General features: G+C 47.0%; 54 protein-coding genes and 1 riboswitch (1 of these 55 only partly in view). Of the genes, 42 read left to right on the plus strand and 12 right to left on the minus strand.

What is annotated here, in order from left to right:
• Positions 1 to 167 precede the first annotated feature (167 nt).
• The 7 genes from xylB to FS818_RS22375 all read left to right on the plus strand — a co-directional run bounded on the left by xylB (position 168) and on the right by FS818_RS22375 (position 11,805).
• On the plus strand, positions 168 to 1,661 hold the full coding sequence (xylB, locus tag FS818_RS22345; RefSeq protein ID WP_145334822.1) for a xylulokinase: 1,494 nt from the start codon (positions 168 to 170) through the stop codon (positions 1,659 to 1,661).
• A gap of 224 nt (positions 1,662 to 1,885) precedes the next feature.
• The gene (locus tag FS818_RS22350; protein WP_260989946.1) at positions 1,886 to 2,671 is read left to right on the plus strand and encodes a glycosyltransferase family 2 protein; all 786 of its coding nucleotides are present in this window, start codon (positions 1,886 to 1,888) and stop codon (positions 2,669 to 2,671) included.
• A gap of 22 nt (positions 2,672 to 2,693) precedes the next feature.
• Complete coding sequence (locus tag FS818_RS22355; protein WP_145334824.1) at positions 2,694 to 4,967, plus strand: glycosyltransferase; 2,274 nt, start codon at positions 2,694 to 2,696, stop codon at positions 4,965 to 4,967.
• Positions 4,968 to 5,939: 972 nt separating this feature from the next.
• A complete protein-coding gene (locus FS818_RS22360) occupies positions 5,940 to 6,608 on the plus strand; it encodes a bifunctional 4-hydroxy-2-oxoglutarate aldolase/2-dehydro-3-deoxy-phosphogluconate aldolase (protein WP_145334826.1) in 669 nt (222 codons plus the stop codon).
• 184 nt (positions 6,609 to 6,792) lie between these two features.
• Positions 6,793 to 7,755 carry an alpha/beta hydrolase gene (locus tag FS818_RS22365; RefSeq protein WP_260984776.1) on the plus strand — a complete coding sequence of 321 codons (963 nt, stop codon included), beginning with the start codon at positions 6,793 to 6,795 and terminating at the stop codon, positions 7,753 to 7,755.
• A gap of 192 nt (positions 7,756 to 7,947) precedes the next feature.
• Entirely contained in the window at positions 7,948 to 10,350 is a 2,403-nt protein-coding gene (locus tag FS818_RS22370) for a YcdB/YcdC domain-containing protein (RefSeq protein WP_222128836.1), read from the plus strand.
• 327 nt (positions 10,351 to 10,677) lie between these two features.
• Complete coding sequence (locus tag FS818_RS22375) at positions 10,678 to 11,805, plus strand: transglutaminase domain-containing protein (protein WP_145334830.1); 1,128 nt, start codon at positions 10,678 to 10,680, stop codon at positions 11,803 to 11,805.
• A 253-nt stretch (positions 11,806 to 12,058) separates the two neighbouring features.
• Here the strand turns inward: FS818_RS22375 and FS818_RS22380 are convergent, their stop codons facing one another.
• Together FS818_RS22380 and FS818_RS22390 are read right to left on the minus strand one after the other, a co-directional pair.
• Positions 12,059 to 13,546, minus strand: a complete 1,488-nt coding sequence (locus FS818_RS22380) for an amino acid permease (RefSeq protein ID WP_145334832.1) — start codon at positions 13,544 to 13,546, stop codon at positions 12,059 to 12,061.
• 113 nt (positions 13,547 to 13,659) lie between these two features.
• Positions 13,660 to 13,878: riboswitch (Lysine riboswitch) on the minus strand.
• 171 nt (positions 13,879 to 14,049) lie between these two features.
• Entirely contained in the window at positions 14,050 to 15,192 is a 1,143-nt protein-coding gene (locus FS818_RS22390; RefSeq protein ID WP_145334836.1) for a virulence factor, read from the minus strand.
• A 253-nt stretch (positions 15,193 to 15,445) separates the two neighbouring features.
• On the opposite strand from FS818_RS22390, the gene FS818_RS22395 reads away from it, so the two are divergent.
• Positions 15,446 to 15,862: a hypothetical protein gene (locus tag FS818_RS22395; RefSeq protein ID WP_145334838.1), complete on the plus strand. Its 417-nt coding sequence runs from the start codon at positions 15,446 to 15,448 to the stop codon at positions 15,860 to 15,862.
• Between the two features lie 82 nt (positions 15,863 to 15,944).
• Here the strand turns inward: FS818_RS22395 and FS818_RS22400 are convergent, their stop codons facing one another.
• Positions 15,945 to 16,643 (minus strand): response regulator transcription factor, encoded by a 699-nt coding sequence (locus FS818_RS22400; RefSeq protein ID WP_145334840.1) that lies wholly within the window; start codon positions 16,641 to 16,643, stop codon positions 15,945 to 15,947.
• Positions 16,644 to 16,925: 282 nt separating this feature from the next.
• On the opposite strand from FS818_RS22400, the gene FS818_RS22405 reads away from it, so the two are divergent.
• The 6 genes from FS818_RS22405 (at position 16,926) to FS818_RS22430 (ending at position 25,849) form a co-directional block, all read left to right on the plus strand.
• Complete coding sequence (locus tag FS818_RS22405) at positions 16,926 to 19,778, plus strand: PAS domain-containing sensor histidine kinase (RefSeq protein ID WP_186375567.1); 2,853 nt, start codon at positions 16,926 to 16,928, stop codon at positions 19,776 to 19,778.
• A 382-nt stretch (positions 19,779 to 20,160) separates the two neighbouring features.
• Complete coding sequence (locus FS818_RS22410) at positions 20,161 to 21,507, plus strand: cytochrome ubiquinol oxidase subunit I (protein WP_145334844.1); 1,347 nt, start codon at positions 20,161 to 20,163, stop codon at positions 21,505 to 21,507.
• Positions 21,504 to 22,538, plus strand: a complete 1,035-nt coding sequence (locus tag FS818_RS22415; RefSeq protein WP_145334846.1) for a cytochrome d ubiquinol oxidase subunit II — start codon at positions 21,504 to 21,506, stop codon at positions 22,536 to 22,538. The genes FS818_RS22410 and FS818_RS22415 overlap by 4 nt, the downstream gene beginning before the upstream one ends.
• A gap of 7 nt (positions 22,539 to 22,545) precedes the next feature.
• Positions 22,546 to 22,818 (plus strand): hypothetical protein, encoded by a 273-nt coding sequence (locus tag FS818_RS22420; protein WP_145334848.1) that lies wholly within the window; start codon positions 22,546 to 22,548, stop codon positions 22,816 to 22,818.
• A gap of 92 nt (positions 22,819 to 22,910) precedes the next feature.
• Entirely contained in the window at positions 22,911 to 23,966 is a 1,056-nt protein-coding gene (locus FS818_RS22425; protein WP_145334850.1) for an MBL fold metallo-hydrolase, read from the plus strand.
• A gap of 257 nt (positions 23,967 to 24,223) precedes the next feature.
• The gene (locus tag FS818_RS22430) at positions 24,224 to 25,849 is read left to right on the plus strand and encodes an ABC-F family ATP-binding cassette domain-containing protein (RefSeq protein ID WP_145334852.1); all 1,626 of its coding nucleotides are present in this window, start codon (positions 24,224 to 24,226) and stop codon (positions 25,847 to 25,849) included.
• A gap of 113 nt (positions 25,850 to 25,962) precedes the next feature.
• Here FS818_RS22430 and FS818_RS22435 read toward each other — a convergent pair whose 3' ends face one another.
• On the minus strand, positions 25,963 to 26,151 hold the full coding sequence (locus FS818_RS22435; RefSeq protein ID WP_145334854.1) for a hypothetical protein: 189 nt from the start codon (positions 26,149 to 26,151) through the stop codon (positions 25,963 to 25,965).
• A gap of 245 nt (positions 26,152 to 26,396) precedes the next feature.
• Here FS818_RS22435 and FS818_RS22440 point away from each other — a divergent pair, with 245 nt between their 5' ends.
• Positions 26,397 to 27,326, plus strand: a complete 930-nt coding sequence (locus tag FS818_RS22440; RefSeq protein ID WP_145334856.1) for a cation diffusion facilitator family transporter — start codon at positions 26,397 to 26,399, stop codon at positions 27,324 to 27,326.
• 105 nt (positions 27,327 to 27,431) lie between these two features.
• Here FS818_RS22440 and FS818_RS22445 read toward each other — a convergent pair whose 3' ends face one another.
• A complete protein-coding gene (locus FS818_RS22445) occupies positions 27,432 to 27,950 on the minus strand; it encodes a hypothetical protein (protein WP_145334858.1) in 519 nt (172 codons plus the stop codon).
• A 375-nt stretch (positions 27,951 to 28,325) separates the two neighbouring features.
• A complete protein-coding gene (locus FS818_RS22450; protein ID WP_090924476.1) occupies positions 28,326 to 28,490 on the minus strand; it encodes a DUF1328 domain-containing protein in 165 nt (54 codons plus the stop codon).
• A gap of 220 nt (positions 28,491 to 28,710) precedes the next feature.
• Here FS818_RS22450 and FS818_RS22455 point away from each other — a divergent pair, with 220 nt between their 5' ends.
• From FS818_RS22455 to FS818_RS22505, 11 genes are all read left to right on the plus strand, one after another.
• Positions 28,711 to 29,220 carry a DUF948 domain-containing protein gene (locus FS818_RS22455; protein WP_145334860.1) on the plus strand — a complete coding sequence of 170 codons (510 nt, stop codon included), beginning with the start codon at positions 28,711 to 28,713 and terminating at the stop codon, positions 29,218 to 29,220.
• Between the two features lie 71 nt (positions 29,221 to 29,291).
• Positions 29,292 to 29,825, plus strand: coding sequence for a hypothetical protein (locus FS818_RS22460; protein ID WP_145334862.1), 534 nt, complete (start codon positions 29,292 to 29,294; stop codon positions 29,823 to 29,825).
• Positions 29,826 to 29,918: 93 nt separating this feature from the next.
• Positions 29,919 to 30,263, plus strand: a complete 345-nt coding sequence (locus tag FS818_RS22465; RefSeq protein ID WP_090924479.1) for a YflT domain-containing protein — start codon at positions 29,919 to 29,921, stop codon at positions 30,261 to 30,263.
• Between the two features lie 363 nt (positions 30,264 to 30,626).
• On the plus strand, positions 30,627 to 31,796 hold the full coding sequence (locus FS818_RS22470) for a PP2C family protein-serine/threonine phosphatase (protein ID WP_145334864.1): 1,170 nt from the start codon (positions 30,627 to 30,629) through the stop codon (positions 31,794 to 31,796).
• The gene (locus FS818_RS22475) at positions 31,793 to 35,515 is read left to right on the plus strand and encodes a response regulator (RefSeq protein WP_145334866.1); all 3,723 of its coding nucleotides are present in this window, start codon (positions 31,793 to 31,795) and stop codon (positions 35,513 to 35,515) included. Before FS818_RS22470 ends, FS818_RS22475 begins: the two co-directional genes overlap by 4 nt.
• A gap of 69 nt (positions 35,516 to 35,584) precedes the next feature.
• Entirely contained in the window at positions 35,585 to 36,457 is an 873-nt protein-coding gene (locus FS818_RS22480; RefSeq protein WP_090924482.1) for a CheR family methyltransferase, read from the plus strand.
• A 16-nt stretch (positions 36,458 to 36,473) separates the two neighbouring features.
• On the plus strand, positions 36,474 to 38,150 hold the full coding sequence (locus FS818_RS22485) for a response regulator (protein WP_145334868.1): 1,677 nt from the start codon (positions 36,474 to 36,476) through the stop codon (positions 38,148 to 38,150).
• Positions 38,151 to 38,237: 87 nt separating this feature from the next.
• On the plus strand, positions 38,238 to 38,576 hold the full coding sequence (locus tag FS818_RS22490; protein WP_090924484.1) for an STAS domain-containing protein: 339 nt from the start codon (positions 38,238 to 38,240) through the stop codon (positions 38,574 to 38,576).
• Positions 38,577 to 38,594: 18 nt separating this feature from the next.
• Positions 38,595 to 39,047: an anti-sigma B factor RsbW gene (gene rsbW / locus FS818_RS22495; protein ID WP_145334870.1), complete on the plus strand. Its 453-nt coding sequence runs from the start codon at positions 38,595 to 38,597 to the stop codon at positions 39,045 to 39,047.
• Positions 39,044 to 39,817, plus strand: coding sequence for a sigma-70 family RNA polymerase sigma factor (locus FS818_RS22500; protein WP_090924486.1), 774 nt, complete (start codon positions 39,044 to 39,046; stop codon positions 39,815 to 39,817). The genes rsbW and FS818_RS22500 overlap by 4 nt, the downstream gene beginning before the upstream one ends.
• 137 nt (positions 39,818 to 39,954) lie before the next feature.
• Positions 39,955 to 40,974, plus strand: a complete 1,020-nt coding sequence (locus FS818_RS22505) for a magnesium transporter CorA family protein (RefSeq protein WP_260984778.1) — start codon at positions 39,955 to 39,957, stop codon at positions 40,972 to 40,974.
• A gap of 23 nt (positions 40,975 to 40,997) precedes the next feature.
• Here FS818_RS22505 and FS818_RS22510 read toward each other — a convergent pair whose 3' ends face one another.
• The 4 genes from FS818_RS22510 to FS818_RS22525 form a co-directional block, all read right to left on the minus strand.
• A complete protein-coding gene (locus tag FS818_RS22510; protein ID WP_145334872.1) occupies positions 40,998 to 41,363 on the minus strand; it encodes a DUF5665 domain-containing protein in 366 nt (121 codons plus the stop codon).
• A gap of 83 nt (positions 41,364 to 41,446) precedes the next feature.
• Positions 41,447 to 41,854 carry a YtxH domain-containing protein gene (locus tag FS818_RS22515; RefSeq protein ID WP_145334874.1) on the minus strand — a complete coding sequence of 136 codons (408 nt, stop codon included), beginning with the start codon at positions 41,852 to 41,854 and terminating at the stop codon, positions 41,447 to 41,449.
• 64 nt (positions 41,855 to 41,918) lie between these two features.
• Positions 41,919 to 42,176 (minus strand): GlsB/YeaQ/YmgE family stress response membrane protein, encoded by a 258-nt coding sequence (locus FS818_RS22520; RefSeq protein WP_090924488.1) that lies wholly within the window; start codon positions 42,174 to 42,176, stop codon positions 41,919 to 41,921.
• Positions 42,177 to 42,307: 131 nt separating this feature from the next.
• A complete protein-coding gene (locus tag FS818_RS22525) occupies positions 42,308 to 43,009 on the minus strand; it encodes a phosphatase PAP2 family protein (RefSeq protein WP_145334876.1) in 702 nt (233 codons plus the stop codon).
• A 180-nt stretch (positions 43,010 to 43,189) separates the two neighbouring features.
• Here FS818_RS22525 and FS818_RS22530 point away from each other — a divergent pair, with 180 nt between their 5' ends.
• The gene (locus FS818_RS22530) at positions 43,190 to 44,194 is read left to right on the plus strand and encodes an asparaginase (protein WP_145334878.1); all 1,005 of its coding nucleotides are present in this window, start codon (positions 43,190 to 43,192) and stop codon (positions 44,192 to 44,194) included.
• Between the two features lie 150 nt (positions 44,195 to 44,344).
• Positions 44,345 to 45,082, plus strand: a complete 738-nt coding sequence (locus FS818_RS22535) for a pirin family protein (RefSeq protein WP_145334880.1) — start codon at positions 44,345 to 44,347, stop codon at positions 45,080 to 45,082.
• Between the two features lie 107 nt (positions 45,083 to 45,189).
• On the opposite strand, the gene FS818_RS22540 is transcribed toward FS818_RS22535, so the two are convergent.
• Complete coding sequence (locus FS818_RS22540) at positions 45,190 to 45,411, minus strand: DUF1128 domain-containing protein (RefSeq protein ID WP_145334956.1); 222 nt, start codon at positions 45,409 to 45,411, stop codon at positions 45,190 to 45,192.
• A gap of 213 nt (positions 45,412 to 45,624) precedes the next feature.
• On the opposite strand from FS818_RS22540, the gene yyaC reads away from it, so the two are divergent.
• The 5 genes from yyaC (at position 45,625) to FS818_RS22565 (ending at position 52,273) form a co-directional block, all read left to right on the plus strand.
• The gene (gene yyaC, locus FS818_RS22545; RefSeq protein WP_260984780.1) at positions 45,625 to 46,164 is read left to right on the plus strand and encodes a spore protease YyaC; all 540 of its coding nucleotides are present in this window, start codon (positions 45,625 to 45,627) and stop codon (positions 46,162 to 46,164) included.
• Positions 46,165 to 46,242: 78 nt separating this feature from the next.
• Entirely contained in the window at positions 46,243 to 47,034 is a 792-nt protein-coding gene (locus FS818_RS22550) for an alpha/beta fold hydrolase (RefSeq protein ID WP_145334882.1), read from the plus strand.
• 204 nt (positions 47,035 to 47,238) lie between these two features.
• Positions 47,239 to 47,958 (plus strand): DUF6483 family protein, encoded by a 720-nt coding sequence (locus FS818_RS22555; protein ID WP_145334889.1) that lies wholly within the window; start codon positions 47,239 to 47,241, stop codon positions 47,956 to 47,958.
• A gap of 180 nt (positions 47,959 to 48,138) precedes the next feature.
• On the plus strand, positions 48,139 to 49,380 hold the full coding sequence (locus FS818_RS22560; protein ID WP_145334892.1) for a class I SAM-dependent methyltransferase: 1,242 nt from the start codon (positions 48,139 to 48,141) through the stop codon (positions 49,378 to 49,380).
• Positions 49,381 to 50,116: 736 nt separating this feature from the next.
• Positions 50,117 to 52,273, plus strand: coding sequence for an O-antigen ligase family protein (locus FS818_RS22565; protein WP_186375568.1), 2,157 nt, complete (start codon positions 50,117 to 50,119; stop codon positions 52,271 to 52,273).
• A 281-nt stretch (positions 52,274 to 52,554) separates the two neighbouring features.
• On the opposite strand, the gene FS818_RS22570 is transcribed toward FS818_RS22565, so the two are convergent.
• Complete coding sequence (locus tag FS818_RS22570; RefSeq protein ID WP_145334896.1) at positions 52,555 to 52,902, minus strand: dehydrogenase; 348 nt, start codon at positions 52,900 to 52,902, stop codon at positions 52,555 to 52,557.
• A gap of 158 nt (positions 52,903 to 53,060) precedes the next feature.
• On the opposite strand from FS818_RS22570, the gene uptA reads away from it, so the two are divergent.
• From uptA to gatC, 9 genes are all read left to right on the plus strand, one after another.
• Entirely contained in the window at positions 53,061 to 53,678 is a 618-nt protein-coding gene (gene uptA, locus FS818_RS22575) for an undecaprenyl phosphate transporter UptA (protein WP_145334898.1), read from the plus strand.
• Complete coding sequence (locus FS818_RS22580) at positions 53,678 to 54,247, plus strand: thioredoxin family protein (protein WP_145334900.1); 570 nt, start codon at positions 53,678 to 53,680, stop codon at positions 54,245 to 54,247. Before uptA ends, FS818_RS22580 begins: the two co-directional genes overlap by 1 nt.
• 5 nt (positions 54,248 to 54,252) lie before the next feature.
• Positions 54,253 to 54,885 carry an MBL fold metallo-hydrolase gene (locus FS818_RS22585; protein WP_145334902.1) on the plus strand — a complete coding sequence of 211 codons (633 nt, stop codon included), beginning with the start codon at positions 54,253 to 54,255 and terminating at the stop codon, positions 54,883 to 54,885.
• A gap of 258 nt (positions 54,886 to 55,143) precedes the next feature.
• The gene (locus FS818_RS22590) at positions 55,144 to 55,509 is read left to right on the plus strand and encodes a hypothetical protein (RefSeq protein ID WP_145334904.1); all 366 of its coding nucleotides are present in this window, start codon (positions 55,144 to 55,146) and stop codon (positions 55,507 to 55,509) included.
• 142 nt (positions 55,510 to 55,651) lie between these two features.
• Positions 55,652 to 56,179, plus strand: coding sequence for an RNA polymerase sigma factor SigY (sigY, locus tag FS818_RS22595; RefSeq protein ID WP_145334906.1), 528 nt, complete (start codon positions 55,652 to 55,654; stop codon positions 56,177 to 56,179).
• Position 56,180: 1 nt separating this feature from the next.
• Entirely contained in the window at positions 56,181 to 56,519 is a 339-nt protein-coding gene (locus FS818_RS22600; RefSeq protein ID WP_145334908.1) for a YxlC family protein, read from the plus strand.
• The gene (locus tag FS818_RS22605; protein WP_145334909.1) at positions 56,512 to 56,736 is read left to right on the plus strand and encodes a hypothetical protein; all 225 of its coding nucleotides are present in this window, start codon (positions 56,512 to 56,514) and stop codon (positions 56,734 to 56,736) included. The genes FS818_RS22600 and FS818_RS22605 overlap by 8 nt, the downstream gene beginning before the upstream one ends.
• Before the next feature lie 162 nt (positions 56,737 to 56,898).
• Complete coding sequence (locus FS818_RS22610) at positions 56,899 to 57,282, plus strand: ATPase (protein WP_145334911.1); 384 nt, start codon at positions 56,899 to 56,901, stop codon at positions 57,280 to 57,282.
• 173 nt (positions 57,283 to 57,455) lie between these two features.
• Positions 57,456 to 57,671 carry the 5' portion of an Asp-tRNA(Asn)/Glu-tRNA(Gln) amidotransferase subunit GatC gene (gatC, locus tag FS818_RS22615; RefSeq protein WP_090924504.1) on the plus strand. 72 nt of this gene lie beyond the right edge of the window, so only the first 216 of its 288 coding nucleotides appear in the window; the start codon lies at positions 57,456 to 57,458; its stop codon lies beyond the right edge, outside the window.

Below are 57,671 nucleotides of genomic sequence, written 5' to 3' on the forward strand. Positions count from 1 at the left end.
TGGCATCGTAAGCATATGCTACGCATTTACAACCGGATTTCCCCTTGGAAGGGGGAGTGAAGAAATCCGGGGGTAAGGGCGATCGCAGGGTTTTCTGCACACGGAGTGACCTTCCATGCCCCCTCTCACGTTATTTCAATCCTGCTACAAACGAAAGGAGTATACTTATGAGTTACGTAATTGGCGTTGATCTCGGAACGAGTGCAGTCAAGACCGTATTGGTCAATCGTGAAGGTAAAGTGGCTTTCGAAGCATCGGAGGCTTATCCGCTGTGCCAGCCTAAAGCTGGATATAGTGAACAAAATCCAGAGGATTGGGTGGAGCAGACGGTTGTATCGCTTCGCAAGCTTCTGGAAGTATCTGGAGTACAACCTTCCGAGATTGAAGGATTAAGCTTCTCTGGCCAGATGCATGGGCTGGTGCTGGTGGATGCAGCAGGCAAACCGTTGCGCAATGCCATCCTGTGGAACGATACCCGAACGACAGCACAGTGCCGCCGGATTGAGAAGGTGCTTGACAGCAAGTTGCTCAGCATTGCCCGGAACCGTGCATTGGAAGGGTTTACGTTACCTAAAATTTTGTGGGTGCAGGAAAATGAACCTGAATTGCTGGAACAAGCATCTTTGTTCCTGTTGCCAAAAGACTACGTACGTTACTGCCTGACTGGCGATTACGCGATGGATTATTCCGATGCAGCGGGTACGTTGCTGCTGGACGTGGCAGGCAAACAATGGAGCACGGAGATCGCATCTGCATTCAACTTGCCGATGACGCTTTGCCCGCGCCTCGTTGAATCATTCGACGAAGTCGGCACCTTGTTGCCTGAGATTGCAGAGCAAACAGGCTTGGCGCCAGCAACCAAAGTATTTGCTGGCGGTGCCGATAATGCCTGCGGGGCAATTGGTGCAGGCATTCTGAGTGAAGGACAGACAATGTGTAGCATCGGTACGTCCGGAGTTGTTCTCTCGTACGAAGAACGAAAGGATCTTGATTTCGAAGGGAAAGTGCACTTTTTTAACCATGGTGAGAAAGATGCCTTCTATATTATGGGTGTGACGCTGGCGGCGGGATACAGTCTCTCCTGGTTTAAAGATACCTTTGCAGCAGACAAATCATTCGATGTTCTCTTGCAGGGCATTGACCAGATTCCGGCAGGAAGTAACGGTCTGTTGTTCACGCCATATATCGTAGGGGAGCGTACACCTCACCCGGATGCGAACATTCGAGGCAGTTTTATCGGCATGGATGCCGGGCATAAGCTGGAGCATTTTGGACGTGCTGTAATGGAAGGCATCACCTTCTCGTTACGTGAGTCGATTGATATTTTGCGTGGCGCAGGCAAGACGGTCAGTGAGGTGATCTCCATTGGAGGCGGGGCGAAGAACGAAGCTTGGCTGCAGATGCAAGCGGACATTTTCAATGCAACAATTGTGAAGCTGGAGAGCGAGCAAGGTCCGGCGATGGGGGCAGCCATGCTGGCGGCTTATGGCAGTGGCTGGTTCCCGACGATGCAAGAGTGTGCGGCGGCATTTATTCGTCCAGCGAAGTCCTATGAACCAAATCCGGAGACGGTAGCAGTATATGACGGTTTGTTTGCTCTTTATCAGGAGGTATATGGACAGACACGTGGTTTGAATGATCGTTTGGCGGCATATCGTTAAATCGAAGGTTTCATAAGTAGTCCGTATTCAAAATAAACTGAATAGAAGTATCCTAATCCAAAAGCATTCGCGTAAGCGAGTGCTTTTTTTTGTGTTAGGTGTAGAAGTGAATTCTGAGGTGGCTATGTCGGAACACTTTGCCCTGCATAACCGGATTCCGGCTTAGCATAGATTGGATATAGAGGGTTGGCATCTAAAAGAATCGGAAGCATGGGGGTGTGGAGGTGGAAGAACGGGGGCAAGAAAAAGAACAAGAACAAGAACAAGAGCAACAGCAACAGAAGCATGGGCAGGCAAAGGAAAAATCGGTAAAGGGAAGGCCACATATCACCTTATCCATGATTGTATGCAACGAGGAGAAACGATATCTTAGGCAGGCACTTATGACACATCGTGCATGGATTGATCAGGCTGTCATTATTGATGATGGAAGCACGGATGGGACGGTTGCCATGTGTAGAGAGCTTTTACAAGGTATCCCTCTAGTGCTAGTGCAGAATCCGGTCTCGCGTTTTTCCGATGAGGTGAGTCTGCGAAAGCAACAATGGGAGGAGACCCTTTCAACTAACCCGGAGTGGATTCTTAATCTGGATGCGGATGAGGTTTTAACGCCGGATTTCGGGATTTTGCGTGATGACATCTTAAGTGGAATGGAAGAAGCGATTTACCTCCGTTTATATGATATGTGGAGTGAGACCGCGTACCGGGAGGATGCATACTGGCAGGCTCATATGTATTATCGGCCTTTTCTAGTCAAGTATCGTCCCGGGATGGTCTATGAATGGAAGGAAACACCGCAACATTGCGGACGATTCCCGTTGAGCATTCAGCATCTGCCTTATGCCTGTCATCCCCCGCGAGTAAAGCATTATGGCTGGGCAAGAGAAGAAGATCGTGTTCGTAAATATGAGAGATACCAGAGACTGGACCCCGAAGCACAGTATGGCTGGAAAGAGCAATATGAATCGATATTGGATGCAGAGCCTCGGCTTATTCCATGGTCTGATTAAGGGAAGGGAGTGAGCTTCATTGATGAAAAATCCGCTAGACCGTAAAAACAGTAACAAAAGTGTCCAAGGTAAAGCACAAGCGGATACCATACCCTCCAAGTCTGAGAAGGAAACAGTGCAAACGTTAAGGATAAAACAAGAAAAAGAAATAGTAAAAGAAAAAGAAGAAGAAAAATTAAAAGAGCCTGTACACAAACAAGAGCAATCCCAAGAGCAATCCCAAGAGGAAGAACGAGTACAGAAGCAAGTGGAACAGTCCAAACAAATGACAGGGCAGAAGGGGGACCGGCAATCACAGCCACAACAAAAGAAAGAACAAGAGGAAATGAAAGTGGAAGAGGACATCCTGCAAAGTACCCGTGAGCGTATCCTCATTGCTAGCCCTGTACGGCAGACAGCTGCCATCCTGAATGAATTTCTGGATTCCTTGCAGAGACTTGAGCGAAAGACGGTGCGTACAGACTATTTGTTTGTAGATGATAATGAGGAGGAAGCCTCCTCCCAAATGCTGAACGATTTTGTACTTCGACATAACGGTAAGGTGATTCGTGCCCGTGATTTGAATGATACGGAGAGTGGGGACGCGGATGACCCAGGAAACTACAACAAAGATGAAGGTGGTCACTACTGGAGAGATGAACAGGTATGGCGAGTAGCCAGGCTGAAAAATAACATTTTACAGTACGCACGTGAGCAACAATATGACGGCGTGTTTCTGATCGATTCTGATCTGGTGTTGCACCCTCGAACGCTGGAACAATTGGTATCGAGCTCAAACGAGATTGTATCCAATATTTTTTGGACCAGCTGGCAACCGGGAACAAAGGAAATGCCGCAGGTATGGCTTCAGGATGAATACGCACTCTATCGGCGGGGTGGTTCAGCTCTTGAGGCAACAGAGGCGCAGGACGAGGACGCACAGGCGAGTGCCTTTCTAAACCAGCTACGTATTCCGGGTTGTTATGAGGTGGGCGGGTTAGGTGCTTGTACTCTAATTCGGCGATCCGTACTTGAAGCGGGAGTGAATTTTGACCGTATCCCGAATGTGTCTTTTTGGGGAGAGGATCGTCATTTCTGCATTCGTGCTCAGGCGTACGGGTTTCAACTGTTTGTGGACACTCACTATCCAGCCTACCATATCTATCGTTTGTCCGACTTACCGGGGGCAGCGGCCTATAACCGCAGAATTAGACGAGGCGAAGAGGGCATTCGAATTAGCTTATGTATGATTGTGAAAAATGAAGAAACCTCCCTCGCCAGATGCCTCGATTCTGTAAAAGGAATTGCCGATGAGATCGTCATCGTGGACACGGGTTCCACGGATCGTACAAGGCAAATCGCGGCTCAGTACACCGAATGTATTTTCGATTTTGAGTGGGTGGATGACTTTGCAGCGGCACGGAACTTTGCCTTTGACCAGGCCACCTGCGAATATATATTGTGGCTGGATGCGGATGATGTGTTTGAACCGGAGGATCGCGCCAAGCTGATTGCATTGAAACAGTCCCTTGATCCGGCGGTGGATAGTGTGACGATGGATTACAACCTCTCCTTCACGCCAGAGGGCAAGGTCGCGTATAGTCTGCGGCGAAATCGTCTGGTGCGTCGGGATCGTCGGTTTCGCTGGATTGGGGCAGTACATGAATACCTCGCTGTAGCAGGCAATTTGCTACATAGTGATGTGGCTGTAACCCATAAGAAAGATAAGGTGTATACAGATCGAAATCTGCGAATATACCGCAAACGGGAACAGGCAGGTGAAGACTTCTCACCACGTGACCTCTATTATTTTGGCAATGAACTGAAAGACCATGCTTATCATGAAGAAGCCGTAACCTACTATGAGAAATTTCTGGATACCGGATTGGGATGGGTGGAGGATCGAATTGCGGCCTGTCAGAAAATTGCCGATTGCGAGGCAGTACTGAAACGTCCGGAACGGGAATCGGCCGCGTTGTTCCGTTCCTTTGCCTATGATTTACCGAGAGCAGAGGTGTGTTGCCGACTGGGGGGATATTTTGCAGATAGAGAAGACTACCGCCAAGCTATATTCTGGTATGAACAGGCTGTGCAGGCAATCCGTCCAGGTGATCCGATGGTTGTACTGAATGAAGCAGCGTGGACTTGGATGCCGCATCTGCAATTATGCGTATGTTATGATCGAATGGGCAACCGGGCGAAAGCGAAGGAGCACAACGACATTGCCCTAACTTATCACCCTACTCACCCAAGCATGTTGTACAATGATCGATATTTTAAGGATTTGGCGAAGGAAAGTGTAATAGAAAACGCTTAAAGTCAGTTGAATGGGCTTCAATAGCGATATATGATCAGCACGTTCGTTGCCGTAATGCATGTAGTGCACGGAAATGTTGCGTGGGTAGGTCCTCTTTTTCAAAAAAATAGAATGAATCCTAAGGCTAGCAGAGTCCACCTCTTCGCGATGAAGAGGTTTTTTGTTTCTATTTTAAAAAACTATAATTAAGGAGGTGGTCCCACAGGGGGGATTAGCGACGTTATGACGTTATAATGAAGAATTCAAGAATCAAACGGTAAAATATATCCGAGAATCATACGAAGATGATTGGGAATCTCGCGGAAGAGCTCAATCCCGAAGCTTGTGGAAAACCAACGCTCTGAGTTTTCTTTAGAGACAATGTGCGCCATATTAGTGTCACTCGGAGTGGATATTATAATGTCGGAGCGGTGATTACATTACGTTAATGGGATTCATGGTGCGAGGGTAATTGGCTCTTACTTTATTCTAACGATCACAGGAGAGCTTATTTTAAGGTCTTTGAGGGTTTGAGAATTCTAACGATCACCACAGACGCTATTTCACCAAAAATGCACATAATCGGGTGAAATCATAACTAATTTGAGTAAATAAGCTCTCAGGTGATCGTTAGAAAATAAAAAGTGGCGAATCAGGCCAAATAAGCTTTCTGGTGATCGTTAGAAGATTTTAATGCTATAGTGCTATGCCTAAACGGAATCGGCTCTAATAAATTGCAATGACAAAATGGAAATGTCTTGATGTCTTGATACCTCGACACCTCTATCTCTTGGTCGTTCTGACACCACGGGGAGACTTATTGTTTTTATGTCTACATCTCCTATTTTCATAATACCTAATATGGATTAATGTATTTCTTCCAATGAAGCATATGCATTACAATAGTTTTTAACGGAAAAGCAGTGAACACCAGAATTTGTCCTCACGGGTTCTTGGCTGCCGAATCTGAACGAACTAAGGGAGTGAATGGATATGAATCTGACAGAAATACTACTCGAATCGAGACTGGTCGCAATCGTACGGGGCATAAGCCGGGAAGCGGCGGTGACAGCCGGTCAGGGAATGACCGACGGTGGCATTCGTCTAATGGAAGTGACGCTGAATACACCGAATGCGCATCAGATCATTGCTGATTGGCGCGAACGTCACGAAGGACAAGCCTATGTCGGCGCAGGTACGGTACTTAATGTTAGCATGGCAAAGGAAGCCGTGGCTGCAGGAGCACAATTTTTGGTCTCCCCCAATGTCGATCTGTCTGTTATTGAATATGCTGTAGAACACGGTGTTGAGATTTGGCCAGGGGCGATGACACCAACGGAGATTGTAGCTGCGTATGAAGCAGGGGCACGGGCTGTTAAGCTGTTTCCTATGGCCAGTCTGGGTATTCCATACCTGCGTGAAATCAAGGCACCTCTCGATCACATTCCACTGCTCGCAACGGGTGGCGCGACACTGGAGAATATCGATGCCTATTATGAGGCAGGTGCAGCCGCAGTAGGCTTGGGAAGTGCACTTTTGCCAAAAGAGGCTCTGGCTTCAGGAGATAGCACACAGGTTTCAGCTCGAGCAAGGGCATTTGTGGAGGCGGCGACAGTAAGAACAGGCAGGCAGACAACGCGGTTAGGTAACGGTATGGAATAGAGTAAAGTAGAGTAGAAGTCTTAATTTAAGAAGAAATAAGTAAATTTGGCGTAATGGGGTATATATAAAAGAGTTTACATGGTTAATCGTTATAACAAACAAAAAGTGGAGATCATTTAACGTGTAGTTGATCCTGTTATCGTATGATAAGCGTATGTCAGTAGCCAGAGAGGAGAGAGGCCTTGTGAAAGCGAGAACGATGATTGGCGGTATGTTGGCGGTGGCCGCTGTAACTGCGGGTGGTTTATGGAAGGCAGCTGTAAAAAGCCAGACACCCAAGAAAATTCCGATTACGTTGACACCGCCGATGCCTTTTGAGGATATTACCTTTGAAAGTGGAGGGGGACAGGTGCAAGGTTGGTTCATTCCAGCGAGACCCGATGTTCCTAAGCCCTGGCCGCTCGTAATCATCGCACATGGCTGGGGTTCCAATCGCTCTCGTGTGTTACGCTATGCGCGCCCCATCTGGGAGGCCGGGTATGCACTGTTTATGTATGATGTACGTAGTCATGGAGCCAGTGATCCCGTTCGTGCTGCATCGGCCTATCTGTTCAGGGACGATCTACTGGCTGCGTTGACCTATGTATCAGGCCGATCCGAGATTGACCCCGAAGCGATTGGAGTGTTGGGGCATTCCTTAGGTGGACTGGGGACGATTCTTGCCATTACAGAAGGCATTCCGGTTTCCGCCGTGGTTACCGACTCCATGCCATCCCAGTTTCAGGTGATCGTCAGCTCGGAACTGAGACGCCGGCGCCTGCCGCTGTTCCCGCTGGCACAGTTGATCCCTCGAATCTGGTTTTGGCGGTTAGGTGAGTCTTTAAAGACATATCAGCAGAATGATGCCGTAATGATGCTGAATGAGCGGCGAAGAAGCATGCAGTTGCCATTCCTGATGATACACTCCAAAGGCGATAATTTTATTCCACCGAGTGAACTGGAATATTTTATGTCTAAAGCCGATCCGCCGGTAGAGCATCTATGGGTTAACAGTGAAGGACATAGCTGCTCAGAGGAAGACCCGGCTTTCTGGGCCACGGTCATTCCGTTCCTGAAAATGCATGTCCGTTCTGCTCCAGAGCGAGTTACGCATGATGAAGCTACAATAAATCAGGACGGAACAGATCTGAATCATAGCGCAGGTTGATAGATGGAAACGCCAACTTGATTGGCGTTTTTTTGTTGTGCCTTTTCATTATACAGAAATTAACAATTGTAAAATTACCCGGAAAACAGCGATTAAAAAGGAAGCTTATGGTATCATAGATTAGAATGGCAAAATTCATGCAAGAGTATTTATCATGCATCCTGCATGAAATCGAAGGGAGAGGTAACCATTTTGAGTTGGGATTGGAACATGAATGGAAGGCTTAAAACGTTCACAGCCAAAGCCGCAGCAACAGCAATGGCAACTCTGCTGTTGACGACACAGGTGCCAGGTTTGACGGGGAGTGCATCTGCTGCTAAGGCGGAAGCTGGCTCAGTGAATGAAGCAGTGTCGGGGGAAATTGATCAACTAGAGATAACAAGCAATGACGTGCCGGAGGGTGCAAAAATTTCATCCAGGCAAGCCGCTGAAAATATAGTAAAGTTGTTTCCATTATTAAAAAAAGCGACGATCTCGTCTGCCAATTTTGATGTATCCAATTCCTATCCACCGCCGGATTACAAGGTATGGGATATCGGATTTCAGATTGTACAAGGTAATCACTCCATGGGATTCAGCGCGAATGTGCATGCAGGTACGGGAGAAGTCCTAAGCGTACATCTGCCATCTGAATTTGTGGAGAGTCAGTTGTCATCCGTTTCAGATGTTCAACTTACCAAGGAAGAAGCTGAAAAAACAGCTTTGGAACTGCTACATCAGGCAATTCCTGAACTACAGGAAGGACAGTATGTGCCGCTAGGAGACATGGTTTCACCTGTGGAGCAACAAGCGTTATTTGGTCGCAATGAATATCAGTTTGTCTATAACTTGAAGCATGATGGCGTCGTGTCGGATGCAGAGACAGTCTACATAACTGTGGATGAGAGAGGTCAGGCCACATCGTATTCACGTTCGACCATCTCGGCGAAATATCCTTCCTCCAAGCCGAAGGCCTCGGAAGAGCAGGCCAGACAGGTATTTGAAGATGGATTTGATGTAGAGCTTGCCTATATCTCCAAAGAACAATGGTCATCCAGACAAGGGCAAAAATATGTTCTCGGTTATTTGCCAAAAGGTGATAGTATGGGGCCGATCAACGCTAACACGTTAGATCGAATTGACGTGATGACAGGAAAAGCCGTGGAGAAGAGCAGTTCACAACAAAATAAAAAAGTAACAGGCAATGGGCCGGCATTTGTTGCAGCCAGCGGTCAGCGCTTAAATGTGCAACAGGCAGTAGAGCGGGTTGCGGCCAATTTTGATATCCCTAAGGACTACAAACTCGAACATAGTCAATTAACTAAAGGTTATTACAGCAACATGAACAATCAGGTATGGAGTTTGAGCTGGAGCAATCGGAATGCAAACATATCCTATATGTTCATGCGTGATATTTCGGCACAGGTCGATGCGGTTACCGGACAGGTCTACAGCTACAACTTGATGCAACGGGTTGGACCAGAGATGGGACAGGAAAAGCCTCCTCAAGAGAAGGAGAAGAAGACGGTTACTTCACAACAGGCCGAGAAGCTGGCGATGAATACGATCATTGCCACTGTACCGCAAGCCAAAGAGCAGTATCAGCTTGCCAGAATGATAGAAGTAGACGATGCTCGTACGTTTGTGTTTCAGCGTTATTTGAACGGGATTCGTGTTCAAGATGACACGGCACAGGTGCAGGTAAAGAACAACGGGGATATTACTGAATTCTATACACGCCTCGCGGCATCTCCTGAGCAGCTACCGGCAGATATTACACCTGCAATCTCTTACGAAAAAGCGAAAGAACTCTATCTGAAGAAATATACGTTAACGTTGAATTATGCTCGTTATGGTGGGTACGGTTTGGGTTCTAGCGAACCTGTACCTGCAGGAGTGAATTTGGCATATGTGCCGGTAAGCGACAAGAAATCTCTGTACAATTTGAATGTACTGCTTGATGCCAATACAGGTCAATGGTTCTTCATGTATGGTCTGGACCATACGGCATCTCAGATCGAACCGACAGATATTGCGGGTCATATTGCTGAATCAGCTTTGCGTAACATGAGCAAGCATAAGGTGTTGATTGCTGACGAGCAGGGACGTGTATTTCCGGATCGGGTCATTACCCGGGGAGATTGGTTTAATTATCTGGCAAGAGCGATTAATCCGAACATGGACATGTACTATAACAGCGATAGCAATGAAAAACTTTTTGCTGATGTAATGATAGAAAGTCCGTATTACAAAGCAGTGAAAGTCCTTATAGATCAACGATGGATCGGTGGAGCTGACCCTGAGAATCAGCTAAAACCAGAGGAAGAAATGACACGTGAAGAATTGGCGGTCTTGCTGATGCGTATTCTGCGTTATGAGAAGCTCGCCGGATTCTACATGCAGCCGTCAGATTTGCCTAACATTGCCGATGCAAGTGCGATCAACAATAAAGGTGCTGTTTCTCTGAGCTTGAAGCTTGGCTTGTTACCTTCTATTGAGGGAAGATTCATGCCTGCACGCAAAGTCACGGTAGCTGAGGCATCTCAAGTTCTTGAACGACTTGCCAAGTTGCAAGGGAAGACGGACACGTTCATGACTGGTAGCCGCCTTTATTGATTCCAGGCAGAGCTGACCTGCATTAATGTGTACGAATCTGTACGCATGCAAAGCCACTCATAATTTGTTCCAGGAAGACATAGGATGAAGTGAAGCGGTAAACATGATGACTGCAACTAAAGTTCAAGGGGCCTTCCGAGAAGGCCCTTTTTCCTCTTTGGAAAAGGGAATTCAAAAAATCCGGGGATAACAGCGATGGGAAGGTTATTCTGCCCTCGGAGTGGACTGTGTAAAATTTTTAATTCAACTTATATAGAACACTGAAAGCAAGACCTTTTATGATACAATAAGGCATGAGAATGCTACGAAGAAGGGTGGGGTCCTTTCATGGGTAAGAACGGTAAACGAGTGATCACCATGTTGCTGGCGGGCTGTCTTGTTGCCGCCTGGTTGCCGCGTACAGTTGACCTGGATCAATTGTATGCAGCGTCAGGCACGTCCGAACTATCTACAGCGACGGATTTGCGTCAGACACTGTTGAATGCGATGTCGCAGCGTACAGAGAAAGTGGTGTTTACCTATAAAGGGAATGTGAAGGGCCTCAAGAAACAGTTGCAGACCTCGATCGATGAAGCAATGAAGAGTGATCCTTATATTCAATATACAGTGAAAAGTTATGCGTTTAACTATAAAGGCTCCAATACATCGGCCGAGGTGGATGTGACCCTCTCTTACCGGGAAACGAAGGCGCAGACCGATTATGTGAATCGGAAAGTAGCTAGTGTGCTCAAAGAAATTATTAAACCCGGCATGACGAGTCATGAGAAGGTTAAAGTGATTCATGATTGGATTGTGCTGAATCTTGCTTATGATACTTCATTACAAAAATATACGGCTTATGACGGACTTGCGACAGGCAGTACCGTATGTCAAGGATACTCGTTGCTCACATATCGCATGCTGGAGCGGGTAGGGATTGAAAATCGCATCGTTGAAGGTCAAGCAGGCGGGCAACTCCATGCCTGGAACCTGGTGAAGCTGGATGGCAAATGGTATCACCTCGATACCACATGGGATGATCCAACGCCTGATCGCAAAGGTGTGGTTAGCCATAATTATTACTTGCTAAGTGATAAAGAGATGGCACGTGACCATGTCTGGACAGGTAAAAACAATTACCCTGCAGCTTATGCGCCTTACCGAGACGCTCTGCTTAAACTGGCGAAGTCGGATGGGAACAAGCAGGAGGTTTATGAGAAGCTCTACCGTGCTCTGGAGTACTCATTATACGATGAACAGGATGCAGTCAAGGAACGGGCAGTGCTCAAAACCAAAGTTCAGGGTGTGCTAAATGAGGGCGGAACTTCGTTAACCTTTAGATATAAGGGTACAGAGAGCAGTTTGATCGAGGATTTGCAGGATCTGTACCAGCTGGGTATGAAATCAATCTCCTATTTTGTCTCCAAGATGGAAGGTACATCAGACCTGCGTGTCAAAATTAATTGGACCTTGTAATGGACAGGATTAGGATCCAGTCCACGCACAACAGATAAAGCATATGCACAGCAACTTGTCTTTCAATGATTAGAGATTCGAGCGCTCCGGTATCCGGAGCGCTCTTTGTGATGTTCAGTATGCAGGGGGGCACTGAAAAATAAAATCCCCTGCTCTACAAAAAAGTCTCTGTAGAACAGGGGAATACTGAATCCATATCGTAGGGTTAAACCTGAAGTAGAGTTGAGCAAAAGTGACTAACTTAGCGACGGCCCTACTCCTTAATACCTGACGATTCGGTAGGCGTGAAGTCACATTCCTGTAGCGGAACAACTTTGGTCTTTTTGATCCATTTGTAACCAAGCCACAGAATCAGGAATAACGGTACACTCAGGTAAGCAACCAGGACTCCACTCCAGTCGATCTGATCACCTGTGAATGCCTGATAGTTCTGTCCCAGAATAACGATGACACACAGCACAAAGGCAAAGATTGGACCAAATGGGAACCACCGCGCACGGTAAGGCAGATCTCTCAGATCCCTACCCTGTGCAACATAGGCTCTCCGGAAGCGGTAATGGCTGATGGCAATACCCAGCCACGTAATGAATCCACACATGCCGGATGCATTCAGCAACCATGTATACACAATGCCGTCACCGAACAGGGAAGCCAGAAATGCAAGCATGCCAACAGCGGTTGTGACGAGCAGCGCATTCATCGGAATGCCTCGTTTATTCAGCTTGCCAAGGAAACGTGGAGCTTTGCCATCCCGGGCCAGTGCATAGAGCACACGGCTTGAAGCGTACATGCCGGAGTTGCCGGCCGAGAGCACGGAAGTCAGGATGACAGCATTCATTACAGAAGCGGCAATGGCAAGTCCTGCTTTTTCGAAGACAAGCGTAAACGGGCTGACCCCGATGTTCTCCAGATCACCCTTGAGCAGATTCGGGTGAGTGTAAGGAATAATCAAACTGATTACAGTGATCGCCAAAATGTAAAAGATCAGAATACGCCAGAAGACCTGGCGAATGGCACGAGGCACGTTTTCGCGCGGGTTCTCACTTTCACCTGCGGCGACACCGATCAATTCCGTTCCCTGGAAGGAGAAGCCCGCGGCCATAAACACGCCGAGCACGGCGAAGAAGCCACCGTGGAATGGTGCATCACCGACTGTAAAGTTGCTGAAGCCAACAGCTTCACCGCCTAGAATACCAAAGATCATTAACACGCCGACACTCAGGAAGATAATGACGGTGGCCACTTTGATAATGGCAAACCAGTACTCCGACTCCCCGTATCCTTTCACGGACAGGATATTCAAGGCAAAGATCAGTACCAGGAATAGCAGACTCCATAACATGGAAGAGCTGTCCGGAAACCAATATTTAATCAGAACGGTAGCTGCAGCGAGCTCGGCGGCAATGGTTACCGCCCAGTTGTACCAGAAGTTCCAGCCCATGGCGAAGCCGAGAGCGGGGTCAACGAAACGTGCGGCATACGTATTAAAAGAACCAGAGTCCGGCATAAAGGTTGCGAGTTCACCCAAGCTGGTCATGAGAAAATAAACCATGATTCCAACAGCCGCGTAGGCAAGTAATGCACCGCCAGGGCCGGCAGTCGAGATGGCTGTACCACTTGCCAGAAACAGACCGGTACCAATCGAGCCGCCCAGGGCAATCATGGTCATGTGACGTGCACGCAATCCTTTTTTCAGTGTAGGTCCAGTTGTAGTGTGTGATTGGTTACTGCGGTCTTGCATGAAAACACTCCTTCATTTGTATTGCTGATGCAGTTCATAGATCCATAAACAAAAAAAGACCACAGGCATGAGCCAGCGGTCTTTGACTTTTATATCCGCACCATGTCCCAGATGATTAAGATAGCTCAACACAGAAGAAGTCATACCTTTTTTAGAAAAAGATACGAATTTTGCTGTGACAGTTCTGCACCTTTCGGCTGCAGCCCCAGCTCACCGGACCGATAAAGGAACGTCCAGTAAACTTCGGCGGGTACACCTTTCGGCTGATCTCAACAGCGGCTCCTAGCGCCTTCTTCAGCTTACTGATCGCACCCGCGACCTCTACCTCACCATGCAATGGATGAGGTGTATCTATTGTTTATGAAATTAGAAATCACGCTTCGAACAGCGTGTAATCTGTTAATCAAACAGACAACAAGTATACCGCTCATCGATTTACAGTGCAATAACAAATGTTGGAGTTGGCTCTAAATGGCTCCGTAAAGAGCTTGTGATAGAACAGATTATTCCTGCTTTTTATTCCGTCCTGCCATCTGCTGCCACACCGTTCCGGCGGCCTGTTCCCCAGACTCGATACGTTCCAGCGCCATTTTGGCCTGCAAGCTCACTTCAAATTCGGGATCTTCCGCTGCGAGACGTAAGGCCTGCTCCGCTTCTTCGGTTCCGACCTCATACAGAAAACGAGCCGCACGCCAGCGCACAAGTTTGCTCTTGTCCGTTAACGTTTCAATCATGGCCGGTGTGGCAACAGGGTCGCCGATGTCTGATAAAGTATCCCCGGCAGTACGCCGTACAGCGGGAGAACTGTCCCGAAGCGCTTCGTACAGAAGCTCCATCGCTTCAGGTGTACGAATATCCCCCAGATAGACAACGGCCAAGCGACGAATTTGCATTTTACTGTCACGTAGCGCCTGAGCTACCAGAGGCAGTCTTTCCTCTGTCGGTTCCATACCATCGAGTGCGGCATAGCGTACATTCCAGTCTTCGCTCTGAAGAGCTTCTTCCAGTTCCGGTCCAGCCAGCGCACGCCGATGCTCAACGAATTCTTCTGTATTTGCACCATGCGCAATAGCTTGCTGAATGACCTGCTCCAATCGTTCCGGTGGGTAAGCCGCTTCCAGTTCCTGTTCAACTTCACGCGCAATATCCGGTAACTCACCATACCGTACCCCGTAATCGCTCAGTTTACGTTCTTTGATCAGTGTAGCGCTGGCAACTTCCGTAACGGCTTTGACAAAACGGTCTGACAGTGATATCCGTTCCTCTTTCGTTCCGGCTTTGACGCGAATTTGCATCGGCACTCCGCGGAAAAACTGAACAAAAACCTGTGCTTCTCCAAAGTGATCACCTGAAGCATCTTCCGATTCAATCCAGTCCAGATTTACGCCTTCCTGACCCAGACGGCTCTGTACTTCACCAAGAATCACAGACCAGTCCGCATTGCCTTTACGATCCAGAGCAACGAAGTCAGTCGTGTGGAATACACTTTTCACGCCTGGAATGTGTAACATCTGGCGAATAAACGCCGGGGCTGAACGTTCGTTGTCCAGTGTATAGGTTCTGCGAATCCCGTCTTCCAGACGTTCGTCGAGATGTAGCATCATCGTATTTGGACTCGGTGTTGGTTCAATGGAAACTATATTCATGGGTGAAACCTCCTATAATAGCAGATTGATACATAAGCTCCCGTAAAATAAATCACACAGTACCTTTATTTTAACGGATACCTCTATTTTACATGAAATCAGGAAAACTGCGAAATTACATGCCGAGGAGAAGCATCGGCGCAGGTATGTGAAGAAGTGCGAAGATTGTTAACACTTCTTTCATGTTCGTGCACAAACATTTTTAAATGAAACCTGACACAATATAGGTAAGAAGCTATTGGAGGTTATATCTATGGAGCCTGTTACTGTGCTAACGGATGGAGAGCGTTGTATTAACTTTGAGAAAATCAAACCTTTGTTTGAGGATTGGATTGCTTCTGCGCCATCAGATTCAGTAAAGGGAACAGGAAGAGGGGATTGGGAGAATTCCCGTTTTTGCATTGTGGATTATAGGAACGCTGATCAGGCAATAGCCGCAGCGAAAGCCATTCGCGCTTTTGTACCGGATGTGCCTCTACTGGTCATTACCGATTTTACATCCTTGGTTCGTAAACGTCATCTGCAACAGGTTACAGGTATTGGTGTTATGAAGTTGATGCTCTGGAACGAACAAGCCCCCGATCAATTGGTTAGCGGCATTGAGAAGTGGCTGCAAACTTTCGGGTATGAAACACCGATAACCATGCCTTCCGCTTTACACATCAGGTAAAACGAAAGAAGCATGGCGCTTGCAGCTGTTTTTATAACCTTTGTTATGTTTATGTTTTGTGACGGCTTTATTCGAAGACCAACTAGACCATATATTTATAGCCTGTACCCCATACCGTTTTAATATAACGGGGATTTTTGGGGTCGGGCTCTATTTTTTTGCGAAGACTAGAGATATGTACGTCGATGGTTCGATCCAGATAGGCGCGTTCAGAGCCTTTGATACGGTCCATCAGTTCATTCCGGGTAAACACTTTGCCCGGGTTGCGATACAATTCCTTCATAATCTCAAATTCAATATGGGTTACATCGATTTCAACACTATCTACAAATAGCGTTCTCCTGTATTCGTTTACATTAATGTGCCCCGTCACTTCAGATGGCTGATTCTCTTTAATGGGTTTATCCTGATAAGTGATAATCGACCTGCGTAGCAATGCTTTAATTCTGGCGTCCAACTCCTTCAGACTGAACGGCTTGCAGAGGAAATCGTCAGCACCGTTATGTAAGGCACGAAGTCGATCATTTAACATCGTACTTGCAGATATCATCAGGACAGGAACGGTGGAATGTTGCCGAAAAGCATCAACAAGCTCGTTACCGTCAATTTCGGGCAACATCAAATCTGTTACCACAATATCAGGTTGAAACTGTGAAAATAAATGAAGTGCTTCGCGGGGATGATGAACCCGCTCGGTTATGTATCCTTCCTCATCAAGAAAAAAAGCGATCATGTCCGCTAAATTCTTTTCATCTTCTATAAGAAGTACTTTGATTGACATAGCTTCACACTCCTTACGAACGAGGATTTGTTAAGAAAATACGATAAAATGATTAAAAATACTGCAAAAAATTTAATGGTTCTATTCCAGAATATAGGAAGTGACACCAACTTGCAAAATGACTTTACCTGATAATGTAGTTTATCATGAGTTTACTTTTTTTGCCGAATCATAATTTTTGCCATAAGTACAATGAATGTTACTTAAAGTATAATGAATCAGAGTGGTTAAAGGGGAAAAAGGTTCAAAGTTATCACCGGCTATTAGGGGGAACAGATGTATATGTATGGGATAACGGAAGCAAGGAACCTGTTGGAACGGATTCTACTGCACCTGAGAAGACCATGGATTGGAGCACGCCTTCTCGTGATTTTCGGCACGCTAAGTGCCATTTTTCCGTTTACATTGTTCTATGGCGTGCAATTTGTACTCACTAGTGCTGCGGCATTGGTTGCCCTTCGTTTGTATGGAGGGATCTACGGTTTTGTAACACTTGCGTTAATCTATCTGATTAAAAGCCTGATCGTTGGTATGGATACGCATAACCTTTATATTATGGCAGGACATTTTATAGAGTTGATTTGGATGTTGGGCTGGCAACTACGTTCTTCAAAAAAAGGCAGTCTGATCAAAGCTAATGCTGTGTTCTGGGTTTCAATGTTGCTTCCTGTAATTGGTTACGGATATTACGTATTAGGTCTGAGTGTGGAAGTGATCAAATATGAATTTATGTACATGGCTGTCGTGAGCATGGTAAATGCCCTGATTGCAGGCATTGTAGTTGATTTTTGGATTACGCTGGGGGAACATCAGGCAAAACGCGCAAGCACGATTCCCCTATCCAGAATTGCATTTAAATATGTGGTTGCTTTTGTTGTCTTTGTGTCCCTTGTTCTCTTGTCTGTGGATGCCCGGAGACAATTGAGCCAGATGAATGAATCCATATTACGGGATATGAGGCATGCAGCGAATGCTGTTGTTCAGGATTTAGATCAGCACTATGTAACACCGGATAACCTTGTAGAAAATGTAGAGCGTTATCACCATTTGCTGGGTATGAATGTGGTTTTGCTGGATCATCGTAAAGCGATCGTTGTTTCTGGACTGCCCGAATATCAGCCGGGAGAGTTCATGAATATGCAACATTTCCAAGTGATTACATCGGCGAGCGGCCCAATATTGTTAAATTCAGAGAAAGCTCATTACACTGATATCCTGGATCATTGGAGACAGGCTTCTTTCATTTATGAGGCTGAGGAAACGGCAGAAACTCCTTACGAGGTTTTGGTTGAAACCAATTCGTCCCAGTATTACACGCAGATTGAAAAGATCTATTTGACGACGTTGCAATCTTTATTCGTTATTATCGTTACATCTATGATTGTGGCAGCCCCTTTGAGTAGCAAAGTGGTAAGTCCCTTACTTCGCTTGACCCGGCTAACAGGTTCTCTTCCACGTTTATTGTTTCGAAACGGAGGCATGGATTGGCCGAGCAGTCATGTGACTGAGGTGCAAATTCTCATCGGAAACTTACGCAAAATGGCGGATGTATTACTTGAACAGTTTGAACAGATCAAATTAGACAAGTTAACGCTGGAAGACAGAGTAATTGCCCGTACAAAAGAACTTAAAAACAGCGAAGGCATCAAACGGGCCATCATTGAATCTTCGATTGATGCCATTGTCGCGGTTGATTCTCACGGGATCATTATTGAATTTAACCCCGAGGCCGAGAAAATGTTTGGACTTGAGCGGGAAGAGGTTGTGCAACAGAAACAAGCCCCGTCTCTTTTTCAAGGAGTCGGCTGTAAGGAAATTAAAGTGTTGCTAGAGCGATATCCGTTTGTCGAAGGCAAGCGGTACACAACAGTTGATGAAATATCAGGTATTCGCAAGGACGGCTCCGTATTTCCGATCGAGTATAAAATTGTAGAGATTCAATTGGGGAAAAACGAGACGCTGTACAATCTGTTCATCAAAGATATTACAGAACGTACTCGTGCTGAAGAAGATCGGGTGCGTCATGCCCTTGTGTTGGAGCACCTTAATCTGGAGCTGTTCCAAGAGAAGGCAGCGATTCAGGAACAGCGCGATATCAGTGAACAATTCATTGAATCGGTTCGCGAAGGGCTTGTCATGTCTGACCGTTCAGGTACGATCACGATTGTGAATCGCAGAATCGAAGAGATGTTCGGACTCGGTAATTTCCTTGGAGAATCCATAACTGACTTGGCTCAAGCCATCGATTCAATGGTGCAGACTGACGACTTCAATCTGACAGAACAGACAAGAGCGTTTCTGAATGGAGAACAAGCATTCATCGAGACCAATTTCTGTTTTGACAATGTGGAGCAAAGCGTATTTTCGTTGTATATGAAACAGATGGACGTGCCGGGGAAAAATCATGGATTCCTGCTCGTATTTCGTGACTTAACGGGTGAAGAGCGGCTGAATCGGATGAAAAATGAGTTGATCAGCGTGGTTTCCCATGAACTTCGTACACCTGTGGCTACTATCATGGGATATGTTGAACTAATGTTAATGTATGACCTTCCGGCATCCCAACGTAAAGAATTTATGGAGACCATTGCATCTGAAGGCAAACGTCTGAGCAGCTTGCTTGATGATGTGCTTGATATTCAACGTCTGGATAACGAAGGCATGACTTACCATATGACCTACGTTCCTCTCGTGGATCTGGTTGAAGGTGTAGCAGAGCAGTGGAACATGAAGTCTTCTCAGCGAATCTATGTGCATGTCTTTAATGGTGATCTCTTTGCTTATGCGGATCAGAACCGGATCGTTCAAGTATTGCATAATCTGATAGGTAATGCGGTAAAGTACTCTCCAGGAGCAGAGCGAATTGATGTCACATTATGGGAAGAAGAGGGAGCCCTATGCATTGATGTACGGGATTATGGCATAGGTATTGCCGAGAGTGAGAAGGATCTGCTCTTTAACAAATTCTATCGTGTAGATAATTCGGATCATCGTCAGATTGGTGGCACGGGCCTCGGATTATATATCTCCCGCAAAATTGTGGAGGACCATCAAGGGAGTCTGACCTTCATGTCGGCTCCAGGGAAAGGCAGTACGTTCAAAGTCAGGCTGCCCAAACAGGACGTTGTCCTCTAGTCTGTTTACCGTAAGTTAATATCGTATCGTGAGCTTTTATCTTTTGGCACGTGACCGTGCGGAAGGTAAAGGCTTTTTTTATCGTTCTAACTTTGTTTTTCTTCATCTGGGATAAAAAAACGGGAATTTTTGCACACTGTATATAGAGCCATAATTTGCATCCTATGCAAAAGGAGGGCAACCCGTATATGTTCCGCAAACAAGAGAAAACGCTCATCATCGTTTGTCTGGTGGCGGCTGTAGTTGTACTATACGCCGTGGTCAAAAGCATCATCCGCATTATGAGTTATTAAAAATCCTGTCTAGGCATGTACATAACCCATAACGATACAACGAAACAATCAAATAACGATAACGATTACGCTGAAAGAGGAGTGTACCCATGTCATCTCTGGACCCTGTACTGCTCAGCCGGATTCTGACCGGTCTGACCCTGTTTGTGCATATTATCTTTGCTTCCATTGGTGTAGGCGTTCCGCTCATGATTGCTTTGGCTGAATGGCGGGGGCTACGTACCAATGACATTCATTACACCTTGCTGGCTCGTCGGTGGGCGAGAGGTTTTGTGATCACGGTGGCCGTAGGTGTAGTTACAGGCACATCCATCGGCTTACAGCTGAGCTTGCTGTGGCCCATGTTTATGCGTGTCGCTGGTCAAGCGATTGCATTGCCGCTTTTTATGGAGACATTTGCTTTTTTCGTAGAAGCGATATTTCTCGGGATTTACCTATACACCTGGGATCGTTTCAAAAAGAAATACACGCACATGTTGTTACTCATCCCGGTAGCTCTTGGCTCATCCGCTTCCGCGATATTTATCACAACCGTGAACTCATTCATGAACCAGCCACAAGGTTTCACCTTGATTAACGGCATCATGAAAGATATCGATCCCATTGCCGCTATGCTGAACCCGGCGACACCAACGAAAGTGTCCCATGTGCTCGCTTCGTCCTACACGCTGAGCGCAGGCGTGCTGGCAGGGATTGCGGCGTTCAGTCTTTTGCGTGGACGAGATCATGTGTATTACAAAAAAGCACTCAAGCTCACAACCGTTTCTGCGCTTGTATTTGCGATTAGCACCGTTATGATCGGTGATTCTTCAGGCAAATTTCTGGCGAAATATCAGCCTGAGAAGCTTGCCGCTGCCGAGTGGCATTTCAAAACGATGAAGGAAGCACCGCTCGTCTATGGCGGGATTCTGGATGAAAACAACGAGGTCAAATATGCTATCGAAATTCCTTATGCGCTGAGCATTTTGGCTGGTAATCGACCGGATACAGAAGTGAAGGGACTGGAAGAATATCCTGCCGATCTCAGGCCGCCGTTGTCCATCCATTACATGTTTGACCTGAAAGTGACAACAGGGGTTATCATCCTGCTGATTCCGGTACTGTACGTGCTTCGTCGCTGGCTTCCGGGACGCAAACCTTATCCCAAATGGCTGCTGCTTGGCATCGTGCTTCTCGGCCCACTGGCGATGATTGCGATTGAACTTGGCTGGATGTTTGCCGAGGTAGGGAGACAGCCCTGGATTTTGCGCGGATATATGAAGGTGTCCGAGGCGGCAACGACCTCGACTTCGGTTGGATGGATGCTCGTGCTGTTTATTCTGCTGTATTTGGTGCTGTGTTTCTCCTGTATCCGCGTGATCAGCAAGTTGTTCCGTAATAAGGAAGCGGAGAAGGAACTGGATTCGCTTGGACTGGAAGGAGGCATCGTGAATTGAGCTTTGAAATTGCAGGCATCGCGATATTGTGGACGTTTCTGTTCGGTTATCTGATCGTGGCGTCGATTGACTTTGGCGCAGGATTCTTCAGCTTTTACAGCATATTGACCGGACATGAAAACAAAATTCATAACATTATTCAGCGCTACCTCTCCCCGGTGTGGGAAGTGACGAATGTGTTTCTCATTTTCTTTGTGGTGGGGCTGGTCGGCTTCTACCCGGATAGTGCGTTCTTTTATGGTACAGCTCTGCTTGTTCCGGGTTCGCTAGCGATTGTGCTACTGGCAATCCGGGGGGTGTATTACGCCTACAATACCTATGGTAACCACGGGAAAAATAGCAGCATCTATCTGGCATTGTACGGAGCAACGGGATTGCTGATCCCGGCAGTGTTCTCCACCATTTTGGCGATATCCGAAGGCGGGATTATCGAGCAGGTAGGCGAAAAGGTATTTTTTCGCTGGCGTGAATTTCTGACAAATCCCTATACATGGTCTGTTGTATTGCTGGCCTTGGTGAGTGTGCTGTACATTTCGGCGATGTTCCTGTCCTATTACGCGAAGCGAGCGGGCGATGAACCGGCCTTTGGCGTACTTCGGGAGTATGCGTTGCTGTGGAGCTTGCCCACGATTTTTGCGAGTTTCCTGGCCTTCCTGCAAATTAACAAACAAAATCCGGCTCACTTTGAACGTATGGTGGACATGTCATGGATGTTTATCGCATCCTTTATCTGTTTTGTTATCGCAGTGTCGCTTGTGTGGAAGGAGAAATACCTGGGCTGGTGTTTTATCGCGGTGATGCTCCAATTTGCCTTTGCCTGGTACGGATATGGTCGCTCACATCTGCCCTATATTCTGTACCCGTACATCAACATTTACGATAGCTTTACGAACCGAACGATGGGGATTGCGCTGATCACGGCATTCAGTCTCGGGCTCCTGGTGCTCATCCCATCGCTGGTCCTGATTATGAAGTTGTTCTTGTTTGATGCCAATTATGTGCGCGGTAACGCCGGGAAAAGGAAAGGATGACTTCGCCATGTTTGCGACGACGATTTCGAATATTCTCTATATGCTGTCTGCTCTGCTACCCCGGCAACTTTCGGTGCTGAGATCTGCGTGGCCCGCTGGTATTTATCCGGGTGTGCACTTGCATCCGCTTTTGGAAGAAGGGGTGAAAGGCATACCGGGGATCACGGGGCTCAGCTTTTTTGAGACGTTTACGATCATGTATGCTCCGCCTCTGATTATGGTGACCGCGATTGTCTTTTTGTTTATCTATATGGCGGTATGCAAAAATCCAAAGGAATGATTACATTGCCGCTGTAGTTATGTCAGGTGGTACGTCCACTGCCGATGCGGGTAATCTGATGTTAAGAACTGAGGAAGGGAGGAGGCCCCTTCATGCCCAAAATTCGTTATAACAATATCGATAATGTCAGTACAGACAAGACGCTGAAGGAGTTCAAGCAGTGGAGAGAACAGCGGCGCCGCAAAGTAAAGGACTATTCCTACAAGGTGCCGAAGTACGAGCCTGAACTGGATTATTTACATGCCAACCGGGACGAAACCACGATCACGTGGATCGGACACTCCACCTTTTTCATCCAATATTATGGACTGAACATCGTGACCGACCCGGTGTGGGCGGAAAAAATGGGGTTTCAACGCAGACTCGGTGCTCCCGGCATTCCGATTCAGGATATTCCGCCGCTCGACGTCATCCTTATCTCTCACTCCCACTATGATCACTTACATTTGGCTTCCCTGCGCAAATTGATTACATCGAAGACACTGCTGATTGTGCCGGACGGCCTGAAACGCAAGATGATCCGTAAGGGATTCCATCGCTGTCAGGAGATGAAATGGTGGGAGCATATGGTGCTCGGTGGAGTGAAGATTACGTTTGTGCCTGCTCAGCACTGGACACGCCGAACGTTATTTGATACGAATACGTCTCATTGGGGCGGTTACGTATTGGAGCCGAATCACGCCGTACGTGTGTCAGAAGAGAGCGCAGCAGCAAAAGAAATGCCAGACCGGTCTGCTTCAGCAAATTCCGAATCACGGAAAGCTCGCGATGACAAACAAGCAACAGGTTATCCACCTGTCCTTTATTTTGTGGGGGATACCGGGTATTTCAAGGAGTTCAAAACGATTGGTGAACGCTTCGACATTGGCGTAACGCTGATGCCGATTGGCGCGTATGACCCCGAATGGTTCATGACCTCCCAGCATGTGACACCAGAGGAGGCATTACAGGGATTCGTAGAAACAGGTTCGCAACTTATGGTGCCTATGCATTACGGAACCTTCAAGCTGGCGGACGACACACCCAAGGAAGCACTGGATCGGCTGGAGGCGGAGCGGGAACGACTCGACATCGCCAAGGAACGGATTAGAGTGCTTGGACATGGTGAAACTCTTCGCATCCGGCATGAAGCCGATGAGACCGAGTGAGCATGAATTAAAAATTCCATGAAAAGTATGTTAACCGGGCTAACAAAAGTCAGGCAGATATGGTAATCTATAAACATACGCGCATGAACAGCATATTTACCAAAACTTTAATCCGTAAAAAGCGGCTGATTTTCGAATTTGCCGCTTTTTTGTGTTATAATATGGTGCCAGAATAGGCATCGGATATTGAATCCATGAATTACGCAGGTTGCTATTCATGCAGTATGCAGATTAACCAATAAAGGATGGTATGCTTAATGATCAGTACAAGCGGCATCACGCTCCGCTACGGAAAACGTGCACTTTTTGAAGATGTGAATATCAAATTCACGCCAGGCAACTGTTACGGCCTGATCGGTGCGAACGGAGCCGGCAAATCAACATTTTTGAAAATCTTGTCCGGCGAGATTGAAGCCAACTCGGGAGAGGTGCACATCACCCCGGGCGAACGTATGGCCGTATTGAAGCAAAACCACTTCGAATATGATGAGTACCCGGTTCTCGAAACGGTCATTATGGGTCACGCTCGTTTGTATTCCATCATGAAAGAGAAGGATGCTTTGTATGCGAAGGCAGATTTCACAGAAGAAGATGGATTACGTGCAGGTGAGCTTGAAGGTGAGTTTGCTGAACTGAACGGCTGGGATGCTGAGCCGGATGCAGCAGCACTCCTGATCGGTCTCGGGATCGATCGCGATATGCATGACAAAAAAATGGTAGAGCTTAGCGGTAACGAAAAAGTCCGCGTATTGCTGGCTCAAGCGTTGTTTGGCCGTCCGAACAACCTGTTGCTCGATGAGCCTACCAACCACTTGGATCTCGAATCCATTCAATGGCTCGAGAACTTCCTGATGGATTATGAAGGTACCGTTATCGTGGTATCCCATGACCGTCACTTCCTGAACAAAGTATGTACGCATATTGCGGACATTGATTTTGGTAAAATCCAGCTGTACGTAGGTAACTATGACTTCTGGTACGAGTCCAGCCAATTGGCGCTTGCCTTGCAGCGGGATGCTAACAAGAAAAAAGAAGAAAAGATTAAAGAGCTGCAAGCCTTTATCCAACGTTTCTCCGCGAACGCTTCGAAATCCAAACAGGCGACTTCCCGGAAGAAACAACTCGACAAAATTACGCTGGATGACCTTCGTCCGTCCAACCGTAAATACCCGTTCATTAACTTCAAACCTGAGCGTGAAGCGGGTAAACAGTTGCTTACGGTTGACCGTGTCACTAAAGCGGTTGAAGGCGAAAATATGCTGAACGATATCAGCTTTGTGGTGAACAAAGGCGACAAAATCGCGTTTGTTGGCCCGAACGGTAACGCCAAATCGTTGCTGTTTGACGTTGTGATGGGCGAAACAGAGGCGGATGCGGGAGAATATACTTGGGGTGTAACCACAACACAGGCGTATTTCCCGAAAGATAACTCACAATACTTCGATGGTGTAGAGATGAGCCTCGTGGATTGGCTGCGTCAATACTCCAAAGACCAGGATGAGACGTACTTGCGTGGCTTCCTGGGCCGTATGCTGTTCTCCGGGGAAGAAGCTTTGAAAAAAGCAAGTGTATTGTCCGGGGGAGAGAAGGTACGGTGTATGCTGGCTAAAATGATGCAGACAGGCGCCAATGTGCTCATTCTGGATGAACCGACGAACCACTTGGATCTCGAATCCATTACGGCACTGAATAACGGTTTGATCGATTTTGATGGCACGATGCTGTTCACTTCCCATGACCATCAGTTCATCCAAACGATTGCAAACCGTATCATCGAAATTACGCCTACGGGCCTCATCGATCGTCAGATGAGCTATGACGAGTATCTGGAAAGCGAAGAAGTAAAAGAGCTGCGTAACAAGATGTATCCTGTTGAAGCTTAATTTCGTTTCCAAAATAAGAACACACAAAAAACCGCAAGGTCCTTCAAGAGGGCCTGCGGCTTTTTTTGTGTTGTTATGCTGCAGCTGAATCGCTCCAGTAAATCTGCTGCAACCTAAGATCCGCCTGTACGGCGACGCTGGTTGTTTGGCTTTTTATTGTTCTGGCTCTTCATGGCTTTAGGGCCGCCTTCAAAGTAAGCACCGGACTGGTTGCCGGAGTTTTGCTGTTCCTTCTTTTGTGCCAGCTTTTGACGGATCGCGTCTTGCAGGCTGATCTTTTTCGGTTCATTATTTTCGCTCATTATATATCCCTCCCGGTCTTGCAGTAAGCCGTCCAATTAGGACGGGATGTACTCATTTTATACGTTTTATAAAGGCCTCACAAGGGCAACCTGATAAAATGCTGCTTTCCACCAGTTTTACCTAAACCAACATTGTTTCTTCATCACTAAAGCCCTGCCTTTTGGAAACTTTGTTTCGGCTTGCCTACAGCCATGCTACCCGGCAACACTGTTTCTGTAGACCCACACGGCCTGCATTTGGTACTATGGAAAAACTAGTTATTGGAATCGTGAAAAGGAGTGTCGTCCCCTTGAACGCTTATGAAGAAATACGTAAAGGAGAGCGGGGAGCCTGGATCAGCATCGCGGCGTACCTCGTTTTGTCTGCATTTAAGCTGATTTGTGGGTATCTGTTTGCTTCCAGTGCTCTGGTTGCAGACGGTATCAATAATGCTACGGATATTGTAGCATCTGTGGCAGTATTAGTTGGCCTGCGCATATCGCAAAAGCCGCCGGATTCGGATCACGCCTATGGCCATTTTCGGGCTGAAACGATCGCGGCATTACTTGCCTCATTTATTATGGCGGTTGTAGGACTTCAAGTATTGGTTGAGGCGGTTCGATCCTGGTATGCTGGCGATTACACTGCTCCGAACCTATGGGCGGCCGGCGTAGCTTCGATCTGTGCTGTGGTTATGCTGGGGGTGTACCGCTACAACTCGCGTCTAGCCCAAAAAATTAATAGCCAGGCTTTGCATGCGGCGGCTAAAGATAATCGTTCCGATGCCTGGGTGAGTATCGGTGCTGCCGTTGGCATCGTTGGTTCACAATTCGGACTTCCTTGGCTGGATAAAGTAGCTGCTATCCTGGTAGGTCTGCTGATTTGTAAAACAGCGTGGGAAATTTTCCGTGATTCGACTCATCTGCTTACCGATGGCTTTGATCAAAAGCAATTGACGGATCTAAGATCTGCCGTTGCCCGGGTTCCTGGTGTAGAAACGATCAAGGATGTGAAGGCGAGAGTACATGGTAGCCATGTTCTGGTAGATGTGGTCATTGAAGTGGACGGGGGATTAACACTGGTAGAAGGTCATGAAATCTGTAATCAGGTGGAGTCACGACTGAAACGCTCGCATAACATTATGCACGTTCATGTACATGTTGAGCCTCGATCTGAAGAGATACACCTGTCATAAATCGCTTGAAGCAGGAGTTTTCACAAAATAGATATATCAAAAAGAGGACAGACGCGAGTGTGGCGTACTGTCCTCTTTACTTATGTTAGAAACGATTATACGATATTATTGAATCGCAACGTGAATCCAGGCTTTACCTTTCCAAGTGTATACTTGGACCCATTCGCCGCCGTCGAATCCGTCAACAATTTCACCTGTTGTATCAACGACTTGCGCGCTCAGAGCACCGATCGGTTTACCGTTTGGTGCATCATAGAACCATGTGCGTTCCAGCAAGTTGAGCAACATGGTTGGCATCAGAACTTCGTCACCCGGTTTTACAATTGGCTCGTCGAACATTTTGTCATTTGTTGTGGATGGTGTCTCTGTTGTTGTTGAAGTGCCTTGAGTGCCTGTGGAATCAACGGTTGTGCCTGTCACAGTTTCTGCTTTACCTTCAACGGTCTCAACAGCAGGTTTGTTTACTTCTACAGCAGGCGTTGTTGTTGCTGGTGTAGTCGTTGTTGCTTCAGTACCGGAAGTTGTTGGTGTTACCGTGCCGGTAACCGCTTCCTCAGCACCTGCAGCGGCAGCCATGGAACCCATCAATGTTAAAGCAGCGGCAAAACTTACGATTTTTTTCATTTGTTTTTCCTCCTCGGTTAAATATGTAGTTTTTGGTGTCCTGTGTTAAAAGTAACCAAGCAAGCTCACCTATGAATCACAAATTATAACAATTTTTTCTTGGTTCCTCCAGAGTCAACTGGCGCATATGTGGGTATATAGAAAGCCTGTAAAAATCAGACTTACGAGGCATGAAATCGGGCTGACCATATCATTAAAGTCCTGTTTTTGAGAACTCTTCGGCGGTGTTTTCTGGAATAAAGCAGAAGGGAGTGTAATACATAAATATAGAAAAATAGGTAGGTCTACCTGTCCTGGAACGCACAAAAGCCGACATGCCTGGAGGCATCATCGGCTTTCGTATGTAATGCAATCATCAGATTCAGACATCCACATTTATCGCATTCGGCTTCGTCCCGTAATAAGGGAAATGACAAAGAGTACAACAAAGATGAAGAACAATACTTTGGCAATGGAGGCAGCTGCTTCAACAATTCCGAAGAACCCGAAGATTCCGGCAACCAGAGCGATAATCAGAAAAATGACAGACCATTTTAACATGAGAATTCATCCTTTCGTGTTATAGTTTGTGGCGTGAGTAGAGTGTCTCACTGCCCTGTGTAGTCTAACCTTAACCGAGGTCAAATGACTTGAAACATGGTGTTTTTTTCTTCTTCTATACGTCGCTGGAGGGACAATTTTCTTTGTTTCGCCCGGTAAAGCCTCGGGTAACTATAGCAATAACAAAACCGAACGCAACCATGGAAAGAGAGGTTCTTTTATGATCTATCAACTGAGCGTGGCCCTAATTGCAGTGGCATTTGCTGTACTGGTTTTCTTTTTGATTCGCACATTAAAATCTGCCCAGAGCTCACTGGACAATGTTTCTCAGACATTGCAGGAAGTGCAGAAAACGATTGATGAACTCAGTTATGAAGTAAAACAGACAGTACGACATGCCAATGACATTACGGCTGATGTGCAACACAAAATGAAGAAGATTGACCCGGTAATGGAATCCGTTGAGAATTTGGGAGAAGTTCTAAGTGAAGTAACGGCGGCTGCCAAGCAGGTGTCCACTACACTGATGACTCGATTTCAGAATAGACCATCCAAAGCAGAAGCAGGCAAACCGTCTCAATCCAATCAGGTAACAGCTCCACCTGCGACGCCCGCGGAGCGTACCGTGCAATCTTATGAAGCTACATATCAGGATAAAACAAAGGGCGGGAAGAACTGGATGAATTATGTTGATCTTGCCGCTAATGTGTGGCAACGGATGCGTAAATAACGTGACTGCTTTCTGAAAATTGGTGAAGCCTTCAGGGCGGTGATGAACTTGATGAAAGGGTGAGAATCATGATGAAACTACTGCTAGTGACTATGTTTAGCGTAATTTCTCCCTTTTCCGTTCAACCGGCAGCAACACCAGCTGCTCATGACATGCAATGGACGGTAATGGAGGAACAGGAGCCAGAGATGACTTTGGCTATGGATCGTTCCGGGACGTTCGAGCAGTTTCGGACTCTGAATGGCGTTTCACTGGAGGATGGAAAGCATGAATTATTTGCCAAGTTAGGTCAGCCAGTTGCCGTCAAAGAAGATCCTTATATGGGATGTCCGGAATATCATTTCCGTCATGTGAATGTGGGGATATGTGAAGACACGGACATGATTCAGTTCATCCGTGTGGATGGCTCGCATGACTACTTGAACTTGAATGGGAAGTCTGTCCCAATGCATATGGATGCTATTCATCAAATCTTGGGCGAGCCTTACGCTGTTGCTGAAGATGGCGAGGTATTTCTTCGTGGTCATTACGCGATCAAAGTATATATGAAATCAGGCTCTAACCAGATTGATGCTGTTGACTTTTTCGACGATACGGTTTCCTGAGATTCTGATCCAGCCTACGTTTCAACGTAAAATAGTATGGTTATATACTATAAGAGCGCGATAAAGAAGATTAATCAGAGGAGAGTGGAAACGATGAATTCAACCAACGCACAGGCGTATGCCAAAGTGGTAGAAAACGGAGTTCAAGCAGTAGAAGCGGTGAAAGAGTTGCAGACTACTGGATACTTAGCTGATCATATCTTCGTTCTGGCCCATGAGAAGGATCGTACAGATCGCATTGCAGATACCGCAGATGCTAACGAGATTGGCATCAAGGAGGAAGGTTTATTTGATTCCATGGCGAATCTGTTCCGTTCACGCGGTGACGAACTTCGAGCCAAAATCGTATCGATGGGTTTTACCGAAGCCGAGGCTGATTTCTATGAAAGTGAATTGGATAAAGGCAAGGTACTGATCATTGCCAAAAAGAAAGACTAATATGTACATCCTGAACGCAGGAGTGTTATATCAAATAGTGCCCTGCGGTGAACCGGGACAGACTTAATCAAAAACATAGATAAGGAATGGGGGAAACCCCATTCCTTATCTATGTTTTTGCAAGTTCTGCCTCAGTAATGGGCCAGGCACCTGGTATAAACCGTTGCAAAAACCATAAAATCAAGGGAAAGCTACCTCTAATGGTTTGATTTGCTGATAGTCATTTTCTGGATTTATCATTATAGTTAGACTAGGAATTGTTATGTCTACTGCCCGCTCTGGATGCGAAATATGTATAAATAAGGTTGTTCGTTGAATAGATAACTATCGACAAACCCGGACGCCAAAGATAAGGAGATAGAAATGAGAATACTTATTGTTGACGATAATCCGACGAATGTCATTATCATTCGAGAAATTTTGAAAAAAGAAAATTACCGCGATATTGTGACAGCAAGCTCAGCTATGGAGATGTTCGAAGTATTGGGAATTGGTGAAGATCACAGCGAACTGCGTCCAAAGCACTCGGATATTGACCTGATCTTGTTAGATATGATGATGCCGGAGATGGATGGCATCGAAGCATGCAGTATTGTACAGAAATATGAAAATCTGAAAGATATCCCGATTATTATGGTAACGGCTATTGGTGATTCCAAGAAGCTGGCCGAAGCGCTCGATGCAGGTGCATCGGATTATGTAACGAAGCCGATTAACAAAGTGGAATTGATGGCCCGAATCCGGCTAGCCTTGCGTCTGAAACAGGAGAAAGACTGGCACAAGGAGCGTGACCAGCGGATTCAGGATGAGCTTAAACTGGCGGCGATGGTGCAAAGCGCCGTGCTGAGTCATGCCATCGAAGATCCGTTATTTCAGGTACATGCCATCTATAAACCGTCCTTTGAGCTGGCAGGTGATCTTTACTCCTGGTTCCCGCTTGGAGAGGGGCGATATGGGGTTTTGCTACTGGACATGATGGGGCATGGCATATCTTCATCCCTGTTTACGATGTTTATCGCATCTGTGCTTAAGGATACAGTGACGACATATGTAGACCCGGAGAAGGTCATTCAGGAGTTAAACCGTCGCTTTAACCAGTTGCATCTGGGCAAACAACTGGTGCAATACTACTTTACCGCGATCTATTTAGTCGTAGACACGCGTATGAAACGGATCGATTATGTCAATGCAGGGCATCCTCCAGCTCTGTTTTTCCGTAGTGACGGCAGTGTAACTTCATTTGACAGCGTATGCTACCCGGTGGGTTTGTTCGACAAAATGGATATTGAACCGCAGACCATTCATTACGAAGGCGATGGACATATTGCGATGTATACGGATGGCTTGCTTGAAGCCGTTCAGGGCGATCAGGAGCAACAGTTGGAATTTTTGAAAGAGCAATTAAGAGGCTCCCATGCATGGAATGAAGAGGCGATGCAGGAATTGTTCTTCGATGATGAATTGAATCCGGAACGGGACGATGATAAGTGTCTCGTGTGGATTACGCTAGATAAAGGGGCGGTAACGGAATGAAAATCAGAAATAAACTGCTGATTGGTTTTACCGCCTTGATGGCCATTATGATTGCTCTTACTTTTGTAAGCTATGAGCGGCTTAACAGCAGTAATAAACAGATCGACCAGATGTATCAGGAACGTTATCTTAAGGTGCGATTTACTTCCGCGGCGCGTGGGGAAGTCAATGATATTGCCAAAGTAGTAGCTAACTTGTTGTTAAACCCGAGCAATTCGGTCAGTGCGACAGAAGCAGATCTGAAGGAAATGAAGGAAAAAGGTGTCGGTTATCTGGAAGAGGTAAGAGATCGCGCAGATACGGCTACGGAGCATCAACTCGTGGATCGTGTGAATAATGCCTGGGATGCTTACACGAATTATGCGACAAGAGTCATCAGTCTGATGTCCCAGAGCCGGGTGCAGGATGCGAACAACTATCGCAACTCTACGGGACTTGCCGTTCAGAAGGAAGCCGTAGATAGCCTGAATGCCCTATCTCGTTATCAGGATCAGGAGATTGATGCCGAGATCAAGAATGCGAATGCCGCATATACCAGAGCGGTTCAGATTACGGTCAGCATCATGGTCGCGGGATTACTGCTTGCCCTGGGAGTCATCCTGTGGGTGCTTCCTAGTATTACGCGTGGGTTGAATACAGTGTCGATGATGATTACAAGTTTTGGCAAAGGTCGCTATAAAACGATCCGCCGGATTCAAATCAAGTCCACGGATGAGATCGGTCAAATTGCCACCGTGTTCAAAGATGTGTCTAACGATCTGGAAGAGAAGCTGGAGATCGAGAAAGCCTATGTGCAGGCTCAGCAGGATCAGAACTGGATGAGTTCCAACATTGCGAGAGTGCCCGAACTTCTGCGGGGAATCGGCTCCATTCGTCAAATTTCCCAGATGTTTATCAGTGAATTTACACCTGTGCTCGGTGCGCAGCTGGGTGTAGTGTACTTGATCGACGAAGAGAAACATCCGGATGAGCTGAGACGTTACGGTTCATACGCTTTTGAAGAGAACGGCGAGCTTGGTAAAGAGGTGTATCGGATCGGGGAAGGTATGATCGGTCAGGCTGCCCTGGATATGAGTCCAATTGTACTGGATCATACACCTGACGAATATGTGAGCATTGGTTCTGCTTCGGGTTCTGCGCGAGCTGCAGGCATTATGATCTACCCGGTTGTGTTTGAAGACGAATTAATCGGTGTGGTAGAGCTGGCTTCCTTCGAAGGTTTTAACGAGATGCATAAGCAGTTGTTTGGTCAGTTAATTATGAATTTGGGTGTCATTCTTAATAACGTTCGGCGACGTCTTCGTGTGGAAGAGTTGCTGCGGGAGTCCCAGGCGCTTACGGAAGAGTTACAGGTGCAATCCGAGGAACTGCAGACACAGCAGGAAGAATTGCGCCGTTCCAATGAGAATCTGGAAGAACAGACGGATGCGCTTAAACGTTCGGAGGAGTTGCTACAGCGTCAGCAGGAGGAATTGGAACATTTTAATACCGAACTGATTGCCAAAACGCGTGCGCTTGAAGAACAGGTACGTGAAGTGGAAGAGAAAAATGATGAAATAGAGAAAACGAAGACACAATTGGAACAACAGGCGATGCAATTGTCGATGACCAGTAAGTACAAGTCGGAATTTTTGGCCAATATGTCGCATGAACTTCGTACTCCGCTGAACAGTCTGCTCATATTGTCTCAGTTATTGTCGGAGAACAAGGATGGCAATCTCAGCAGCAAACAGCAGGAATATGCACAAACCATTTATATGTCAGGTGCAGATTTGCTGAAGATGATTGATGAGATTCTCGATCTGTCTAAAGTAGACGCAGGCAAGATGGACATCAACTACGAAACCGTCCGATTGGATGAATTAACGGGCTTTGTCACCCAGAACTTTGGTCCGATGGCTAACAAGAAGGAACTGGATCTAAATATTGATTTTGATAGCTCGCTTCCGGAATGGATTTATACAGACAGTCATCGGGTGAAACAAATTTTAAGAAACCTGTTGTCCAACGCATTCAAGTTTACAAACCGTGGCTCGGTGAGTCTGATTGCAAAGCGTATGAAGCCAGAGGAATTGCCGGGATATCTGAATACGAATCAGGAATACCTTGGATTCAGCATCAAAGATACCGGCATTGGCATTCCATCTGACAAGACGGATCTGATCTTCGAAGCGTTCCAGCAGGTAGACGGCACAACCAGTCGTAAATACGGTGGTACGGGACTTGGTTTATCGATTAGCCGCGAATTGGCACGTCTGCTCGGTGGGGCTATACAGGTGGATTCCTCAGAAGGAGTGGGAAGCACCTTTACCCTGTTCCTGCCTGATAATCATGAAGAGGCTGAATGGGCCGAGGAAGAAGCAGCAAGGGAAGCAGCGGTATCTTCAGAACAACAAGCGCTAGTGCCGGATATTCAGCCTGCCCGTTCTTCGCAACAATCCATTCTTGTCTCTGACCCGGAACGAACTCGTGTGGCTGAATTATCGCCTGCTCGTAGTGCAGAGCTGACACGCATAGAAGACGATGCTAATGCCATCGTAGAAGGTGACAAAACGTTGCTGATCATCGAAGATGATGTAAAGTTTGCCCACATTCTGATGGATATGGCGAGAGGCCGGGGCTTCAAGGCATTGGTTGCTCTTCAGGGAGATACGGGGCTGGAGATGGCCCGTGAATACTTGCCTGACGCAATCATTCTGGATATCCAGCTGCCTGTGATGGATGGTTGGACGATTTTGGGCGAGCTAAAGAGTAGCTCCGTAACACGTCACATCCCGGTGCATGTCATTTCGGTTGTGGATGATATGAAACAAGGGTTGATGATGGGGGCCATCGCATATCTGAAAAAGCCATCCAGCAAAGATTCGCTGGATAAAGCATTCTCCCATATCGAATCCTATACGGAAAATCAATTAAAACGACTGCTCATCGTTGAAGATGATGAAATTCAGCGCAAAGCAATCATTGAATTGATCGGTCATGATGATGTTGCTATTACGGCTGTTTCTACAGGGCAAGAGGCACTGAATGAACTGCATAGCCAGCGTTACGATTGCATGGTGCTGGATCTGATGCTGACGGATATGACGGGTTTCGAATTGCTCGATCAGATTCGGGATGATGAATATCTGAATGACTTGCCAATCATCATTTATACGGGTAAGGAGCTGGATTCCAAGGAAGAGATGAAACTTCGTAAATATGCGGAATCGATCATTATCAAAGACGTGAAGTCACCGGAGCGATTATTGGACGAAACGACATTGTTCCTGCATCGGGTAGAAGCCAACCTGCCCGAGGACAAACGCCGTATTTTGCAGAAGCTTCATAACAAAGAGACCTTGTTCGAAGGCAAGAAAATATTGCTAGTCGATGATGATATCCGGAATGTGTTTGCATTATCCAGTGTGCTTGAAGGGTACCGCATGGATGTTACGTTTGCTGAGAACGGTCGTGAGGCGCTGGAGGCACTGGAGAAAAATCCGGAGTTTGATCTGGTGCTGATGGATATGATGATGCCAGAGATGGACGGATACGAAGCGATGACACGGATCAGACAGAACCCGAAATTTGATAAATTGCCGATTATTGCGCTCACAGCGAAGGCGATGAAAGAGGATCGAGGGAAATGTATTGAGGCTGGAGCATCCGATTACGTGAAAAAACCGATTCAAACCGATCAATTGTTATCGTTAATGCGGGTATGGCTGTATTCGTAAGCGTATGGTTTGGGTAATGAAGGACAATAACGCATACGCAAGTAACCAAAGATGAAGTGGAGAGAAGCTATGACACCGTGGGAACCTAACGAGACGGGAGCAGATACGATCCGTATACCGCAAGATGAAGAACGGGAACTGATTGAGATTGAATTGCTGCTGGAAGGAATGCATCGTTTGTATGGGTATGACTTCAGAAATTATGCGTTGCCATCCCTGAGACGAAGAATATGGCATTATGCGCATGCAGAAGGAGTGAAAAGCATATCCGGGCTACAGGAAAAGGTACTGCACAACCGTTCATCGTTTGAACGGTTCGTACAGAATTTATCCATTCCGGTAACGGAAATGTTCCGAGACCCATCGCTTTTTCGCATGTTTCGCGAAAAGATCATTCCTATTCTGAGAACCTATCCTTATATTCGGATATGGCATGCAGGCTGCTCTACGGGTGAAGAAGTGTATTCCATGGCGATTATGCTGCATGAGGAAGGTCTGTATGACAAGGCACGAATCTATGCAACGGATATGAATGACCGCTCACTGCAACAGGCCAAGGAAGGCGTATACGGTATTGAGAAAATGAAGTTGTTTACAACAAATTATCTGGAGGCAGGGGGCACGAAAGCCTTCTCCGAATACTATACAGCGAAATATAATTCCGTTATATTTCACCCGTTTCTTCAGAAAAACATTATTTTTGCCGAACATAATTTGGCAACAGACCGGTCATTTAATGAGTTTAACGTTATCTTTTGCCGCAATGTCATGATTTATTTCAACGATGAGCTGCGGAACCATGTGCATGGGCTGTTTCATGAGAGCTTGAGCCACTTTGGCATACTCGTTCTGGGATCAAAAGAATCCATTCATTTTACAGAATATAGTGATGCCTATGAGCCGTTAGACCGGACCGAAAAAATATACCGGAAGATCAAATAGGGGGTTAGGCTTAGTTATGGGGCTCAATGAACCAATCCACATATTATTGGTAGATGACCGCCCTGAGAACCTGCTTGCGCTCGAAGCGGTTCTGGAATCAGAGCAATACAAACTAGTCAAGGCAAATTCCGGAGAAGAGGCACTCCGGTGTCTGCTCAAAGACGAATTTGCGGTCATTGTACTTGATGTGCAAATGCCTGGGATGGACGGGATTGAGACAGCGAAATTAATCAAGGCACGAGACAAATCCAAAGATGTGCCCATCATCTTCATTTCGGCGAATAGCAGAGAGGCCGAGCATTTGTTTGCCGGATATTCAGCGGGAGCCATTGATTATATGGTCAAACCGTTTATTCCCCAGATTTTGAAATCCAAAATCGAGGGCTTTGTAGAGATGTTTATCTCGAACAAAAGACTAAAGACACAGACGATGTTGCTTCACCAGAAGACGCAGGAGCTGGAGAAGATGAATCAGCAGCTTGTGCAGGCCAAAGAAGAAGCCGAGATTGCCGCTAATGCCAAAACGGAGTTTTTGGCCATGATGAGCCACGAGATCCGTACGCCGATGAACGGAGTCATTGGCATGGTGGACCTGTTGATGGAAACCGAGTTGAAGGAAGATCAGAAGGAATATGTGGATATCGTTCGCCGTAGCGCCGATGCACTCGTCACGGTAATTAATGATATTCTAGATTTTACCAAGATGGAGTCCGGCAAAATGGAGCTGGAGGAGCATCCATTTGAACTTGTTTCCTGCATACGTGAAGTGCTCGGTCTGTTCGCTGCAGAAGCAGGTAAGAAAAGTCTGGAACTGGATTTTTTCCTGGAAGATGCTGTGCCTGAATTAATCTATGGAGATATGGCACGCCTCCGCCAAGTGCTTCTAAATTTGATCGCCAACGCAGTGAAATTTACGGAGCAGGGCGGTGTTTATCTCATTGTGTCCGTGAACGAAGAGAAGGAAGGCAACATGTCTTTGGAGTTTGCTGTCAAAGATACAGGAATAGGCATCGCACCTGAGAAAGTGGATCGCTTGTTCCAGCCGTTCTCTCAGCTTGATACGTCCATGACTCGAAAATATGGTGGAACTGGCCTTGGTCTGGCCATCTGTAAAACACTGGTCGAGATGATGGGTGGGAAGATTTATCTCGATACCTCTGAAAAGCGGGGAGCTACCTTTGTGTTTACCATTCAGGCCAAGCGTTACATTGAAACGGAACTGGTTCAGGGGAGCGGCGAAGAGAAGCTGACAGACGTTAGTCATGAAGATAAACATGCAACGGTATTAATCGTGGATGACCATCCGATCAATCAGAAGTTGATGGCCATCATGTTGCATAAGCTTGGACTACTCTCCGATATTGCGGAAGATGGGCAGAAGGCTCTGGACATGGTGATGGAAAGTCCTTCGCCATATGACTTTATTTTTATGGATCTACAGATGCCAGTGATGGATGGTCTGGAATGTACGAGAAAAATACGCGCAAGCGTGTCCCAGAAGCAGCAACCTGTCATTATAGCCATGACAGCTAACGTAATGGAAGGTATACAGCAGCGCTGTACCGAGGCTGGGATGGATGATTATATCAGCAAGCCGGTGAAAATGGGCAGTGTCAAACAGAAGCTTTCCCATTATCAGAAAAAACGCCAGGTTATTAATCCGGGTGGTTCAGCAATGGATCAGGCCAATTGAAAGTTTTACCAGTTATGTTTCCTGTTTCACTCGTGCGTAAGTTGGGTTATAAGGTAAGGAAACCATTGATCAGGAGAGAGATATCTAATGAATACAAATAAAAATGAAAAATTCAACGCAAGAACCGAAACACATGACGGTGTATGCACAGTGTATCTGACTGGCGAACTGGATTTGTCGGTTGCTCCTGACTTCCGTTTGGTAATGGAACCGCTCGTGGACAACAAGGAGCAGGATCTGATTATTAACATGAAAGATCTGAAGTACATTGATAGCACAGGGATTGGTATCCTGTTATCTGTTCTCAAGGCTAGACACGGAATGGAAGCTCGCTTTGAAGTACAGGAAGTTCCTGCGCAAATTCAGAAACTTTTTGATATGACGGGTATAGCCAAATTCTTTGTTACACAGAAGAATTCCCAATAGGAAAGGATCGAAAAAGGAATGAATGCAGAAGTCCAAAGAATTACGCTGAATTTACCAGCGACAGCTGAATATGTGGATATTGTAAGACTTAATCTATATGGTGTTGCGTCCAAAATGGGATTCTCTTATGAAGACATCGAGGATATGAAGGTTGCTGTGTCCGAAGCCTGTAACAATTCCGTATTGTATGCCTACTCTCATGAAGGCGGCATGGTTGAAGTCGTTTTTGAAGTCGATGGTGAGACGCTCGCGATCACTGTCAAAGACGAAGGTTCCAGCTTCGAGAATGTGAACCCAGCCGTATCACGTTCCGGACTTCATGACAAAGAACTGACAGACGCTCAGATTGGCGGACTTGGGTTCTACCTGATGCAAGCCTTGATGGATGATGTCAGTGTTGAAAGTGAGACGGGCAAAGGTACGAAAGTAGTACTCGTAAAACGTCTTGCAAAAAGTGAGGAGAAAGTATGAATGAGAAAGTGACTCCCCCAGAGTCCATGTCTGAAGCGATTGGTTTGATCTGGGAATACCAACAAACACAGGACAACGAAATCGCTACGGTCCTGATCCGCAAGTATGAGCCGATGGTCAAAATGGCTGCGGGTAAAATTGCCCGGAATCGACCGGATTTATATGAGGATCTGTACCAGACAGGTCAAATGGCTTTGATCCGATTGTTGAAGCAATATGATATCAATTTGGGGATTCCATTTGAACCGTATGCGATGAAAAGTATGATTGGTCATATGAAAAATTATCTACGGGATAAGTCATGGTACATTCAAGTACCGAGAAGAATCAAGGAAAAAGGGGCATTGGTGCAACATGCCATTGATGAGCTGACGGTAAAGCTGGAACGTTCACCCGGGGTTAATGAGATTGCTGAGTACCTGGATCTTACTCCGGAGGAAACGATTGAAGTTCTGGCCGGTCGGGAGTGTTACCACTATGTTTCTCTGGATTCTCCATTATCTCAGGATGACAGTGCCGCGACACTTGGTGAACTGATCAGCGCGGATGTGAATGACTTTGATTCGGTGGAAAAACGAATGGATTTACAGCAGGCATTAGGTCAGCTTAAGGAGCAAGAACAGAAAGTACTTATTTTAGCCTTTCAGGATGGACAGTCACAGCGGGCTATAGCCCAGAAACTGGGTGTCTCGCAGATGAGCGTCTCCCGGATTCAGAAAAGGGCTACGGAGAAACTGAAGCAGATTATGTCTAACGCTTCTTTGCTATGATACACTATTCCAATTGTTGCCCCAATACGGCTTGACGAGGACACGGTATTGCACTGGATTGCAAACGTGTCCTTTTTGAATTCATCGAGGGGGAGACTTGGCGGCAGTAAAACAAATATGTTCAGGAGGAATGTCAGGTGAATCAAGTCAAACTGGAAGCTCGGCGTGATCAGTTATCCTGCTCCGAAGATTGGCAGTGGTGGGATTGGGTAGCACCGGATTCTAGTAGTATGGAAAATGCACTTCGTGATCTGGAACAGGCATTTCCAGAAATGCAATACTGGTTAAGCAAAATACCGGAAGCCGAATCAAACTACTTGTCCGTTCGTTATTTTAACGGCAAAGACGCGGTTATTTTTGGCTCCTTTTTATATGCTGTAAAAAATGAGAGAGAAGATCAACGAAGAGATAATCAGATGTTTTTTTATGTCGACAAGCAACATTTGGTTACGCTCAATTTGGACGACAATACGAGGGGCATTATGAAATCGGGCGAACGAATGCATATGTTGCAACAATGTACGCAGGCCAGAGAAGGCATGTTTGTGCTTTTTCGGGCCATATTACATTATTATCATGTGGGAATGGATCATTTTGAGATGAATTTGCGTGATCTGGAGCGGAGAATGGAATCACGGAATGCGCGGACATTAATGGATCAGATTCTGGCAGCGCGCTTCGAACTGCTGTATTGGAGTAATCTGTTCATTCCTTACACCGAATTAATGGCCGCTTCCCGGGAAGCCTATCTTCAAGAAATTACAGAGAATCGCTTCTATCAGCAACTTCAGTACCGTGTGGAGCGAATGGAGTGTCTGTTCCAGCATTATGAAAAGGAGATTGATACACTGATCTCGATAGACAACGCGATATCAGGCGTGCGCGGCAACGAAATTATGAAGACACTGACGATTGTGACATCCGTATTCACACCTGCAACAGCCGCAGGTGCTATATGGGGGATGAATTTTGAGAATTTGCCCCTGATCGACAAAACATGGGGAGTCGTGCTTGTTATTGCGCTCATCATCTGTAGCATGATCAGCATGTATATATGGATGATGATGAAAGGATGGACAGGGGATTTGTTAAAAGTAAAATCTGCACAGTCCTCCGCACGGGGAAACCGGGACAGAGGAAAAAAGGAACCGCGATAGTCACAGACTGGGCGGTTCCTTTTTTATTTTTTATAATCCTCAATGTAACCGAGCAAGTCGGCGATGTATTGGCCCACGATAGGCATATTGACAAATTGGCTAAGAATGAAGGCAAGCAAACCGAGTACAACAAACGTACCGACGGTCAATCCAAGTCCACGAGCCATACCTGCGGTAAAGTTGGTAATGATTCGTTTCTTGGGACTACTGTAATTTTCAATGATGTCTTTGATCTGAGCCCTCTCCAGACTGTCGGCAATCTGATCAAGCCGTGTGTTCAGGCGCTTTACCTCATGACGCAATTCGAAAGGATGTTCACTGGTATCATACTGCTGTGCAGGTGTTCCTCCTGGTACAGGGGTGTTGCCATTAATCGTGACTTTACTCATATCTGTCATTCCTCCGTTCGCTATGGATAAAAAATAGCCAGCTGGAATGCAGCTGGCTATTCATTACTCGATCTCATCAGGCCTTACAGGCTTGTCGAGTTCAATTGTTTACGCGCATCTTCCTTCGCTTCCACGGAAGCGGCAGCCACTTCTTCAGATGCACGCGTTGCTTCCTCAGCAACGTCAGCAGATGCTTTTTTCACAGAGTCCATAACGTCATTGCGACCTTGGTTTACTGTTCTTGCCAGATCGGACGTTTTGGAAGATACCGTTTTGGCAATTTCAGAAGCTTTGTCACCAACAACAGTGGCTACTTCCTTTGTACGGTCAGTCACCATACCTACCTTTTCGGAAAGATCACCACGCAATTCGCGTCCTGGTTTAGGGGCGAATAACAGGGCAGCTGCAGCGCCCAGCAAACCTCCGATGAAAATGCCTTTGGCGAAAGTCGAACCACTTTGTACAGGATATTGTTCTTCTGCTTTATTCATGTCTAATCACTCCTTCATTAATTTGAGAAACAAATACGAAACAACGAACACCATCTAACCCGAATCAGGCAGCCTGTCTTAGCAGTCTGGACACAAGCCCCAGCAAGAATACAAAGAGCGCTGTACCAATGATGGCTGGAATGACGGCAAAGTTACCGATAACCGGTCCCCAGTTACCAAGCAAAAGTGCTCCCAGCCAGGCTCCGGCGAATCCGGCAATCATCGCACCAATCACGCCGCCCGGCATGTTATGACCGGCAAGTGCATCTCCAATCAAACCGATAATGATCGCCATGACAATGCTGATAATAATGCCCCACATAACAACCGCCTCCTTTCAACTTGATGCAGGATGTTGTCTGTTCGCGTTTGCTTACTTCGTATATAAACGCCGTGCAACATGGTGAAACAACTAACTGTCCGATGAATAAGCTGGAAATTAGATACAGGGGATCAAATGGCAGGGGGTTTTATTCCCTGTATCATGCAGCCAATCCAGACGAAGCCTGCGGCAAATCCGGCAAAAACATCGGTAGGATAATGAACCCCCAGCATAACCCGACTCACGCCGATCAACAGAACAAATAGAATACCGCAAATGACAGGAAGCCATCTTCTAAGTCCCCCCCGTTCCTTCCATTCGATGGCCCAGATGACAAATAGCATACCGTAAAAACCCATCGAAATCATCGCATGACCACTGGGGTAACTATATCCATGCACAACGAGAAGGTGATCCAGTTCGGGTCTGCTTCGTCTAAAGATTTCTTTTAAGAACGTGTTCAAAATCCACATCATTCCGAAACTTGCGCAGATGGTATAACCATACATCATTGTTCTGGGATGACGCCGTAAGAAACATAACAGTGCGAACCCTGCTGCAGCGAGTGCTGATATTTTAAATGAACCGAGTGCCGTGATGAAGGAAGTGTAGGGTAGCAGAGACAGACGGGATTGCGAGTGAAGGTAAAATAGCTGCTGAACTTGACTGTCCAGTCGAATTAAACGTTCCAGACCCAGCCACGCTCCGATACCAGCCAATAATAAAACAGTAGCTGAACTTAGCAGAGAAGCAATCAGGATGTATTTCAGCAGAGATTGCAAAGACATTACATGAGATGATTCAGATGATAGATGTTGAGAATTGCGCAGCATAAGCGGTATCTCCTTCAAGAAAGTGTATTGTTTCAGTCAGGCTGATAAAGCTTTACCCGAAACAACTGTCGAAAAAACTGTAAAACCGTCGTTTTTGTACTATACTAATGAGGATATCCCATGCAGCGCCGTGAAGCAAAGCAGAGATGAATTTGGGAATTTAAAAGGAGAGAAACTCGCGTGGAGAGTGCTTTGTTAGTTAAAGAATACCGTGCAGGCGTGATGGAGTGCGCTCATTACGGACACATATGTATTACAGATGAGCATGGCCGGGTTGTCTATTCGGCTGGTGATCCTCATTTCAGAGCGTTTACACGTTCATCCGCCAAACCGTTTCAAGCGATTCCAGGGATTCGGGCTGGAATAGGCGAACATTATAGTCTTAAACCACAAGAGATTGCGATCATGGCTTCATCACATCGTTCTGAGCCGGAGCATATTCAAGTGCTGGAGCATCTGGCTCATAAAATCGGACTTGGTGAGGAATGTCTGATCTGTGCACCAAGCTATCCGCTTAATGAAGAAAGCCGCAATAACTGGTTGAGGGCGCAAGGAGAGAAACGCAGAATACTGCATAACTGTTCGGGTAAACATCTGGGCATTCTGGGTTATAGTCAGATGAGAAAATTGGATTTGGGGAGCTATGCCGAGCCAGATCATCCAGTGCAACGGGAAATCCTTGAAACACTGGCAGGTCTCGCGGATATTGAAGTAAAAGACATTCAGTTAGGAACGGATGGCTGTGGTTTTCCGGTATTTTCGTTGCCTTTGTCTGCACTGGCCAATGCATATCTCAAGCTTGCATGTCCTGACCTGATTGCAGATGAACCTACACGCATGGCTGTAAAGACGATCACTTCGGCTATGAATCAGCACCCTCTGATGGTCGGTGGCAAGAATCGAGTAGATTCAGTGTTGCTGGAGGACGATAATATTGTCGCGAAGGGCGGATTCAAGGGTGTATTTGGTTTTGCGCTGAAAAAAGAAAGACTGGGCATCACCTTCAAAGTGCTGGATGGCTCTGAGGAAGAATGGGCTTCCATTGCGCAATCGATATTGAAGCAACTGAACTATTCCAATCCCAAAACCATTGCCCGTCTTGCAGAAGCGTTTCCTGCAGACATACGCAATGATGCGGGGACGCTCGTTGGTAAAATGGATAGTGAGTTCGTGCTCCACTCATGAAAAGATAGCGTGTAACCTTTAGAAGGAACGTGATTAGAATGACCGGACCCCGGGTAAAGATCACATACCAACTGGTATTGACCTATATCATTTTGAACACGCATGGATTACTGCCATACGGCAGTTCCAATCCTCTGGAGGTGGATGAATATGATTAAAGTAGTGACATCGGAAGAAAGACACACGTCGGATCGCGGTTGGATACACAGCGAATTCAGCTTTTCCTTTGCGGATTATGAGGACCCGAGCAATGCTCATTTTGGCTGTCTGTTAGCCCACAACGACAACATACTGATGCCGCAAGATGGCTTTAAGAAACATCCACATCACGACCTTGAAATTGTTAGTTATGTGATATCAGGCACGCTTAAACATACAGACAGTATGGGCACAGAACAGTTGCTGGAAGCGGGGACAGTTCAGGTGATGAGTGCAGGCACAGGCGTAGAGCACTCCGAAACCAATCCAGCCACGGATGAACCGGTACGTTTCTTGCAAATGTGGTTTTTGCCCTCTCAGCGAATGCTGAAGCCATCTTATGCTTATCGGAAAATAGAAGAGTCCGCCCAGCTCAACCGACTATGTCCAGTTGTGTCAGGTGCCTCTGGTCCATCGGATGAATCGATAGACGACAATTCACTCCGCATCGCTCAGGATGTAACCTGTTATCTGTCCAAGCTGGAGTCAGGAAAGAAATTAATGTTTCCGCAACATGAGGAGCGTCGTACTCATTTGTTTCTCATTAACGGACATTTGGAAATTCAGTGTTCCGATGGAAACTTTCATCTCAAGCCCGGAGATGCGGCTCGCATCCGTAAAAGCTGTGATTTACAAATGACAAGTACAGGTAGCGAGTCTGCCGAATTTGTACTTGTGGATCTTCCTTAATACAGAGAAAAGGACTTGTCCAGCATCAGTGCTCTGATGTAAGACAGGTCCTTTTTGTTGCTTATCTTGTAACAGGTGTGAAGATAATCGCATTTGTAGAGAGAAGTTTATTTGCGGAGTTTACCGAGTTCAGAAGCGACCGCTTCTACTTCGGAGATGCTCAAATGTTCTTTGCTCATCACCATTTCGTACAAATCCTGCAAATCTTCATATTTCTCAAGCGGGAATGATGAACCCTGCATAGCGGCACCACTGGCCATCCGCAATTTGGTCTTAATGGCTTCAATCATATATTCGATATTTTCTGCTGTTGCTTGTGTTAAATCCATCGTTAACTTCATCCTTTCCATCTCCGGAGATGGGTTACTCATTTGTCCAAACGGAACTTCTGTTATTGTAGCATGAGTGGAAGGGGACAAGCCAATGATTTTGCGGGAGAATGGAGCATCGGTTACAATATGAGAATAGATCACAACGACTGGAAGTAAAGGTAGCACCAGGGTTGTCCAATATTTTCGTGTGTAACAAGGAGGGAATTCAGTTTGGCCATATATAAACGGGAACTTGTCCGGCAACAGAGCAGAGGTGTACGTAAAGGTGTGCCTGGAGACAAGATGGCCCTTTTTTTCAAGGAGATCTCCGAGCTCCATAAACTGGACGAGATTACGTTTCTATGTATCGGTACAGATCGCTCGACCGGGGATGCACTTGGACCGATGACGGGGACTTTGCTGGAGGAGCGTGGCATACCTCATGTCATCGGTACACTGGCAACGCCTTGCGATGCAGATACTCTTGAAAAGAGACTGGCCCAGATTCCTTCACACCATAAGGTTATAGCAATAGATGCATGTTTGGGCCCAAAGGATGCTACCGGGACATACTATGTATCGGTAACATCTTTGCGCCCTGCTCAATCCGTAGGTGGTCATTTGCCACCTGTTGGAGAATACAGTGTAGCTGCGGTTGTAAATGCCAACGGACCGAGACCCTATTCGATTTTGCAGATGACTTCGCTGTACTTGGTCATGGGTATGTCACAAACGATTGCAGACGCGGTGACGGAAGCCTGGAATGGATGATAAACGTTTCATTTATGAGATGAATGCTTAATAATATACAACCTGAAATATTACATTCGCGCAGAGAGAGGGATTAATATGGAAAAAGTGATGTGTGATGGAACAACGATTTGTTATGCTGAGCAGGGTAAGGGAGAAGTGCTTGTACTGCTTCACGGATACTGCGGAAGTTCTTCCTATTGGGATGAAGTAGTACCGGAGCTGGCTCGCAGCTATCGTTGTATCGTACCTGATCTGCGTGGGCACGGCAAAACGGATGCACCTGTAGGCAGTTACACCATTGAACAGATGGGCAACGATGTGTTGCAACTGCTGGATGAGCTAGACGTGCAAAAAGCAGTGATTCTGGGACATTCCATGGGCGGGTATATTGCACTTTCCATTGCACAGCACCATCCGGAGCGACTAAACGCGTTCGGTTTGATCCATTCAACAGCGTATCCGGACGGCGACGAAGCGAAGGAGAAACGTTTGCGTGCAGTATCTACGATTCAGACCGAAGGTATTGTGAATTTTGTGGACGGGCTGGTACCTGGTCTTTTCGCTCCGGAGCATGTTGAACCAATGTCGACACAGGTGAACCGTGTAAAGGAAATTGGTTATCAAACTGCCCCTCAAGGTGCGGTTGGCGCGGCACTGGCTATGCGTGAACGTCCAGATCGCCGTGATGTGTTGTCTGCCACACCGCTTCCAGTATTACTTGTAGCAGGGGAGAAGGATGGGCTGATTCCACCGGAACGTACGTTTACGAGTGACAAGCCTCATATTGTGCAGGCTACCATTGCAGGTGCAGGACATATGAGTATGTATGAAGCGCCGGAACAATTGATTCAGGTCATTCAACAGTTTATGACGGGATTGTCTGACTAACCATAAGATCAATCAATCGAGTTTGTATATGAAGCCCCTGTGCGTCCATGTGGACAAGCAGGGGCTTTGATGTGTTTGCTGACCGGCTTCGGAAGCAGGAGAGCAGGACTTTCGCTTTTTTTCACGGCATGAATTAAAATAAATCATATGAATACGCGATATAAAGTATGCGATCAATGAGTGAAGATCTAAGGGGGCTCACCGATGTTCAGGAAGGATTATCTGCTCCGCATGATGGAGGAAATGACAGAGGCGATTGGCAAGGCTTTTACGCTTAGACAGCAACGTAAACATACGGAGGCTTTGTCTGAACTGGATGAGTTGATGCGCAGGCAATTTGGCATGAATCTCAATCTGCTGAACTCTCTGCCTGCGGAGGATGTGATCGAGATGTTCCGTTTTCGCGGCGTCATTGAGGTGGACAATCTGCAGCAAGCGGCAAGACTGATCGAGGAAGAAGCATATATCTATCACGAGAAGGCCAGAGTCGAAGGCATCGATGATGAGGAGAAAATGGACGCAGAGGATGCGGCGCTTGTTCGTTTAATGCGAGCGTTACATTTTTATCTGTATGCCCAGAATCATGGTGCTAATCGCGAGTTGTTACAGGTGCCTGACCGCATAGAAGGAATTATAGAGCAAATGAAGGGATACGAGCTTCCTGCGCGAACGGAGAAGCAACTTGCGTTATATCGGGAGCAACAGGGCCGATATGATGCGGCGGAGAACGGCTGGTACAGACTGATGCATCTGGGTGCGGATTATCCGGTACAGTATGAAGAGGACGCGCGAGCATTTTATCAGAGGCTGACGGAACTTACGGACGAGCAGCTTGAGCAGGGCGGTTTGCCGCGAGCTGAGGTGGAAGAGGGGCTGGCGCAGATTACAGCACTTGAAACCAAACGTCAGCAGGTGAATGGTTAAGCACGTAAAGATATAGATATATAACTCAACTTACTACTTATCTGTAACAGAAGAATAACCGAATGGATCGCTGATCTTATAGAATATTGGATGACTGAACTTATGGAGAGTAGCTCTTCACTTGGAGAGGGAACGGAATTATGGTATGGTAACGGTTGACCAAACCAAACCGAAAGTGAGATGTACCCCGTGGATTCGTTGCGAAAGCTTATACAAGATATTTTTGAACAGAACTCGCTGATTACGGCGACCTGGAGTCAGCTGCGCAGACGGGACAATGTCTCGTTTACCAAAGTGCAGGTGAAGCCGGTTACGCTAAAGAATCAGCTTCATTACCAGTTTGCTTTTCATTACGCGAATAAAGTGCTGCATGAGAATTTGACCCCGGCTGAAGCGCTGGAGCGTATGACTTTGTTATGTGAAGAGACATTTCGCCAGGGACTGCTCTGTACGACAGAGGCCGATTATCAAATTTTGATCAGCAAAAAATATAAAGTATCGATTCTGACCAAATCCCCATCCAAAACAGCGGTGGATCTGTCCCATAATCGCAAAAAGCAATATGTACTTGAAGAGGGCGTTCCGGTTTCTTTCCTCGTTGAACTTGGGATTATGAACGAGGAAGGACGTGTGCTTGCACGCAAGTATGATAAGTTCAGGCAGATCAACCGTTTCCTTGAGATGGTGCAGGATGTTATTGCCCATCTGCCGGAAGGACGTCCGCTCACCATCGTAGATTTTGGCTGCGGCAAGTCGTATCTGACCTTTGCCCTGTATCATTATTTGTCCGTACAACAGCGACGTTCGCTTAACATTATTGGCCTGGATTTAAAGGCGGATGTCATTGAACACTGTAACGACCTGGCCAGACGTTTGCATTACGGTGATCTGAAATTCCTTGTGGGTGACATTGCGGATTATGATGAACTGAACGAAGTGGATATGGTTGTTACTCTCCATGCTTGCAATACGGCTACGGATGCGGCCTTGGAGAAAGCCGTGCGCTGGGGAGCCTCTGTCATTCTGTCGGTTCCTTGCTGTCAGCATGAGCTGTATGACCAGGTCGAGTCTCCGGTGATGAACCCGCTTCTGTCCCATGGCATTTTGAAGGAGCGTTTCTCTGCACTGGCAACAGATGCGATTCGCGCCAAACTGCTGGATATTATGGGATATAAAACACAGTTGCTCGAGTTCATTGATCTGGAGAATACACCGAAAAATATTCTGATTCGCGCCGTTCGCGGTCAGGCGGGTCAAGTGAAGGACATGTGGGGTGAATACACCGCATTCCGTGATTTCATTCATGCCGATCCATATCTGGAGCGTGCTTGTGCGGATCTGTTGCCGGTTGAAGGGAGCATAACGGGTGGAAAAGTGGACAGGGAAAACCTGGAGCGGTCTGCGAAGTGTAATCTTCACTAATGTTTGGCATGAAGGTAATGGATGATAAATAGTCCAATAAAGAACACAAGAAGCACCGAAGCAGGCATGTTTCGTGCATGACTGGTCTGCATACATGAAGAAGAGGACATACTGGTACCAGGGTCGCTTTACTTGATGTGCAAGATATAGGATGCCATTGATGTCGGCATGATGCGTGAACAAGTTCATGATGGTTAAGAGAATGAATGATTAAAATAAGAATGTGCGTCTGCATCCGATTCCCGTTCAGCGACGGTTGCCGATCCAGATCATAAACCGATCTGACGGCGAGGGTGTGAACCAAGGCAGAAGGACCCGAATAGGGATTCTTCTGCCTTTTTTTATTTTTCAAATAATGAAGGGAGGAGGAAACGGGGTGAAGAACAGAGAGCTACATCCAGATCAGGGTGCATGGGAGGCAAATCAGAATGGACAAGTAGGAAATGTAGATCAACATCAGAGCTTTCTGAATGAAAGGAAAGAGATTAGAGAAGGAGCCTCTAACCGGTCAGAACTCATAGGGGTGAGTATGAATGTGGGTACAAGTCATCCTCTGAAAAAGGGGTGCTATTTCAGAGTTGATCACAATACATATAACGGTATAGCCAGTCCGCGCCGTTTCTTGACCTCTGGGCATGGGGCATTCGCGTCCAGTTGTGAGATTGAAATGGGCAATAAGGGTAGTGAGAATCGTAATAGAGAATCCAGATGGTGGATTGTAGTCTTAGGTGTAAGCATGGCAGCTATATTGCTGGCAGGATGTTTGGGAAGAGGATTGTTCCATTCGGCCGACTTGTACCCCGTTATTCTGATGACGGGTGTTGTCATGCTGTTCTCTCTCGTGGTGTATAAACGAGGCGTACTGATAAGGGGAATTGATGGCATGGCCTCCGTTCGGTCGGAATCCACTCGGCTGGAAGTCGTAGATTTAGTGCATGTAGGGATTCCTCTGGCAATCATGGCGTGTTATGCCCTGCATGCTTGGGCAGGCTCGGTAAGTACGCAGGGAAGTATCCATGAGATGCTGCGCTGGAGCTTGCTCGCGATGTTTGCCCTGCTCGCTGTGTTGCTGGCAGCGAGTAAGGATGGTGTGGGCTGGCTGGCCTTTGGCTGGCAGCTGGCGGGCGGCTTGCTTGTAATAAGCGGCATTTTAGCCGTGTGCGGTGTGCTGCCGCTGCCCTACGGGGTCATGCGGACAGCTGACCCCGAGATCAGCTCCGCCGGTGCCCGGCTCGGCGGATTGCTGCAGTACCCCAATGCGTACGGTGCCGTTGTCGGCATGTACGCATTGGAGCGGCTGACGGCCGCCGCGGGGGTGCTGGCCGGGCGAGCCGTCCCGGCACGCCGGCTCTTCGCGGCGGTGCTGCCGCTTATGCCCGCGCAAGCCGTGCTCCTGCTGAGCGAGTCGCGCGGCGCCTGGCTAGCGGCCGGCTGTGCCGCGGCCGCCGCCTTCTTGCAGCGGCGCGGTGCCCGCCTGCCGCTGCTGCTGGCCTTGGCCGCGCCCCTGGCGTGCGCGGCCTGGCTGTACCGCCAGCTGGCTGCTGCCCAGCTGGCGCCTGCACCCGTGCCCGGCCTGCTGGCACTGGCCGGGGCATGGGCAGCTGCGCTGCTCGGCACGCTGCTGCTGTGCCGTCTCTGGCACAGCGGCGGCCCCGCCGGGCGCGCCACTGCTCTCGCGGCCACCGTGCTGGCGTGCATCGCCGCCGCACTGATGGCCGCAGCCTCCACCGCCGAACGCTTCGCGGCAGGTGTCGGCACAGGGGCATCCCGCCTGCAGCTGTGGCGGGATGCCCTGCGGTTATGGACCGAGGCCGCATGGCTCGGCCACGGAGGGAATACATGGCGCAGCATGTTCCGCGCCATCCAGTCCTCGCCGTATGTCGGCGGCGAGGTACACAGCGGGCTGCTCGACCTGGCCCTGGATACGGGCCTGCTCGGCGTCGCGCTGATTGCAGGGTGGATGCTCTTCACCCTGCGCAACATCCGCCGCTTCGCGCCGCGGCTACTGCCGCCTGTGCTTGTCTTCGTCCTGCATGGAATCGTGGACTTCGACTGGAGTTATGCGCTCAGCTGGATGCTCTTCATCTGGCTCACGGCATGGGCGGTTGCGCTGAGAATAGAAGCGGAACCAGCCTCATCGCCTCAACACTGTCTTACAAATCACAGTGCTCAGACCCACATCTATGATAACGTTTGTAGTTACATCCGTACCTGCACCCCTACGTCGTTTTCATATGTCATATCAGGCCACATCAAACGATATGCAGTCTTACTTCTGCTTACATGCTGGCTTGGGAGTACTGTCTGGATTACAGCACGTTGCGCATGGGCGGATGTGCAGTATCGCCATGCACTGACTGAGCCAATGGGGACAACAGCGAGTGTCCGGTATCTTCGATCAGCATATCGTTTGAATCCAGAACGGCCTGATTTAGCGATTTCTCTTGCGCGTATGTTGCCTCAAGCGGAAGCCAGACCCGTCTTATTGAACAGCTTGTCCCATTCACCTAGTAATCCGGACCTTTATGTGGAGCTTGGTCGATGGGAAGCCAAATCTGGAGAAGGGAAGCAAGCGGGTGCATATTTCATTTCAGCCAATGCCATGAATCGTTATGACGTTATAACCCAGAGGACGGCGCTCTACTGGATGGAACAGGCGACGATGCGTGAGATTTCAGAAGGAAAAGTCCGACAAGCCCAAAAGACTGCGGCGATCGGGATAGAAATATATGAACATTACAGAGAACTAGCATCTCAGGTAAATACAGAACGGATGCGTAACGATCGTCGTTTTCATATGCATCCTTCATCTTCGTTGACTGCAGAGAATTTGCACAGAATTGTTGCGGGTTCCTTTGGTCATGAAGTGACTACGCAAAAAAAATTAAAGTAGCATCCATTATATATGGCTGTGGCACTGAAGCAGATCAGAGAAGTGCAGATCAAGGGGAACCAAGATACTGTTTGGATAGCTCACTCGTTTCTGCTAATTCAACAACGTTGCAATGGTTAATTCAGTTGACGAACGAACCTTTTATTTGGCATCCTACGCTTGCTCTTGTTCCTTGAAAGCCTTGCAGTTTCATTGTAAAAAGAAAGCTTGGACATGTTGCTGTTTCTCGGCAGGTCTTGAACAGGCGGACGAGAATGCTTTCGCCTGCCTGTTCTAACTTTCTAGAGACGGTAACCACCAAAGGCGTGTTTGAATGCTTCTTTCAGCGGTTCAACCTCAACCTCCCAGAGCGTAGCAATATCTGCGCTGACTTCGGTATTCCACCATTCGCACAATTTTTTGCGGTCATTGCGATTTTCTCCAATCCAGAGCAGATTCGCAATAACTTTGGCGTAGTACTTTTCCTCGGCCTGCTTCATACGTTCTGGGGAGATATACAATTTCAATCTCTTGGCTGTCCGGTATAGCTCCTTGCTACAGGCGCGGCGAATGCCTCGGGCAGAGGGCAGTTGTTGTCCGGATTGCTTATGCTTGACCGGGGGGGACCCGGGCGTGGATTTAAATGTCACGTTCCCACACTCCTCTCCCCATACCATATGCGGAGCAGGGCCCTCAGGACACTGTCCGGTTCTCTTAAGTAGCCACGTTCAGGGGGCTGTGATAAAATAAGGACGAACATCCATGGTGCGACAGGCACCGCCATTCAGGAAAAAGAAAGAGGGTTGAGATGGACGTTATTCATAACATTGTCAGCCAATTATTCGACTGGATTCAAAGTCTCGGATACTTTGGCATCATGCTCGGGTTAATGCTGGAGGTTATCCCAAGTGAAATTGTGCTGGCATATGGCGGTTTTCTCGTTTCTCAGCATAACATTAACTTCTTCGGTGCGATGATTTTCGGTACAGTGGGCGGAGTGCTGGCCCAGCTGTTTATTTACTGGATCGGTCGTTATGGCGGCAGACCTGTACTTGAACGTTACGGCAAATACATATTGATCCAGAAAAAACACATCGATCATTCCGAAGAGTGGTTCCGCAAATATGGCACAGGTGTTATTTTCACAGCACGATTTGTTCCAGTCGTAAGACATGCGATTTCGATTCCGGCTGGCATCACGAAAATGCACACAGGCAAATTCATTCTGCTGACAACACTCGCTGTTATACCTTGGACTGCATTGTTTATATATTTAGGAATGATTCTTGGAGATCAGTGGAAGCATGTAGACGAGAAAGCGGCTCCCTTTATTACGCCGATTTTGCTTGTCGCGCTTGCTCTTATGATTATTTATGTTGTTATCAAATGGATGAATGTACGTAAAAAGAGAGGAAGTGCGAAGTAATGTCCAAACCTAACTTGTCCCACAAATTCGGTAAAGGCTTGCCACCGAAGGAATTTATCGCGAGTATGACCAAAAATCAAAGTGAATTTCAGGCGAACTATGACAGCTTTGTCTGGGCAAGCGAAGAGGATCGTGAGTTCTTTGAAAGTCTGAACTATCGTGACGACCTTCGTGTGCTGATTCTGGCCGCAGATTGGTGTGGTGACGTTGTGCGTAATATTCCGGTTGTGTTTCAAGCGCTGGAGATTTCAGGCATCCCGACTGAAGTTCTGATTATGGAAAATCATCCGGATGTGATGGATGAATTCCTGACGATGGGTGGCCGTTCTGTGCCGATTGTGATCGTAGCAGATACAGGCGGACATGTTCTGGGTCAATGGGGGCCGCGCCCGCAGCACGTACAAGAGGTTATGGTCGAGTTCAAACGACTGAATCCTGACCGTGAAGCTGCAGACTATCAGGACAATATGGCCGAAGCGCGCAAAGAGATTTTGAAACGTTACGGGGAAGGAACGGAGTCCCATGCAGTGATCATTCGTGAGCTGCGTGAACTGATTTCGGGTTTTTAATTCATATGCTTAACATTCGTACATTTACGCTCGGGCCGTTGCAAACCAATGCCTACCTGTTACAGGGCGAGGACCCGGGTAAAGCTGTTATTGTTGACCCAGGCATGAATCCCGGCCCGCTACTCAAGGCTATTCAGGATCTGGAGATTGAAGCGATTCTTCTGACCCATGCTCATTTCGATCATATCGGCGGGGTGGAGGAGATTCGTAAGCTGAAGGGTTGTCCCGTCTACTTGCATGATCTGGAAAGTGATTGGCTGACTACGGCCAAGCTGAACGGGTCGCTGAACTGGCCGCAAGTCACACCACCGATCACAGCGAATCCGGCAGAGTTTGCCTTGGATGAAGGTCAGAAGTTGCAACTGATAGGCCATACGTTTCAGGTATATCATACGCCAGGACATTCTCCGGGGAGTGTCAGTCTCCTTTGCGAAAATGATCTGTTTGCCGGGGATGTGTTGTTCCGGATGGGCGTAGGCAGAACGGATCTCACAGGTGGACGTGAACGCGATCTGGTGGACTCCATTCAGAATAAGTTGTATCGTTTCCCCGATGAGGTTAAGGTATATCCGGGACACGGCCCCAAAACAACGATAGGTTATGAAAAACAGAATAATCCTTACGTTCCTGCCAGATAATTCGACAGAATCTATGAATTAAGTCTGGACAAGTGTCAGCTTTTTCATTAGAATAGCAATTAGTTGTTACAAGCGTTAAGGCATCACTTAACTAAAGCGTTGAATAGAAATACCCTAACTTGCGAAGCACGCAGACTGTGGTCTATACCCGGTTTGCGTTCTTTTTTTGTTTTCAGCCCTCTTTAGCTGGATTAGAACAATATAAGGAGTACGTATTCATAAGCGAGAGTGAGGGAGAACGATGTGGAGAAAATAAACATGTTTCAGCCGAAGCAATCAGAATACACATGTCTTGATGATCGACGACGTGAGTTGCATTCCGTCATGAATTCGGTTATTAAGGAAGCGGTTCATCAGAAAGCATACATACCTAATAGCAGTGTGAATCCAATTTATAGAAATAAACATCCTCATTGGAGTGTAGGTCAAGCTAGTACTGATACAGATCATTCCATTTATAAAAAAACAAAGCAATCCCGCTCTGATCAGGGGCATTCTAAATTAAATCGTACTAAACCAGACCTTATGTTTCAGCAAAATACATGGACTAGTCGTGTGTTGCAAAACGGAGCCCGTAATCAGCGGTGGTTCGACAAACTGCAAGATTACCGAAATGGAGTCTGATTGCCCGGGAAATTGTCGTATACATATTACTCAAGAATTGAAAACAATAAGGCCCTTTCAAAAAAATTCATTTAGCGTTGAACGTTTGAGCAGTATCTTTCGTATTACCTTTAGATTGAACAGGAAGCGGGTGATCATCATAATGAGAACAGCTGAATTGGAGGAAGTGCGCAGAGCGGCAGAGGGCGATGACAGTGCACTTGCAACACTACTACAGCGACATTACTCATTTGTTTATAAATATCTTGTGAAAGTTACGATGGACCCTAATCTGGCTGAAGAGATTGTGCAGGACACCATGATTCGCTGTATGGAAAATATTCGGCGTTATGATGGCACATCAGCATTTTCATCATGGATGATCACTATCGGAACTCGTATCTACATAGACAGAATCAGGCGAAAGAAGAGGGAGAAGAGCTGGCTTGACTTGATTCGCCATCAGGCAATCCGACGTTTTCGCTGGCAACTCGAAAGTCGAAACGAGGAATGGACAGATGTGATGGACGCGATGACGAGGCTAACCCCCGAGCATCGCATTACTGTGCTGCTGAAACATTATTATGGTTATAGTTACGATGAGATCGGGGAGATGTTAGGCGTACCTGCCGGAACAGCAAAGTCCCGGACAGCTTATGGTCTCCGTCAATTAAGAAAGGAGCTGGAATAAAATGAGCAGATTGAACGAGTCACAGGATAAGGAAATCGTACAGCGATTACAACAGTCTATGAAAGCGCTGGATGATGTCTGTGAACCTGCTGATATTCCATCCCTGGCAACACTCGAATCCCGTGTAAGGGAACAAAGACGTATCAAGCGCAGAGCCAATCTGGTTGAGATTATCTGCTTCTGGTTCGTCGCACTGACGATAATTACACTGGGAACGTTGTTGTTTGTTTCTTCTCCTGCCGTGTACTTGGGTATACAAGTTCTGGGTACTGTCATTGCTGTCAGTGTAGCTGTCGTATCGTTGGTCCGGCACCGGAAGGAGACGATGCATCATGAATAGATTGCATTATTCGTTAGAAGAGATTCCACCGGTTTTACTTGTATTCCTTGCGCTCCTGCTGTTGTTTCAAGGGACTTGGATTTTTCTGGACGCACGTAAACGAGGACGTTTTCCTTGGTTATGGGGATTGTGGGGGATTACTAGTGTTCCAGGTCCATTGTTAATTTACTGGTTAGTTGTAATTCGTACAGACATGAAACGACACAGCAAGAAGTAAACATAACAGATGATATGGGAACGATTAGGGTTGTCTTGAGAAAAACTCCAAAAAGATTTTGCACAAATATGTTGTTTAAATCTAGTATTCCTAGACATCGTTATTCTTTTCTAGTAGACTATACAAATAAATATGAATGATAGACTACCAGGAGGTTAGACGATGCTGCGATTAGGAGAGAAGGTTGTCATCGTCGCGGATGCGTTTGAGCAAAATCTTCCTGTGGGGGAATATGGATACATCATCGCTTATGACCGGAATCCGGACAATGCGTTCGATTACGTGCTTCGAGTGCCGCTGGTTAATCGGAACTTTTTTGTTCCATCCGGCGACGTCGATCTGGAAGAGGTTCTGCTGAAGCAGGAAGCTGAGCGGGTCGAGCGAGAAGCGTTGATAGATTACGCCCTTGCGACACATAATGAGAAGCTGTTTCATCATCTGATGAACGGTGAACCTCTAGTTGTGGAAGAGGAAGAAGAAACCGCGAATGATGTAATGTCCCAGGCGGATTTTATAAAGCAGGTTAATCTGCGTGCATGGATTTAAGGATTAGAATTTCAGGAGTCGGCTGATGCCGGCTCCTTTTTTGCATTTGCATTGAATTGTCGAACTATCTCACCTATAATTAGAAAAGTTATCTTGGGACTTTAGCCCGTTAAACGAACGCTTCGTTTGCAGGTTTGTCTCAGGCACAGAACGATTGAAGGAGGCATCCGGTAATGAGTATTTCGAACAATGACGTTCAGCATGTAGCCAAGCTGGCTCGGCTTAATCTAACTGCTGAAGAAGAACAGACGTTGACAGGTCAGCTGAACGCGATCTTAAAATATGCAGAGAAGCTGAACGAGCTGGATACGGACAATATTGAGCCAACAACTCACGTTTTGCATGTCAGCAACGTGATGCGTGAGGATGAAACCAAGGAAAGCCTGTCC

The organism is Paenibacillus xylanexedens (assembly GCF_007680605.1).
Lineage (GTDB): Bacteria > Bacillota > Bacilli > Paenibacillales > Paenibacillaceae > Paenibacillus > Paenibacillus xylanexedens_B.

What these genes read in the sequence shown, in the direction of transcription:
- xylB (WP_145334822.1), top strand. Translation starts at nt 168, where the DNA reads ATGAGTTACGTAATTGGCGTTGATCTCGGAACGAGTGCAGTCAAGACC.
- FS818_RS22355 (WP_145334824.1), top strand. Translation starts at nt 2,694, where the DNA reads ATGAAAAATCCGCTAGACCGTAAAAACAGTAACAAAAGTGTCCAAGGT.
- FS818_RS22360 (WP_145334826.1), top strand. Translation starts at nt 5,940, where the DNA reads ATGAATCTGACAGAAATACTACTCGAATCGAGACTGGTCGCAATCGTA.
- FS818_RS22375 (WP_145334830.1), top strand. Translation starts at nt 10,678, where the DNA reads ATGGGTAAGAACGGTAAACGAGTGATCACCATGTTGCTGGCGGGCTGT.
- FS818_RS22380 (WP_145334832.1), bottom strand. Translation starts at nt 13,546, where the DNA reads ATGCAAGACCGCAGTAACCAATCACACACTACAACTGGACCTACACTG.
- FS818_RS22390 (WP_145334836.1), bottom strand. Translation starts at nt 15,192, where the DNA reads ATGAATATAGTTTCCATTGAACCAACACCGAGTCCAAATACGATGATG.
- FS818_RS22395 (WP_145334838.1), top strand. Translation starts at nt 15,446, where the DNA reads ATGGAGCCTGTTACTGTGCTAACGGATGGAGAGCGTTGTATTAACTTT.
- FS818_RS22400 (WP_145334840.1), bottom strand. Translation starts at nt 16,643, where the DNA reads ATGTCAATCAAAGTACTTCTTATAGAAGATGAAAAGAATTTAGCGGAC.
- FS818_RS22405 (WP_186375567.1), top strand. Translation starts at nt 16,926, where the DNA reads ATGTATGGGATAACGGAAGCAAGGAACCTGTTGGAACGGATTCTACTG.
- FS818_RS22410 (WP_145334844.1), top strand. Translation starts at nt 20,161, where the DNA reads ATGTCATCTCTGGACCCTGTACTGCTCAGCCGGATTCTGACCGGTCTG.
- FS818_RS22420 (WP_145334848.1), top strand. Translation starts at nt 22,546, where the DNA reads ATGTTTGCGACGACGATTTCGAATATTCTCTATATGCTGTCTGCTCTG.
- FS818_RS22425 (WP_145334850.1), top strand. Translation starts at nt 22,911, where the DNA reads ATGCCCAAAATTCGTTATAACAATATCGATAATGTCAGTACAGACAAG.
- FS818_RS22430 (WP_145334852.1), top strand. Translation starts at nt 24,224, where the DNA reads ATGATCAGTACAAGCGGCATCACGCTCCGCTACGGAAAACGTGCACTT.
- FS818_RS22435 (WP_145334854.1), bottom strand. Translation starts at nt 26,151, where the DNA reads ATGAGCGAAAATAATGAACCGAAAAAGATCAGCCTGCAAGACGCGATC.
- FS818_RS22440 (WP_145334856.1), top strand. Translation starts at nt 26,397, where the DNA reads ATGGAAAAACTAGTTATTGGAATCGTGAAAAGGAGTGTCGTCCCCTTG.
- FS818_RS22445 (WP_145334858.1), bottom strand. Translation starts at nt 27,950, where the DNA reads ATGAAAAAAATCGTAAGTTTTGCCGCTGCTTTAACATTGATGGGTTCC.
- FS818_RS22450 (WP_090924476.1), bottom strand. Translation starts at nt 28,490, where the DNA reads ATGTTAAAATGGTCTGTCATTTTTCTGATTATCGCTCTGGTTGCCGGA.
- FS818_RS22455 (WP_145334860.1), top strand. Translation starts at nt 28,711, where the DNA reads ATGATCTATCAACTGAGCGTGGCCCTAATTGCAGTGGCATTTGCTGTA.
- FS818_RS22460 (WP_145334862.1), top strand. Translation starts at nt 29,292, where the DNA reads ATGAAACTACTGCTAGTGACTATGTTTAGCGTAATTTCTCCCTTTTCC.
- FS818_RS22465 (WP_090924479.1), top strand. Translation starts at nt 29,919, where the DNA reads ATGAATTCAACCAACGCACAGGCGTATGCCAAAGTGGTAGAAAACGGA.
- FS818_RS22470 (WP_145334864.1), top strand. Translation starts at nt 30,627, where the DNA reads ATGAGAATACTTATTGTTGACGATAATCCGACGAATGTCATTATCATT.
- FS818_RS22475 (WP_145334866.1), top strand. Translation starts at nt 31,793, where the DNA reads ATGAAAATCAGAAATAAACTGCTGATTGGTTTTACCGCCTTGATGGCC.
- FS818_RS22480 (WP_090924482.1), top strand. Translation starts at nt 35,585, where the DNA reads ATGACACCGTGGGAACCTAACGAGACGGGAGCAGATACGATCCGTATA.
- FS818_RS22485 (WP_145334868.1), top strand. Translation starts at nt 36,474, where the DNA reads ATGGGGCTCAATGAACCAATCCACATATTATTGGTAGATGACCGCCCT.
- FS818_RS22490 (WP_090924484.1), top strand. Translation starts at nt 38,238, where the DNA reads ATGAATACAAATAAAAATGAAAAATTCAACGCAAGAACCGAAACACAT.
- rsbW (WP_145334870.1), top strand. Translation starts at nt 38,595, where the DNA reads ATGAATGCAGAAGTCCAAAGAATTACGCTGAATTTACCAGCGACAGCT.
- FS818_RS22500 (WP_090924486.1), top strand. Translation starts at nt 39,044, where the DNA reads ATGAATGAGAAAGTGACTCCCCCAGAGTCCATGTCTGAAGCGATTGGT.
- FS818_RS22510 (WP_145334872.1), bottom strand. Translation starts at nt 41,363, where the DNA reads ATGAGTAAAGTCACGATTAATGGCAACACCCCTGTACCAGGAGGAACA.
- FS818_RS22515 (WP_145334874.1), bottom strand. Translation starts at nt 41,854, where the DNA reads ATGAATAAAGCAGAAGAACAATATCCTGTACAAAGTGGTTCGACTTTC.
- FS818_RS22520 (WP_090924488.1), bottom strand. Translation starts at nt 42,176, where the DNA reads ATGTGGGGCATTATTATCAGCATTGTCATGGCGATCATTATCGGTTTG.
- FS818_RS22525 (WP_145334876.1), bottom strand. Translation starts at nt 43,009, where the DNA reads ATGCTGCGCAATTCTCAACATCTATCATCTGAATCATCTCATGTAATG.
- FS818_RS22535 (WP_145334880.1), top strand. Translation starts at nt 44,345, where the DNA reads ATGATTAAAGTAGTGACATCGGAAGAAAGACACACGTCGGATCGCGGT.
- FS818_RS22540 (WP_145334956.1), bottom strand. Translation starts at nt 45,411, where the DNA reads ATGGATTTAACACAAGCAACAGCAGAAAATATCGAATATATGATTGAA.
- FS818_RS22550 (WP_145334882.1), top strand. Translation starts at nt 46,243, where the DNA reads ATGGAAAAAGTGATGTGTGATGGAACAACGATTTGTTATGCTGAGCAG.
- FS818_RS22555 (WP_145334889.1), top strand. Translation starts at nt 47,239, where the DNA reads ATGTTCAGGAAGGATTATCTGCTCCGCATGATGGAGGAAATGACAGAG.
- FS818_RS22560 (WP_145334892.1), top strand. Translation starts at nt 48,139, where the DNA reads ATGTACCCCGTGGATTCGTTGCGAAAGCTTATACAAGATATTTTTGAA.
- FS818_RS22565 (WP_186375568.1), top strand. Translation starts at nt 50,117, where the DNA reads ATGGCAGCTATATTGCTGGCAGGATGTTTGGGAAGAGGATTGTTCCAT.
- uptA (WP_145334898.1), top strand. Translation starts at nt 53,061, where the DNA reads ATGGACGTTATTCATAACATTGTCAGCCAATTATTCGACTGGATTCAA.
- FS818_RS22580 (WP_145334900.1), top strand. Translation starts at nt 53,678, where the DNA reads ATGTCCAAACCTAACTTGTCCCACAAATTCGGTAAAGGCTTGCCACCG.
- FS818_RS22585 (WP_145334902.1), top strand. Translation starts at nt 54,253, where the DNA reads ATGCTTAACATTCGTACATTTACGCTCGGGCCGTTGCAAACCAATGCC.
- FS818_RS22590 (WP_145334904.1), top strand. Translation starts at nt 55,144, where the DNA reads ATGTTTCAGCCGAAGCAATCAGAATACACATGTCTTGATGATCGACGA.
- sigY (WP_145334906.1), top strand. Translation starts at nt 55,652, where the DNA reads ATGAGAACAGCTGAATTGGAGGAAGTGCGCAGAGCGGCAGAGGGCGAT.
- FS818_RS22600 (WP_145334908.1), top strand. Translation starts at nt 56,181, where the DNA reads ATGAGCAGATTGAACGAGTCACAGGATAAGGAAATCGTACAGCGATTA.
- FS818_RS22605 (WP_145334909.1), top strand. Translation starts at nt 56,512, where the DNA reads ATGAATAGATTGCATTATTCGTTAGAAGAGATTCCACCGGTTTTACTT.
- FS818_RS22610 (WP_145334911.1), top strand. Translation starts at nt 56,899, where the DNA reads ATGCTGCGATTAGGAGAGAAGGTTGTCATCGTCGCGGATGCGTTTGAG.